A 57,671-nucleotide genomic window follows, 5' to 3' on the forward strand; every position below is an offset into this window, starting at 1 on the left:
GGCACCTGTAGCCCCCGTCCCACTTTAGCCAGGCCAGATGCGACAGGCAGCTGTCCGTGTCCGGGAATTTCTCCATAAAGTCGAAAAGGGACATGCTCTTGAATCTTTGCTCCATGTTCTTGATGTTTGTTTCCCCGAATTTACTACTTCTATCGTTATTGATTAAGTACCTAAGTCAATAGAAATATTTATTTTATTAGTCCTTGTTGTAATACATTTAAAGTAAAAATTATAGATACAACCTATGCTATATAATGATTTACATCACTACTTTTCATGGACTACAATTTCTATAGCAACATTTTTAAAATCCACTGAAGCAAACGTAAAAGAGCTTTTTGATGAGGATATGGAAATTGGTAAGAATCAAATTTTAGGTGGCACGATTGTTACGCATATTTCAAGAATGGAACATGAATTGAGTAAGGAAAAAGGAAAACCATGGCCAGGCATAGATAAGCATTATGGGGAACTGGAATTTCTTAATTTCACTTACATAAGACATTGTTTTGCTCACGCTGGAGGCAAATTATTGCCAAACCGAAAAGAGAGTATAACTAGTTTTCTTTCGGAGCTAAAAAAGGGAAACATAGTGAACCATGAGAATAAATCGGTAAAACCCTATTATGATGTAGATGATAAGGATTTTCTGAAGTTGGACGCCAGCAGCATTGGAAGACTATCAAACCTGTGTAAGGAGTTATTAGCTCTTAATGGAAAAATTGATAAAAAAACAGTTCACCCAAAAACTGATTGGATAATCTAAACGTTCAATAAAACGATTGTATGAGGTTTGATGATGATAAATTAAGAAAGATGATTTGGAAACACCACAAGGACAGTATTCCGGTTTATATTGGTATAGTAATTCTAGTACTTATAGTTTTACTCATGTATTATATTGATACGTCTTTCTAGCAAACGATGTGACAATGAAAAGTTTAAATAAACGATTGTAGAAATGACTGAAATTGACAAAATAGCGCTTATCGAAATCAAAGAGCATAAAATATTGAGTACAAAATCAATAGGTAGAACGAAATACTATATCCCAGGTGGTAAAAGGGAAAAGAACGAGACAGATGAACAAACATTGATACGTGAAATTAAGGAAGAGCTTTCTGTAGATGTAATTCCAGGAACTTTGGAATACGTAGGAACTTTTAAAGCACAGTCAGACGGAGCAAAGGATGGGGTACTTGTGAAAATGACTTGCTATAAAGCAAAATATAAAGGGGATTTGACAGCAAACAGTGAGATTGAGGAAATCAAATGGTTAAATTTAAAAGATATAGACCTCATATCTGAGGTTGATAAGATTATTTTTGGCCACCTAGCAGAAATTGGTGAGATCAACTAATATTCAAATAACCAATTCTATGAATAGTGTTACTGTTTTTTGTGGGTCAAGTTCAGGAGAAAATGAATTATACCTTCACTCAGCCAAATCACTTGGCATCGCCTTAGCAGAAAACAATATAAGACTTATTTATGGGGGAGCGTCAGTAGGTCTTATGGGAGCTGTGGCCGATGGAGTATTAGATTCAGGAGGAACCGCTATTGGTGTACTTCCCCGTTTTTTACAAGCCAAGGAATTAGCACATGATGGACTTAGTGAACTTATTTTAGTGGATTCAATGCACGAAAGGAAGACCAAGATGAATGAACTTAGCGACGGTGTTATAGCTCTGCCAGGTGGATTTGGGACCCTGGAGGAGTTTTTTGAAATGCTTACTTGGGCTCAATTGGGGCTTCATAAAAAGCCTATGGCCATTCTCAATGTGAATCAATTTTATGATACACTTTTGAAGTTTATGGAAAACATGGTAAATCAAGGTTTCTTAAAATATGAGAACCTAAAAATGATTTTGGCCGAAGAGAACATACAAGCGTTGTTGACTGCCATGAAAAACTATAGGGCCCCTGATGTCGTAAAATGGATTGATAAATAATCGACCTACATATGCAAGAACCTTTGTGGATTATTTTGGCATAACAAACCAAAGTTCAAATAAACGTTAAATATGAAAAAAGAAGAATCAAAAAAACGACAACGTAGTTTCTTTATCGGTATTCTAGTTGGGATTGTATTATGGGCGATAATAAAGGAGTTCGTTTGGCCTATGATTTCAGGTTAATTCATAAAATTCAATAAAACGATGATTACCTACCAAACTAGGGTAGTGTAATCCCGAAACATAAAAGTTCAAAAAAACGATTAATTTGAACGAAAAAGAGGACTACTTTAGGATTTCCAAAAATGGACATGTTCATACTTTGAGCAATCAAATTCCTTTCAAGTGGAAAGAAATGATAATTTGGACTTCTACTACATTGTTTCTTTTGATTTATTTTCTTGGAATTGGCGTTGGAATTTTTGTAGCATTTTTGACTTGGATAGGTTATATGCTTTACCGATTCGCAGCATGGATTTACCACTCAGAATTAAATATTGACGAGAAAAGTGGAAAAATAATTCAATTGAAAAAAACTCTAGGTAAAACTCGAAAAATAAACATGATAACCGAAAAGTTTGACCCTGAACGAATTGAATATTTAGAATTGATCCGAAGTGGAAAAACAAAATTCTTACTGAATTATCGGACGCATAAGGATAACGTGTTGCTAATTTTAAAGAGTAAAACGGACAAAGACCAGGTTGAAAAGTATATTTCAGAAAAAATAAAAATCCATTATTAAAGTATAAACAAACGATGAGTTAGTACAATATATCATAATTCCTTGGCGATAAATAGATTAATAAGCTAGCAGCTGATTTAAACATATTTTCCCATCTCGGGAAAATTTTAACATTTATCATTTCCCGTTTTGGGAAATGATAAATACCTTTGTCTTAAGGTATTCATATTGATTATGAGAATTTATTCAAAAAGCACTTTAATTGAATTCTGGAAAAAGAACCCAAAATCGGAAAAGCAGTTAAGGGCTTTTTACAGTATTATAAAGAACACTGAGTTTAAAAATTCTAACGAGGTGATTGCTTTATTTAACACGGCAGATGTTGTTAAGGATGGTAAAATAATATTCAATATTTGTCGTAACGATTTTAGATTGATCGTTAAATTCAATTATCAAAAACATGCGGCCTTTATAAGGTTTATTGGCACACATAAAGAGTATGATAAATTGAACATAGAAAGCCTTTAGTTAAATAGTAACATTTATAGTTCAAACTATAACAAAAGACTGTTAGAGTTATGGAAATCAAAATTATCAAATCCGAAAATCAGTACAGACAGTACTTAGAACGATTCAATAAAATATTCGATGCAGAAGAAGGAACACCTGAATCTGATGAGTTTGACTTATTGGCATTAGTAATTGAAAAATATGAGAATGAACACTACCATATAGAAGAGCCACATCCTTTGGAAGCAATTAGATTTATGATGGAGCAGAATGGAATTAGTGAAGGTGATTTAGGTAAGATTATAAATAGTAGGTCCCGGGTTTCCGAACTTTTCAGTGGAACTAGAAAATTGACCCTAAACCATATTAGGGCTATAAATAAAAGATTACACGTGCCAGCTGATATATTGATAAAAGATTACGAGGTTGGAGAAACACATCACGGTTTGTCGGCCTAAAATATCATATATAACTCTAATATAGATTTAATTGGTTAATAAAGGGCTCATGTAGTAAAGTTCAAATAAAGGATATGTAGTATCATTTGATAAATAAAAAAGAACTTCGGTAGCTTGTTACTATATAAAACCGTTGTGAAACATTTTTACAGTCTATCATTACTATTCTACAATTCAGCATTTATAAATATTATCAGTTTAAAAAAAGGTGGAGTTTAGAAGAAATAAACCAACTGAAATAATGAAGAAAATAATAAAAATTATCGGATGGGCTTTTTTAATTCTACTACTAGGTGTAATTACAATCGGAACATATTTTTATCAAACCGACCCAATGATAAAAGCGATTGTCAATAACGATGAATCTAAATTGTACTATTTCCCAACCAAAGAAATGGACGATATGGACGAATTGGATTACCTTGAATCCTCTTTAAAAGTTGAAGATTCGATTAAAATATATACTTATCAATTTAAACCAATAGGAGAAAAAAGAGCGAACATTTTTCTAATTCACGGAGCAGGTGGAAATGTAAGTACATATCGAAATCTGATTAAACCTTTAACTGATAATGGATTTGGAGTTTACGCATTGGATTGGCGAGGGTATGGGAAATCAACTGGAGTTCCCAATTACAAAGGAGTCATGAAAGATACCGAAATTGCATTTAAGGACTTTTCCACGAAAATAGCTCGGGATAGTTTAAAAACTATAGTTTATGGAATGTCATTAGGCGGTCCAATGGCCATTAAAATCACTAAGGACAATCAAAATAAAGTGAACTTATTAGTATTGGATGGAACGGTGGAATCTGCACAAAGTTTGGCAATTGATTATGCACCGGTTGAATATCTCAAAGAAAAGTCTAAAAAATCACCTGAAAAGTTTAATCAAGATTATGTTGGAGTTAGGGACATTGCGGAAATTAACAATATTCCAAAACTAATTATTCATAGCCGAATGGACAGAGATGTTCCTTTCAAGAGAGGTCAGAATGTGTTTAATTCGGCAAAAGAACCGAAAGAATTTTGGGAAACAGAAACCGACCATATAATGACATTGAGGGATTTATCAGACGAAACTGTAAAAAAGATTTCCGAGAAAATACATTAACTACATTGGCTTCTAGGACAACCCTGCCAAATTTGTAATAGTTTAAATAAACGATGCCTAATACTCCTTAAACTGGGGGGTAATTCCGAAAGTAATTAGAATTCAATGAATTATCAATAACTTATATTTGGCTTAATAGGTACAAGAAATGAAATATATTCGGTTCATAATAATTATACATCTTTTCTACAGCTGTCAATCCCAAACTCCCCAACTATTAATTGAAGAACGTCTAATTTCAGATTGGTCAAAATATCCGATTTACCCAAGGTTGATAGATGACACCAATGGCAAAGCGAAGTGGAAAGAAAAATACCAATATTTAGATAGCATAAATGTATATGGAATAACCTATCTGAGCGATGGCCTTAAAATAAAAGGATTTATGGCCAAACCAAAAAAAGAAGGCAATTACCCTTGTATAATCTATAATAGGGGCGGTAACAGGGAGTTTGGGTCTCTCAATGCGGCCAACGGGGCAATAACCTTGGGACAGATTGCAAGAGAAGGATATGTGGTAATCGCTAGCCAATACAGAGGAAATGGTGGAAGTGAAGGACATGAAGAGTTTGGAGGCCGGGATATAAACGATATCCTTAACTTAACGGAAGTTTTGAAAGAAGTGGATGATGCCAATACGGAAAAAATCGGGATGTACGGATGGAGTCGTGGAGGAATGATGACCTATATGGCATTGACCAAAACCGATGCAATCAAAGTTGCCGTTGTCGGAGGAGCTGTTTCTGATTGTTTCGAGACAATAAGAGACCGACCGGAAATGGAGACCAACGTCATAGCCGAATTGGTCCCGAATTACGAACAATCAAAAGAGAAGGAGCTAACTAAACGGTCTGCGGTCAAATGGGCAAATCAATTCCCCAAAAATGTTCCAATATTGGTACTTCACGGTAATGCCGATTGGCGGGTCAAACCCGAACAGAGCTTGAGGCTGGCAATGGAATTTGAAAAATATAGGATACCTTACAGATTAATAATGTTCGAAGGTGGAGACCATGGGATTTTGGAGCATCGAAAGGAAGTGGACAGAGAAATAAAAGACTGGTTCGAAAAATACTTAAAATATGACGAGCCTTTACCTAATATGGAATACCACGGAAGATAAAATTTGTTATTAAACCCATTGGTTTAGTCTGAAAAACTAGTGTATTCAATTAAAGGGTACTACTATGTAAAAGTTCAAATAAAGGATTGTGTTTTATTTCAATCAACGTTCCAATTCTTCTAAAAAGCAAAATGATTTCTTTGCAGATAATATCCGCATTTTTCTTTTCGGTGAAAATGGTAAAATGACCTCCATCTAGGAAAAATACCTTACCATTTGTTGATAAGGACGCCATTTCTTCCTGCATCTTTTTCCTTTCGGTTCTCATATTTTCTGGATGTAAACCCATTTTTCGAAGAGCTCTTTCGTTTAAATGTGTTCCGGAAAAAACCCTTATCGGTGAACTATCAGTTTCCATTACTTTTTTGGACATTTCTTCCAATGACCCATGCCACTTACGCTCTTCCAAGTAACCCCATAGATATTTACCACTGGAAAAGTAGTCGTCATATCGATTGGTAACTACCTCAGGGACCCCGGGGGCTATCATAACATTATTCCCGAAAACTGATGTATATAAGTCTAAGACTCCTAAATCCCCTAAAATAGCACCCGCATAATACATTAAATTTAACCAATCGGGAGATGGTGGCAACTTTAGCCGTTCGCGTTCGTCAGGATGCCCAGAATCAATTAGTACCATAGCGGCCACTTCGTTCGGATAGCATTGTTTAAATACTCGAATATAGTGGCCGCCGTGTGAGTGTCCGGCCAGAATATAGGGAGGTGATTCCCCTGTCCTTTCCAACAATTTGTGCAGTTCATGGGCAACAGTTTCGGGATCGCGTGGCCCATCGCTTAGTTCACTATAACCTATACCGGCACGGTCATAGCGAACGACTCGCATACTATCACGAAGGCCTTCCGCTAGCCAATAATAGTATTCACTGTGAGCTCCTGCGCCAGCTTCAATCACCAAAGTTGGTTTGTTGTTTCTTTCACCCGTACTATTTATATGTAGTTTGAAACCTCCAACGTCCACCAACTTTCCTGGCGGTTGTGGTTTGTTTCCAAATAAACGAAGGACCAAACCAGCTATAATAATTAACAGAAACAACGATGCAATCGAAATACCGACCCACTTTAAGACCTTACAGATTATTCTCATAATAATTTATAGTTTTATCATTTTAGCCAAACATAAATTCACTGAAAGACTGTTTGAAATTATTTTGATGAACCATCCATAAAGCCGCATCTGTAGACATGATTCTTTGGCCAATAGGATTCGACCAAATTAAGGGTATGTTCGACCCAAAATCCATAGTGTTGGTCAAAGAGATTATACGACCGGTATCAATATCCATATTTTTGCCTTATGAAAAGTTCTTTTGCAAAACACCGTAAGGCCCTATATAAATTATTGGCAGTATTTGGGTTGCTAGTTGTTATGCTTGCGATACCACATTATAAAGGTATCTGGGATAGCGCTTTTACTATCCCGCTTTTGATTCTATTCTGGCTTGGGGTCGCTTACTTTGTCTTACCCGAATTTTTTAAAAAATATAGGTTCCCTATTCTTTTCATATACGGATTGGTCATCACTTATAATTTTTACGTTTTTAACATGACGTCTGACCTCCCTGAAAATCACCGATTGAATTTGACAAATTTTATGTTCATTCCGATTCCGATATTTGCTGCCTTGTGGACTTATGAGCAATGGCGTTGGTTGAAAACGCTAAAGGCAGATATGGCAAAGGCAGAATTAACTTTGCTTAAAAGTCAGATCAATCCACATTTCTTTTTCAATACCTTGAACAACATTTATGGATTGGTGGTTGAAAAATCCGAGCAAGCCCCCGAAGTGGTCTTAAAATTATCTGATATGATGCGTTACACCATCTACAATGGAAAAGAAGATTTGGTGCCATTAGAAGATGAAATCAACTATCTCAAAAACTACATTGGACTGCACAAAATACGCTATCAAAAAAAAGTGGAAATTGTATTCACCCATGAGGTTCACGAGGGTATCAAGGTCGCACCTTTGTTATTTATCAATTTATTGGAAAATGCCTTTAAGCATGGTGTAGAGGAAATGCGTGAGAATGCTTTTGTTCGTATTAATATGCAATCGAAAGGAAAGCAGCTCTTATGTACGATTGAAAATAGTTTTGACGAAAGGGAATCAAATCACAGTAAGGGTATAGGGTTAGAAAATTTGAAAAAAAGACTGGATCATTTATACCCAGGTAGACATGAATTGATTGTAGAGAAAAAGGAATTTATTTATAAAGTCCAGCTTAATCTTGAAATACTATGAAATATTGCATTATCGACGATGAACCCATTGCCCACCGAATCATCGAAGGGTATTGTAAAAACTTACCTTATCTCCAAAAGAAAGGAAACTGCTACGATGCTTTTGAAGCCATACAATTCATGAATAGTATTCAAGTAGATCTAATTTTCTTGGATATCAATATGCCCAAGCTCTCCGGATTCGATCTATTGAAAACATTGTCACAACCTCCAAAAGTAATCGTGACTTCTGCGCATAAAGAATTTGCCTTGCAAGGATATGAATTGGACGTTATTGATTACTTGTTAAAACCTTTTTCACTTGAACGATTTTTAAAGGCAATGAACAAAGTTTCAGAAAATAATAGCCTAAACCAAATTTCTTCGCCAGATAGTCAGAAAAGTAGTTTTTTTTTAAAGGGCGACAAGAAAATTCACCAGATAAGTACCGATGATATTCTGTTTGTTGAAGCATATGGTAATTATTCAAAGGTGTTTTTGACTGAGGAAATAATTGTCAACCACGAAAAAATTTCTTCTTTGGAAGCTTTATTGCCCGATTCTGACTTTCTAAGAGTGCATAAATCTTTTATTGTGGCCATCAATAAAATAAAAGTGATAGAAGGAAATAGAATAGCAATTAAAGAGCACTTTGTTCCTATTGGACAAACATACAGGCAAAGGTTAAAACATCTCTATCGCATTTAAAGATGATTTTATAGGTATCTTCACTAAGCGACAGTTTGAATAGGAAATAATAGACATTTGGTTATTTTAGTATCTTTCTTAAAGTTCAAATAAACGATGGGAAGTATTTATTTAAAAGTAAATCAAGCGTCTGATAAATTTAAAAAAGATCTAAGTTCTTTGTCCGACAGTTCGAGTAAGGGGATTTATAAAATGTATTATTTTGAAAATGGACACGCAAGGTCGATTAAACGTCTTTTTTCAGAGGACCCTAGGGGTATACTTTATATTGGAATGACCGAGGGTCCATTATTAGAAAGGGTATCAAATTTGCAAAAGGCGCTAGTCGATAACTGGCAAACCAAAGAAGGTAAACCAGCTTCTTCTGGCCATACTCAAATGGGAAAAAAATATTACCGAATCAGAAAGAAGATTGATGTTGATAATCTTTATATTCAAATATATCCCAAAGAGAATCCAAAGCAAGCTGAAACAGATTGTATTGAAAATTATGTTAAAAGATTTGCGGAACTTCCCCCACTAAATGGTCAATACGGATCACACAATCCAGATTGGTCAATTTTTGATTAAAATGAAAGTTCAAATAAACGATTATGAAAACTTCAAACAATATTACCGGAGTAACGGGGGAATATTATGTGTGTGCTGAACTAGGATACAGAGGTGTTTTGGCAATCCCGACACCCAAGAACAATCCTTTATTCGATTTGTTAGCAACTGACTTAGAGGCTAATAAAATGATCGCTATTCAAGTCAAAACTATGTCAAAAGGAAACAAGCAGGGCTGGAGATTGAACAAAGGAATTACAATTCGAAAGAATAACCCGAACCTTTTTGTGGTGCTTGTAAACTTATTGGAAAAAGAAAATTGTGACTATTACATTTACCCATATGATTCTTTAAGCGAAAGAGTAGAAGAAATCTATAAAAAGTATATCAACACCCCAAAAAAGGATGGATCTGCTAGAAAGGATGTTGATTTTAGATGGTTCAATCATAATGACTTTTCTGAGGAAGATCAGAAGAAGAAAAATAACTGGGAGCTGTTACCATTTAAACTTAAATAAACCATGAGCAAAGAAGAGCAAATTAGATTTACTAAAATGACCAAAAGGTCTCTTAAAGAATTTAACCAAATTGAAGCTCAGGGATGGGTTGTAAATATTTCGGTTCAAATAGAAGATTTGATAGATGATATCCTTATAGAATATTTCCAACCTAGTGATAGAAGAACTTTCTTAAATGTTTTGTTGAATAGTAGCGTAATGCATTTTGGTGGAAAATTGAAGGTGCTAAGATCTATAGGAATTGATGGTGGAATATATTCAAGTTTACAGAGAATAGGGTCAATAAGAAATGCTTTTGCACATACGAACATAAGTCATTCTATGACAATAACTTGGGATCCCGAATCTGATGCCAAGACCGATGTCAAAGATGTAATCAATGTAATGAACAGCAATGGAGAAATAAAAAGCAAAGACCCTTATAGCTATATGGTTGAATTCCTAGAACTATATAAGCAGGTTGAGCCAGTATTGAAGAAAATGCGCGACGACATATTCGAATCATTGAAAAAGGATTAATTAAAAGTAAAAAAAACGATGAAACTCTACTGCTACATACAAATGACTGTTGGATATATTTTGATAGCCCTTGTTGCGCTATTTGCAACTAAATTGTTAATCGTTATCATAGAAGGCACACCAGTTACCGAAAATAGAACATTGTTTAGATACATCGGGTCGGGTTATGGACTTCCGATACTTTTAGGATTTATTATCCTTTCAGGAGCAATTATGGTAAATGGCGCATTGAAAAATCTAAAGTCAAAATAAACGATGGATCCAAGAATAATTTTGGGCAAAATTTTACAACGTTTTTCAGATAAAGGTTTCTGTCAAGTTTCAGGTTATAATAAATTTAAGTATTTGAGAGAGAATAAAAATGCGGTTTATGTCGGAAGGGAAAAAGGTAAAGATACTCGCATTGGATTCGGGAAAGTAATAATTGGAATTGAAGCGTTACAGCTTAATCCTGATCTTTATAATGCAGGGCCAAATGCCTTGAGGAAATTTGGTATAACCCACGTTAATAGTCCAGTTTGGTCTTTACTTCATTTAATGGCAATGGAAGATTATAAATAGAAAAGTTCAAAAAAAGGATGAGCAACTTCACTAAAATTCTACTTACAATACCATCTATGATTGGGCTTGTTTATATGTGGACTTTTATATATCCAAAATCAATTGCCTGGATTTCAAATAATATTGTTGCCTATGAGTTCCAAAATCCATTTGTCACCAGTTTAATTTTGATTCAACTTGGATATTTGATTCATAGGTTATGGAGCTTCAAAAACATTCAAAAGGAAAAGAAAACTAACTGGACATTATTACTCGTTATTTTCAACGTTGTAACAAGTTTAATTTTTATTTGGAAAAAGTACAGCGAATTTGAACAACACGATAAATACTCTCTAAGTAGTGAAGAATCAAGTAATAAAGTATAATAAAGGATGAGACTTCAGTCATTATTCAATAACCGAACGGAAAATCTTGGAGTGAAAATAAGTTTAGTGGATTTGAAAGAACTATTGAATGACGGCCACAAAAAGTTTTACTTCAAATGGCTGTCTGAAAACAGCTTCGTGATAAGTTTAAATTTTTCGTTTGGAACTAATTTGGTATTTGACACGAACTATCCAAATACTAAAAGTGATATTATTTTTTACGGGAGTTTGGCTGAGATGGAGGATTCAAAAACAGAAATCAAACTGAAAACGAATAAGAAGTCTTTTCTTCTGGTGCTTATGATAGTTCTACCTGTCTTGGTTTTAATACTTCAAAGTTTCCTAAAAATAGAATTCCCTGTTTTATTGATTGCCTTATTCTTGTTTCCAATTCTAATTATTGGATTACTGAATTTTGTTAAAAGTGAGGAGAATAGATTATTAAGAGCTTTCATGGAATTCCTCAACAATAGATTAAATTCATAATCTTGAAAGTTTAATAAAAGGATGGGTGAATTCCTTCCCAATTTACCGTACCGCAACCATACAGTAGAGTTAAAATTGACAATCACTATTAGTTCCTTAAAACGTCAATTAACGATACTACTAAAAAGAACGGGAAATAGAACTGGGTATTTATATTTGCCAGGCTACTTATAAGTTATCCCTAAAAACGGCCGTTAAAATGAACTGTTTTTAAATGCACCGAAAAAGTTTTCTCTTACTAGAGAACTGTGTAGGCAATCAATCAGCAACAATCTTCGTTATTCTGAATAGGTGGACAAGCGACAGTACCGTAGGAACAAAAGACACAACAATCCCCTTCTTTTGGCTTAAGGACTTTTTTGCAATTGTCACATTCATAAAAGAATTGACAGGCCGTTGTTGGCATTTCCTCTTCTTTTTCAAGCCCGCAATTTGGGCAAGTAATTGTTGATATTAACTGAGGTCTCATTATTTGACTACTTTATAAGCTGTACTGTTTATGGCTTTTTTGATTGCGGGCAAATCGGTTTTGGTCTTGTCAAATTCCACTATGGTGTTGGCATTTTCGTAGCTGGTTTTTACCGAAATAATTCCATCCAACTTATTGACTTCACTTTCTACGTGTGCCTCACAACCCACACAAGTCATTCCCTCAACATAAAACGTGTGCTTTTCGATATTGGATTGAGAGACATAGACGATGTCCTTTGTGGGCTGTGCATAAAATAAGTTGGAATAGTACGGGAAGGCCAGCATCAATCCCGAAAATACGGTTACGATGAACAAAAATTGTTTGGATTGCCAAAATGTAGGTTTCGCATCATCGTCACAGGCACAATCTATTTCTTCCTTTGTTTTTGGCCGTAATTTCTGATACCATGCAAATACCAAAACAATAATGGTCAAGCCGATAAAATAGGGTCTAAACGGCTCGACCCAGGAAAAGGTAGATGCAATGCCGCTTGTTCCAGCAATCAGTGCCAAGACAGGGGTAATACAGCATATTGATGCTGCAACTGCGGTAAAAATACTGGTATAGGCCGCGGTGTTTGAAGTATTATTCGATGCCATAATTTAAACTTTCTAAGCTGTTTTCTTTCTTATCGAAATTGAACTGAAAATTCCATTTAAAGTATTATCCTCACTCTTTACCAACGAATAATATAATGTTTGACCTTCACGTCTCGATGTGATAATTCCTGCATCCTTCATTTTACGGATATGTTGGGATACCGCGGGGACACTCATTTCAAGAATGTCAGCAATATCGCAAGGACACAATTCATTTTCTATGTTCAAAAGAAATAGGATTTTCAGTCGTACCTCACTTCCGGCAAGGGCCAAAATTTTGCTCATGGCCTTAAAACTATCGGAAGAATTTTCTATTGTCCTCTTGCACCGTGATATTTGTTTATGGTCGGCTTCATTCCGGGTACAGGTTATTTCCAAGCTCATCAATTTTAACTTAACGCGTCTACAAATATATCATTATTTAAGCAAATACTTATATACTAAAACTGTAGACATATTATTTAGGAAGTTGGATTGGTTCTTTGTTTTAGTTTTTATAGACGAATGCCTACCGAGTTTTTGTAGCACCAGTGAAAAAAATAAGGGACTATGATATTTCTATTTCGGATTCTGATTCCAATGTCCGGCAGCAATAAGTAGCCTTTTCATTTGAATAAGTTGGTCTTCATCTTTGAAATATTCATGACTTAGCATTTTTCTCAGTTGACCAACGGTTTCTTTTGAAGTTAATCCCTTTTTTTCAAAAAGTTCGGTAAATTTCTGAAGTTGCTCTAACTTGTACTTTGCCTTTTCAACAAATTGTTCCCCATTTTCAGAATCCTCGTAACTCGATTGAATTTCAAAATGTCGTTCTATCGAATCGAGTTGATTTTACGCCGCGTATTGATACCGGATTATCGCAAGTAATTAATGGTGCATCCTCATCATTGATTCGGTGGACATTTATAGTACAATCATATTTGAAATCCACAAATTCTTTCCATTTTTCCAAATGTTGAACCAAGAATTTAATCCTGTTACGCTCTTTAAATTCGTGTCTAACTTTACCAATATCCTTAATATTGAATTCGTGCTTTTCTTCTTCAAATGTAAATTTCACATCGCCGTTTTCGTCGGCGTACAATAACATTCTATCTAAAATTTGGTCGGTAAATGCGTTCTGATGATTAAGAAACCTCGGGGTTCTAAAATAAAGGGATAGGCAGACGTATAGTACTTGCCTTTTTTGCTCAGAGGTCAATATCTTCACATTTTCATCGACAAGTAGTTTATAAATCTTAGGGAATTCAGAATCGACGTGTTCGGCATAATGATATTCCAAATCGTATTTCCTATCAATCTCGGCATTCGGAATCGTATAAAGATTTTTCTGAAAGCAAATACTTTTTGTACTAATCTGTTCAAGAAGCAAATCATCTTCCAATCTGTAAGCATCAACAAAATAGTTGCCGTTATTACCTTCAACACCAAAATTTTTCAGGTAAGACCGTGGTATGTAATGTTGCTTGATGGGTTCGTTTTTAGCCATACATGAAATAATGAATTTTCATGAATGTACTAATTCCATTCCATCTTCTGCAATCGTATCGCATTCAATATAGCCAAAAACGCCACACCCACATCAGCAAAAACAGCTTCCCACATTGTCGCTAATCCACCTGCACCGAGAATGAGGACTATGACCTTGACACCAAATGCAAGCGCAATATTTTGCCAGACAATTCGTCGCGTTGAACGACCAATTTTAATCGCTCTTGCAATCTTACTGGGTTGGTCGGTCTGTATGATAACATCGGCTGTTTCAATGGCGACATCGCTTCCTAAACCACCCATCGCAATACCAACGTCGCTTGCTGCCAAAACGGGTGCATCGTTTATGCCATCGCCGATAAATGCGACTTTCGTATCAGGTTGTTTTTTGAGCTTTTCAACTTCGTTCAATTTATCTTCAGGTAACAACCCACCTTTTGCCCAATCGATATTTAACTCTTTTGCAATCTGTTGTGTAATTGAGTCTTTGTCGCCTGATAGCATTATAATCTTTGAAATTCCCGAATCTCGAATTTGTTTAATGGCTTGGTGCGCATCATCCTTCAGTTCATCTGCAATGGTTACATAACCTGCGAATGTTCCATCTATGGACACCATAACGATGGATTCTACAATACCATCTGTTTCCGAAGGGACTTCTATGCCATTTGAGGTCATCAAAGCTTTATTACCTACCAATACCGTTTTCCCATTGACCGTTCCTTTTAAACCTTTTCCTGCAACTTCTGAAACATCGGTCGCCTCGTAATCCGAACCGTCTGCTTTATATTCGAGAATCGCTTTTGCGATAGGATGCGTGGATTGTTCTTCCATCGCCATGAGGTATTTCATAAATTCGGCTTCCTCAAATGTGAAGGAATTGATTTCTTTGATTTTAAAAACCCCTTTGGTAACGGTTCCTGTTTTGTCCATTACGACCGTGTTTACTTGGGTCATTGCATCTAAAAAGGATGCACCTTTAAAAAGAATACCGTTGCGAGATGCCGCACCCAAACCGCCGAAATAGCCCAGAGGAATGGAAATGACCAGAGCACAAGGGCACGAAATCACAAGGAATATCAACGCTCGGTACAGCCAATCCCTAAACACATAATCATCTATAAAAAAGTAAGGCAGAAAAGTAAGTCCGATAGCGAGGAATACCACGATTGGTGTATAAATCCGTGCAAATTTTCTAATGAACAATTCGGTCTTTGATTTTCTGGCGGTTGCATTCTGCACCATATCCAAAATTCGTGCAATGGAACTGTCTTTAAATTCTTTTGTGGTTTCAATCTCGATTACGCCATCAAGATTTATGCTTCCTGCAAAAACAGTATCACCTTTAGCAATAGTATCAGGTTTGCTTTCGCCTGTCAAGGCAGCAGTATTAAAAGAACCCTTTTCAGAAAGCAGAATGCCATCAAGCGGAACTTTTTCGCCCACACGCACCTGTATCTTTTCGCCAATCTCAACAGTCTCGGGATTTACTGAAACAAAATCGCCATCACGATAAACCAATGCCTCATTCGGACGAACATCAAGTAAGGCTTTTATATTTCCTTTTGCTCGGTTAACGGCTGCATTTTGGAAGAGTTCGCCCACAGCATAAAACAGCATTACGGCAACACCTTCGGGATATTCGCCAATGGCAAATGCACCTAAAGTGGCTATGGACATTAAGAAGAATTCCGTAAAAAAATCACCATTTTTAATACTTTTCCAGCCTTCTCTTATCACCGGAAAACCTACAGGGATATAGGCTACCGTGTACCATACTACGCGAATCCATCCTTTGAAGAAAGGAAACGCATCAAAGTAATCAATAGCGATTCCGGCTATCAACATCACAAAGCTGAAAATAGCCGGTAGATAGGTTCTAAAATTTGAAATTTCTTCAGGGCTGCTATGGTTATGGCCATCGTCGTGACTGTGCTCGCCTTGTTGTTTTTTTGGTTCTAAGTCACGTAAGTTTATTTTTTTCTTTTTCATATGTTCTAATCAAGTTTGATATCATTTTAAAAACTACTTCGATAATTTCAATATTCTCAATGCACCGCGCATTACAAAAGTGAAAACGATGCCGCCAATCACTAAATCGGGCCATTTACTATTCAGAAAATAAACCAGCACCCCAGCTACTATAACACCACCATTAACAATAATATCATTGGATGTAAAAATGGCACTTGCCTGCATATGAGCCTCTTGACTCTTTGCCTTGTTGATGAGCCAGAGCGATATCAAATTACCTGCCAATGCGAAAATTGAAACGATAATCATCCATTGAAACAAGGGTGTTTCGGTATTGCTAAAAAACCTTCTCAAGACCTCTGCAAACCCAAGTGTTGCCAATGCCATCTGAAAGTATCCGCTGTATTTCGCAACCTTCTTTTTTCTTGAAATGGCACCGCCTACCGCAAATAGGCTTAATGCATATACGATGGAATCTGCCAGCATATCTAATGAGTCTGCCACAAGACCCATCGAAGAAGAAATCCAACCGGTGGTCATTTCGATAACGAAAAAGCCAAAGTTGATGCCCAAGACCCACCATAGGATTCTTTTTTGTTTGGATTGGTCTTCCATTACGGGTGGTTCGGCTTCTGTGGTTCCTTCTAAGGAATCCCCAAGTTTTAAGCTGGCTATAGACGTTTTTATCGCCTTGACGTCGTCCACGTGATATACTTCCAATTTTCTGTTTGGAATATCAAAATCCAAGTGTTTTACTTGAGCATAAGACTCTAACTTCATCCGAATCATCTGCTCTTCTGAAGGGCAGTCCATTTTAGTTATTATAAAAGTGCTTTTTTTCAAAATCAATCTAATTTGTTCGTTTGTTTATTAAAGTAAATTACTGCTGCATTTTTCGCATATTCCCGTAACCACGAGATTAACATCCTCTGCCAAATATCCATCTGGCAAATTGATATGCGGGATTTTTTGTTCCGTTAAACAAACTGTTTCGTCACAGTTAGTGCAATGAAAATGCAAGTGTAAATCTTGATCTATCTCGCAATTACAGCCTTCTTCACAAAGTGCGTATTTAGAGATTCCAGTTCCGTCATCTATGTGATGCACCACGTTTTTTTCTTCAAACGTTTTTAGGGTTCGGTACAATGTGGTTCTATCCGCTTTTGCGAAAGCATTCTCAATATCAGTCAGGGCGATGGCGGCATCCCTATCGGCCATATACTTATAAATCAAGATGCGCATTGCGGTGGGACGCACGTTATGGTCATTTAATGTTTTTTCAATTTCAGTCATTTTTCGCGATGTTATAATTGATATTTTTAGCTTTATTGTAGGCTTCATAGCCTTCTTTTGCAGCGTACGGAACGATAAGTAATGCCGCCACAGGATCTGCCCACCACCAGCCTAACCAGTTGACCAATAGCAATCCTATAAGTACGACCACGGTTTGGTATAAGCAAATAAAGGTGTCTTTAGCATCAGCCAGCAAGGCTGGACTGTCTAATTTCTTTCCATACTTTCTTTTGAAATAGATCAGGATAGGATTTACAACCAGGGAAACCAATAATATAATCAGTCCCATCGTGCTCCAGTTTGCGGTTTCTTTATTTATAAGCTTTGTAATGGAATCGTAGGAAATGAAAATACAGATGAGCGTAAAGGAAACTGCAATTACGTTTAACGTGATTTTTTGTCTTCGTTTTACTTTTTCTTCATCGATACCTTTAATCTCGCCGTGTAGTCGCCAGCCTAATGTTCCCGCACTAACCACTTCAATCGTGCTGTCCAATCCCCAACCTATCAGAGCCGAACTATTTGCCGTAAATCCAGCAATAAGCGAGACCGCAACTTCAATAACATCGTAGATGACGTTCCAAATCTGTAAGGTTCTTGCTACTTTTAAGTTTTTCTTTCTTTTTTCTTTCATTCCATTTTAATCATCGTCACCAAGTTCCCCTTTTTTCATCTCTCCCATAAGGTAATAGGCATTATTAAAGGCAAAATGAGTATTTGGGTCTGGGGTTTCAAAAAAACGTATGGCTATCCAGTCACCATCCTTCTCGCCCGTAGTGACTTCTACTGGTATAAAACTCCAAGTGTTGCCTTCCCTTTGCGCTTTAAACACATAATCCCTACCACCTTCTGTAATAATGGCACTTTCTGGTAATGCGGTTTCAGCGGTTTCATCGTTATCAACTTCAATCCTACCTTTAATGTACATTCCTGGGATAAGACCACCACCTTTGTTCTCAATTTCTGCGTGTACGTGCACCGCTTTGGGATCTTGCTCGAAGGTTTTTCCTACTGAATAAATTTCGGCAACGAGTTCCGTTCCTGGTCTTGATTGAACGCTAAATAGTACTTGTTGACCTTTCTTTACCCTATCAACATCTTTTTCGAAAACCATTATATCTGCGTGTACGTGGTCTGTATCTACTATTTCCATTAGGTTGGTCTGTGGCTCCACATATTGTCCAGTTTTTATAAAAACTTTTTCTACAACCCCTGCAATGGGACTGCGCAATGCAACACGCTGGTAGATAGTGCCATTGCGCACGCCATTCACATTGATGTTGTACTGTCGCAATTGTGCTTCCAGCCCGTTTACCATTGCGGTAGATGACTGATAGTCTGCCGTTGCCTTTTGGAAATTCATACCAGATGCCACACCAGCTTCATAAAGCCTTTTTTGACGTTCGTATTCTTGTTTTAAAAACCGACTGTTGCTGTGTGCATTTAAGTAATCGCTCTGTATCTGTATGATGCTGGGATGTGAGAGATAGGCAACCGCTTGATTTTTTTTCACTTCATCACCTTCTATTACTTCTATGGATGCCACATTTGCTCCTGTTATGGCGGTAATGGATGCTTCGTTTTGGGGTGGTACTTCCAGCGTGCCATTTGCTTCTACATAACCGCTCATATAACGTTGTGAGAGCGTGTCAATTTCCATCTGTAAGGCTTCAAACTGCTGTGCCGTGAGCATTACTTCCTTAGTTTCGCCTTCCATATTATCTTCTTCATCTTCCCCTTCAGAGTGATTTTCTTCTGTTTCAGAATGGGTGGCTTCATCGTGGCCATCTTCAGTTTTTGACTCGCCACAGCTGAATAATGTCAATGCCATAAGCATTGTGGTAATCGGTATATATTTTAATTTTTTCATCTTTTTTTAGTTTTGGAAATATTGTAGTTTAAACAAGGCTTCTAAATAATTATCGAGTGCGTCCAGCGCATCCATTTCGGTCTGTATGGCATCACGTATAATTTGCGTGAATGCTGCATAATCAAGCGCACCTTCTTTGTAGGCGAGCAATGCGCCTTTGCGCTGGTCTATGGCAAGTGGCAGAGCTTCGGTTTTATAGAAAAACCAAGTATCTCGCCATCGTGTATAATTTTGCTGTGCTTGTGTATATTGGGATTGCAGCTCGCGTTGTTTGAATGCGGCATTGGTTTCTGCAATCTGTGCATCCAGTTTAGCAGCTTTTGCGCGGCTGCGGTCTGGGCCAGAAAACAGCGGTATGGAAATCCCTGCCTGATAGGTGTAGAAACCACTATCGCCATTTACACGTTGCAGGCCACCTTGCAGATTAAACTGGGGCAGTAAGCTTGCCCTTGCTGCATCATAGCTTGCTTGTGCTTCGTCTATACGCTTTCGCGAAAGCGATAACTCGGGATGTTCATCCAATGTATCATCAGTCTCTAACACCGAAATTTCGGTAGCTTCAAATTCATCAGCTACGGTGTACATCGTATCTGGTGTCAACCAAAGATTGAGTTTTTGTAATGCGATTAAATAATCTGTTTCTGCCTGCTGAAACCTGTTGGTTATCTGTAACGCTTGATTGCGCGCAGCAGCATATTCCAGTCTCGAAATGGCTTCGACTTCAAAATTGAGTTCTACAGATTGTGCAAATTGACCATAAATGCTGTCCAGTTCTCGATAAAGAACAAATTTCTTCTTTGCCTGAAAAGCTTCTGACCAGGCTTTTTTGACTTCCAGTTCTATCTGGATTTCAGATAGGTCAAAAGCTGTTTCGGCTAACTGGATGCGTTGTTGTTGCAAGCGTTTTTTGGCACCTATTCCCAATAGATCAATATTTTGTTGACCGATACCTATCAAGGTATAAATGCCCTGACCATCTGCCACTTCTTCGCCACCTGTAAATACTTTAGTATTACCGAAGTCATAGGCATTGCCCGTGAGTGCGCTCTGTCTTTCTATTTCGAGTTGGCTCGTCTTGAGTGCTGGATAATTCTCTTTGGCAATTTCTACAGCCCGAGATAAGGTAATGGGTGTAATGCTATCCTGAACAATGAGGTCTGGCACAGGTGCTTGTGTTTGTTGCGCTTTCGCCAAAGCGGTACCACCTAACATAAAACCAAGTATTAAAATCGTGGTCAATGCTTGCGGATTAAACGAACCAATCTTGTTCTGGTCTTTACGCTCACGTCGCTTTTCTATAAAGATATAGAGTACAGGAAGTACTATCAACGTGAGTAGGGTGGCCGTAAGCATCCCACCAATAACTACCGTAGCGAGCGGTTGTTGCACCTCTGCACCGGCTGATGTGGAAAATGCCATAGGTAAAAACCCAAAAATATCTGTGGTAGCCGTGAGCATAATGGGGCGAATACGTTCTTTAGTCCCTTGAAATATTCTATCCTTTATGCTTGTAACACCTTCTTCCTTTAAAGAATTAAATCGGTTAATAAGTACCAGCCCGTTAAGAACTGCGACACCAAATAGCACAATAAATCCTACACCTGCCGAAATACTAAATGGCATATCTCGAAGCCATAAAGCAAACACACCACCAATGGCCGCCAAGGGTATCGCGATGTAAATCATTAGCGATTGTGAAAAGGATTTTAAGGCAAAGTATAACAGTACAAATATCAAGAACAGGGCGATGGGCACAACAATTGTTAAACGATCCTTAGCGCTTTGTAGGTTTTCAAACTCTCCACCATAGGTAATATAATATCCTGATGGCAAGTCCAGTTCTTCATCTAACTTTTGTTGTATATCTTTTACAACAGACTCCACATCTCTGCCTCGTGCATTTACACCTACATAGGTTCTTCTATACGTATTGTCACGTGAGATTTGCATAGGTCCAGGCACGTATTCAATCTCTGCTATTTCAATAATGGGTACCTGGCTTCCATCCTTAAGATCGATGTACATCGTGCGCAGGTCATCAATACTTTTTCTATGGCTTTCATCAAATCGTACCACCAGATCAAATCGTTTCTCGCCTTCAAAAATGACGCCAGCGGTACCACCTGCAAAAGCAGTACTTATGTAATCATTTACTTTTTGAATATCCAGTCCATATTGCGCCATTTTATCTCGTCTGAACTTTACGGTCATTTGTGGTAGTCCAGCTGTACGTTCTGCACTCACATCGCCCGCGCCAGGAACGGTCTTTATAATAGCTGCCATTTCCTGAACCTTGTCTGATAACACCTCTAAATCTTCGCCATATAGCTTTACTGCAATATCCTCTCTTACGCCTTCTAAAAGCTCATTAAATCTTAATTCGACCGGTTGGGTAAATGATAAATTAACCCCGACGAGTTCATCATCCAGTTTATCCCTTATGGCTTCAATCAAACCTTCTTTAGTAGAAGCAGTTGTCCACTCGTCCATATCCTTATTGAGAATGATGTACATATCTGCAATATCCATAGGCATAGGATCTGTAGGTATATCTGCCACACCTATACGTGCTGTTACCGTTTTAATTTCAGGAAAATTTTCTAATAGGATAGTTTCTATTTTCTTTGAAACTTCAATGGATTCTGTGAGCGAGCTTCCTGGTCTTATAAACGCCTGCATTGCTATATCTCCTTCATCGAGCTGCGGCACAAATTCTCCACCCATATTAGAAAATATAAAACCAGCAATAATAAGTAGAACAGCAGAAGATGATAACACGATAAGCTTAAGCCGCAGTGCACCTTTTAATAATGGCTTATAAGCACTATGTATAGCACCAATAATTTTATCACTTATCTTTTCAAGCCAACGCTCAAATTTGCCAAACCAGCTTTTGGTGTTTTGAACTGGTTTCATAAAAAGCGCAGACATCATTGGGACATAGGTAAGACACAGAATAATTGCACCTATCATAGCAAAACCAAAGGTGTATGCCATCGGTTTGAACATTTTACCTTCTACACCTGTAAGGAAAAGTATAGGTGTAAAAACTATAAGGATAATGATCTGCCCGAAAAAAGCAGAACCCATCATCGTGGTTCCGGCATCATAGGCTACTTTATCCATTACGCCTTGATTGAATTTTAGCTTTCCAGACCTAATCCGTTTTTGGATCTCATACACCGTTCCTTCTATAATAATCACGGCACCATCTATAATAATCCCAAAGTCTATAGCTCCCAAGCTCATTAAGTTTGCCCATACATTAAATTGCTTCATTAATATAAAGGCAAAAAGCAAGGACAACGGTATGGTCGTGGCCGTTATGATGCCACCTCTTAAACTACCCAACAATAAAACAAGGGCAAATATCACGATTAGGGCGCCTTCCAGTAAATTGGTTTTAACGGTATCGGTCGTTCTGGCAATTAGCTCACTACGATCAATGATAGGGGCGATAGTGAGACCTTCTGGCAGGGATTTTTCAATTTCTGCCATACGATTCTTAACATTTTGAATAACCGCATTAGGGTTTGAACCTTTTAGCATCATTATTATTCCTCCCACGGCTTCCTTACCGTCTTGCGTAAAAGCACCATAACGTACCTGATTCCCAAAATGGACGCGTGTTGCAACATCTCCAATAGTTACGGGAATGTTGCCCTCGTTAATAATCGAAATATCTTTAATGTCTTCCAAAGAGCGAATAAGACCTTCACCTCTTATGAAATTTGACATTTTATTTTTTTCTATGTAAGCACCGCCTGTATTCACATTGTTCCGAGCGAGAGCCTCATACACTTGTGAAATACTAATACCCAAACTATTCAACTTATCTGGGTTGACAGCGACCTCGTACTGTTTAATACTGCCTCCATAAGAGTTGACCTCTACCACGCCTTCCAGTAATGTGAGTTGTCGTTTGATAACCCAATCTTGCACGGTGCGCAGTTCCATAGGCGAATACTTGTTTTCAAAACCCTCCTCTGGCTTTATAGTGTATTCATAGATCTGACCTAAACCAGTAGAGATGGGACCCATAGATGGACTTCCAAATTTTTCAGGGATAGATTCGCCCAGTTCGTTTAGTTTTTCCTGTACCAGCTGTCGAGGAAGATAGGTTCCCATATCGTCTTCAAAAACGATAGTAACTACGGAAAGGCCAAAGCGTGAGATAGATCTTATTTCTGTAACGCCTGGTAAATTACCCATAGATAGTTCTACGGGATAGGTTACGAACTGTTCAATATCTTCCGTTCCCAAATTGGGCGATTGTGTGATGACTTGCACTTGATTATTGGTAATATCTGGCACAGACCCAAGATTTACCGTTGCCATTGACCAGATACCGACACCTATAAGAGTCAATGTAAACAGACCGATTATAAATTTGTTATTGATTGAAAAATCAATGATTTTGTTAATCATAGATAAGGATGTTAATTCAGTTGAAATTCTTGTTGAGCACATTGAATAAAAAGCAATGCACAATGTTGACGAATCCAATAGATGGACACGTCAAAACAGGATATAGCTATCCTATGAAAACTGGATTATGCCCGAGGTGGCTGTAAAAGGGAAAGTGAAATATCCTTGCCCAAACTATCGAAGTGGATAAAATTTTCTAGCGAAACGATAGGCTCGATGGGTTCAAAAATAGCCAAACGGAAATCGATGGTATGTGAATGACAGCATTGGCACTGGCAGAATGGGGAACACAGTTCACAGTCTTGTCCGTGTTCGCCATCGAAATCCATTACAGAAACGACCTGTGTGCCTTCATCAACACTGCTGGCATCGCTACAAGGCACGAAATTGAGTGCCAGAAAGTAGATGGATAATATAATCGCAAAAAATTTCACCTTGCAAAGGTAAAAGAATTATAGTGCAATTGGGTTGCAAAGAATGGCTTTGAGCGTAGTTTTTTAAAAGGAACCTTTTTCGGCATTGTTTGATTTCTGCTTATCTTGATGTCTTATATTGAAAGTTCAAAAAAACGATGAGTAGTTTCGATACAATGGTTCAGAGAAATCTGATGGGCAAAAGGTTAGAGAAAGAAGGAAGGGTATTAGAAGCCAAAGCACTATATGAGGCCAATATTTCTGAAAGTTTTGAAGGAAGCTTTCCCTATAGAAGACTAGCAATCCTTTATAGGAAAGGAAAATATTCTAGAGAAGAAATTAGAGTCCTTGAAAAAGCGGTGTCTGTATTTCAATCACTTATCGAAACCGGTAGAGAAGATATTCGTCCAAAGCTAATTGAATTCAAGGAACGTTTGGAAAAAACAAAATTGTTAAACTCTAAATAAAAGATGGGTAATATCACTTTCATAAGCACGATTCACAAGGAAATTGGAAAAAGTAATGCTCATGAATTATATAAGATTATCAATAAATTAAGTCCAGATGTGATTTTTTTGGAGGCAATAGAAGAAACTTATTCAGAATATGAAAATTATTTGTTTTCGACATATGGGGTATTTCATGGTAAATTGGAAATTTCCGCAATTCAGAAATATAACTACAATACTTCCTTTCAATATATACCTGTCTGTGAAAATGGACTATCAGATGCATTTCATAAAAAAATCAAGTTAGTTAGTCAAAATACAGAACTACGAAAATTGATTGATAATTTTAATTATTTAGCGGCAGGAAATGGATTTGAATTCCTTAATAGTCTGGAATGTATAAATCTTCAAGAAGATATGAGGGTGTTGGAAAGTTTGATTTTAAATAATACCGAGTTAGATAAAACAGTTATGGCCGACATTGAAGCCTATGAAAAGCCCATGATGCATAATATCTATTCCTATTGCATCAATAACAATTTCAGTTCTGCAATATTTATGTGTGGTGCCGCACATAGAAAATCAATAATTGAAAAGATAGAAAAATCTAAGAACAAGAAGCGAGGGAACCTGTCATGGACTATTTATGGAAATTGATCTGTATCCTTCCCTAATAGTGTAGCTTTTCCTTTTTTCAGCTCCTGGTAATTCAGATGTCGTAACTTTAACTGAGAGTACAAATAAAGGATTATGAGTGTAAAAACTGAGATGACAACCATAGAGAATGGAGATATCTGATATACTTAAAATATTTAACAAGTCCCTAACTTCTCTTTTCAAGTACGATAAATGGTTGATTGAAAATGATTTGAGCGAGCAGTGTATTACTCATAAACTGGCCGAGCATCTACAGAGGAACTTTCTTGGTTATAATGTAGACTGTGAGTACAATGGGAATATTGATAGTGAAGGCGGTAAAAAACGAATAGTCGCTGTCAAGCGTAATTTGAAAGAAAACAATCTCATAAAAAGAAGCGAGGAATTAAGCGGACAAGATTTAATAAATAGGGCAGTCTTCCCCGATGTTATTATCCACAAAAGAGGATCAAATGAAAATAATTTATGTATCATAGAAGTAAAAAAATCAACCAACAAGTCAGATTTCAAATATGATGAAATAAAGTTGTCGGCGTACACAACAGATTATTATGGCAATGATTTAAAATATAAACTTGGAATATTTCTATGTATTGAAACTGGTACGTCTGATAAGGCTTTTGAAATAAAAACATTTATCAACGGAATGGAATATTCATTTTAAAATAGCCATTTTGGGTTAAAGTTCAAATTAAGGATGACAGAAGGATTTAATCTTATTCCAGTAATTTCCGGCGTGATTGGAGCCTTAATTGGAGCAACTTCTGCTAATTACTTTGCCTCGAAATCTAGAAAATCCAATCAGACTTTTGAGTTTCATAAAGAATTTAATAGCACGTCTTTTTCAAAATATCGAAGTGAAGCCTACTTGTTGATTAAAAATCACCCTAACAAAAACTATGATGAGCTTTGGGAAGAAGAGTTCCATGGCAATAACGAAGTTAGGACCATTAGTTTATATATGATCATGAGATTTTACCAAAGATTATGGTTGGCGATAAAATATGATAAAATTGACAATCAAATTGCACCAGATCTCTTTGGTGAAGTCTTTGTTTGGTGGTACTATTTCTCCTTTGAAAAAAACCTAGTTGAAGGGACATCATGGACAGCAGGGGGACAAATGTTACAGTTAGAAAGATGGTTTCAAAAAAACATGAATGTAGTTATTTATAAGAACGAAATGAATAACGCCTTGGAAAGGTTGATAGCTATTTCAAATAAAGTTCAATAAAACGATTAAATCTATGCTTAAACTTAATGCTGTTTAAAGTATAACCCTACCCTTTTTATGGAAGGCTACATAGAAAATACATTTTCTAAATAGTGATAAAATGTATCGAGTTGAACATCTACAGCAACATTCGCGAAATTACCAGAGTCCTTTTTAAAAACGGTATTGCCTGATGAAGTGCAAACGCCGGACATAGTATACCGCCCGCGCCGGGTAAAGTTTACCACTTAAATACGCATGGCAGCCTAACCTATATCAGCAGTTTCAATAATTATTGCTATGCTCACGTTAATCCGGTGCTCGTGGTTCAATTTGACCGGCTCATCCACTATTATCTATAGTGGTGTAAAACGATTACTCCCCATGTTTTTAAAATGACATCGGACTACATATCAAATCAATAGGTGAGATTGGCAAGACTTTTGGGTAAAAGTCCGGTTCTTTCAGCTTTTAAATTTTATTAACGCTGTATATCAATAGATTGATATTGATTTTTATGGGAAGATTTATTTCAATAAATGTTGTACATATGTTGTACAGAAGAAAAAAACCCAAGAGGCTAATCTTGGGTTTTCCTTTGTTTATTTGTAGCGAGAGAGGGACTTGAACCCTCGGCCTCCGGGTTATGAATCCGACGCTCTAACCAGCTGAGCTACCTCGCCATGGTATTTTTTGCGGCTGCAAATATAGAGTTTAATTTTTTGTTCATCAACATTAGTCGGCTAAAAAATAATAAGCTTCTTTTATTTTTTTATCATGTAGAAATATATATATTGGGCGCATAAAGATGATCGAATGAGCGATAAAATTAAATTTGAGATAGAATACGTTATACAATCTTCTCCCCAACTGTTGTATCAATATTTGGTGACTCCCTCAGGACTTTCCGAGTGGTTTGCCGATAATGTCAATTCCAGGGGTGAAAAATATATGTTCATTTGGGACGGTGCCGAGGAAGAGGCCAAATTATTAAAAAGAAAATCCGATGAGTTTGTACGGTTTTCTTGGACTGAAAGCAATGATGATTCCTATTTTGAAATGAAGATTATTGTGGACGAAATAACTAAGGATGTTTCTCTGTTCATTACCGATTTTGCGGAGGAAGACGAAGTTGACGAGGCAAAAATGTTATGGGAAAATCAAATATCCGATTTAAAGCAGGTACTTGGTTCAAAATAAAATTCCCTTGGTAAACCGTATCTTTGGGCCTTTAATGTAAAGGCCTTTTTTTATGATAAATTTTAATGGTGAACTGTATAGGGATGACGATACTATTTTAAACCATGACAATCGTGGTTTTTTATACGGTGATGCACTTTTTGAGACTATTCGAGTTGTAAATGGCCATATTTATTTTCTTGAAGATCATTATTTGAGACTCATGTCCTCCATGCGGATTTTACGTATGGAAATCCCCATGAATTTTACGATGGAATTCTTTGAAGATGAAATCAAAAAAACCACGCGGGCAAACGAAAATGCCCAAGGTCATAGAATCCGCTTTTCCGTGTTTAGAAATAGTGGGGGGCTATATACTCCAAAAACCAATGATACTTCCTATGTGGTGAGTGCCAAAAAACTAGAAACCCCGTTTTATGTTTTGGACGAATTACCTTATGAAGTGGAACTTTTTAAGGACTTCTTTGTGAATAAGGGCATGCTCGCCAATTTAAAAACGAACAATAAGGTCCTACATGTGGTTGCAGGAACATTTGCCAAGGAAAATGATTATGCGAATTGTTTGCTGTTGAACCTTGAAAAGTCTGTAGTGGAGGCCATTAACGGGAATTTATTCTTGGTTTCTGGGAATACCATTAAGACACCGCCCTTAAAAGATGGTTGTTTGGATGGCATTATTCGAAAAAAATTGATTTCTGCTTTAAAGGATGATGAACATCTAAAAGTGGTGGAAGAAAGTATTTCTCCTTTTGAACTTCAAAAGGCAGATGAAATTTTTATCACCAATACTATTAGCGGCATTATTCCAGTGACCAAATACCGCAAAAAGGAGTACAATTCTGATATTGCAAAAAAGCTTGTGGGAAGATTGAATGTCCTTGCTAGATTGACCGTTTAATCTGCAAAATCCAAAAAAAAATTACATCCCAACTTTTATTTAGATAACCGGCCATAGATATTAAAATAGGGTAACCTTTACGTATTTAGTTATCAATACAATGTCCAATTTAAGAACCTACCAATGTACTGATTCATTTACCCGATGCCTTCATTGTGCAAATTGCAAGGAAACCAAGCTATTTGTAAACATTACTGCTTCGTCACAGAAAAAGTAACGGCGTAAGCTTTTGCTCATTTCTTAACCGGAACGGATATATTGAATATCTTAATAGTTACAAAAGGGATACCTTTCACAGAACATCATTTAGATACTTTATACCTGTAATTTCGTATTTAATTATTGGGGTAGTTGAACTTTGCTAACTGCTAACTGCTAACTGCTAACTGCTAACTGCTAACTGGAATCGCTCAATTAAGACTTGGGTTTTCGGGTGCATTGGACCATAGAAGATAATCCCCACCTAGTTCCAACATTTTTTCCTTCCAAAAAGCCCCGGACGATTTTTTGATGATTTGACTTTGGTATTCGTTTTTGACGACGATCCAAGACTTGGACAAAAGTTCTTTGTCCAACTGAAGGGACGACCATCCTGAATATCCAAGAAAAAACCTGATATCGTCTTCGGAAATGATATGATTATTTATAAGGTCGACGGTTTTATCAAAATCCCCGCCCCAGTATATACCATCGGATATTTCCACACTATTATCAATCAAATGCGGCACCTTGTGAATAAAATATAGATTATCCTGCTCTACGGGCCCACCATTATACACTTGAAATGGCATGGAGATTTCTGTTATAAGATCGCTAATTTGATATTCTAAAGGCTTGTTCAGAATAAATCCTACGGACCCCTCTTCATTATGTTCTGCCAATAACACCACGGACCTATTAAATGAAACATCTCCGGTCAACGAAGGTTCTGCAATTAACAACTTACCTTTATTTGGCTTTAAATGGACCATTTTTAGCTACCTGATATTATCTAAAATAATACAATTCCTGTTAATTAACCAAATGGGAAATAAAAAAAGGCACTTAAAAAGTGCCTTTTAATTATGATAATCGTGCATTTTTTAGTTAACTGCATCGCTTAAGTCAGAACCTGCCTTAAACTTAACAACGTTTTTAGCTGCGATTTGGATAGTTTTACCTGTAGATGGGTTTCTACCTTCTCTTGCATTTCTTTTAGATACGGACCAAGATCCGAAACCAACTAGAGAAACTCTATCGCCCTTTTTAAGAGCACCTTCAACATTTCCTAAGAAAGACTCCAATGACTTTTTAGCCGCTGCTTTAGTGATGCCCGCGTCTGCTGCCATTGCATCGATCAATTCTGTTTTGTTCATAATGTGATTAAATTAATTGTTGTTAAATAATTTTAAACCTTAGAACAAATTTATATGGATTTATGACCAACACAAGTAAAACAGGCGCAAATCCCTTATTTTGTTGATAACTCAGGAGGTTTGTTGATAAAGTAGGACATTTTTTACGTGCTCAGCTATCCCAATAGGGACGGGGCTTTAGCCAAGATGGGCATTTTTTGATAAATTAAGTCCGTTTAAGAGATCGACTACGTTCATTTTCCTTTTTCCTTGAAGTTGCACTTCCAATAGATGTAGGAAACCATTTTTAACGGCGACCTTTATTTCTTTTTTATCAAAAATCAAGGTGCCATTTTCCAAGGAATGCTTTGATGCTTCCTTGGATGTTCTATAAATCTTAATAATTGTCTCGTCACTCTCATTATAAAGTATACTCCATGCGGCGGGGTATGGACTCAACCCCCTGATCATATCATAAATTTTATTCAGGGGAAGGTTCCAGTCTATTTTACAAGTTTCCCTATGAATTTTATGGGCCACTTTTAAATCGGCGGTGCTTTCTTGTACCGTGGTATCCAAATCACCCGCAATGATCCTACCCAAAGTTTCGAGAACGGCACGGGCACCCAGTATCATTAATCTGTCATGTAGGGAACCCGCGTCCTCATCGGCAAGAATATCCATTTCTTTTTGAAGTATGATGGCACCTGTATCTATTTTTTCATCTATAAAAAAAGTGGTCACCCCTGTCTTTGTTTCCCCATTGATGATGGCCCAATTGATAGGAGCCGCACCCCTGTAATCTGGCAACAAGGACGCGTGTAGGTTAAATGTCCCTAATTCTGGCATTTGCCAAACCGCCTTGGGCAGCATTCTAAAAGCAACCACTACCTGAAGGTTGGCATTCAATTCCTTTAGATCCTTTAAAAAGTCTTCGCTTTTTAGATTGGTGGGTTGTAAGATAGGAAGGCCATTTGCCATGGCATATTTTTTTACTGCGGATTCATTCAATTTTCTTCCGCGCCCAGAAGGTCTATCCGGGGCCGTTACCACGCCCACTATGGTATGATTGGCTTTAACGATGGCATCCAATATCCCCACGGCAAAATCCGGGGTCCCCATAAAAACAATTCTTAATTCTCGCATGCGATGATTTTATATTCATTTTTGGCGTTAATCATGATAATCCCGTCTTCCAGTAACTCTTGTAGAATCATCAACAAGGAATCTGGATTGCATTTAAGCAAAGTTACTAATGATCTTGAGGAAGCTTCCTTGTTATTAAGCAAACCAATCGTTCTTTGTTTCAAATCCATTAATTCGTCCGTCCGATCCTTTTTTTGTAAACACACATCGCAGATACCACACGGCAGTAAATCTTTCTCACCAAAATATTGCAATAATTGTTTGCTTCTACATACCTGATCTTTGTCTATATATTCCAGCATGGCCTCGACCTGGGCCTTTTTCAATTGGTTCTGTTCCTCTATGTTTTTTGCAAACCGGTTGATGGTCTGGTCATCTTCCCTTGGTACTAAAAAGGTTAGTTCAAGATCACTGTGTGATGCATGGTATTCAATTATTTCATCCTTATCAAGAATTTCAAGGTGCCCCAGCACTTTGTTTTCAGGATAATTCAGTTTCTTGGCCAAAGTAAAGGTGTTGATGACCGTATGGTTTTCAAAAATTCCACCATAGGTCCTTAATATCAATTTTACACTATCGTCCAAAAAGCTATTCCTTTTCAAATATTCCAAAAGCGAATCCTTGGAGCATATAAATTGCACACTGGACATGCGATTGAAAGATTCTGATAGCGCGATGACAGAATTTCTATCGAGTATTTTTAGTGTATTGTACGTAATTAGGGTATTCAACTGATATACATCGCAGAACTCATTGAAATTTAGACGGAAAGCCTCATTGCTTCCCTCGCCATAGGCGATTTGAAAATAATTGCTCAGTTTCCTATAGATGAACTTTACCATGGCAACATCCGGTAACACACTAAGAAACTGCTTTCTTGCAAGTTCTTCATCCGTTTTATTGGTAAATAAAATGGCCTCTGCCATCTCACCGTTCCTTCCGGCCCTTCCGGCTTCCTGAAAATAATTCTCGATACAGTCCGGTATCTGATAATGTACGACCAAGGAAACATCCGGTTTGTCAATACCCATTCCAAAGGCGTTGGTCGCTACCATGACCTTTATTTCATTCTGTAGCCAACTTTTCAATTTATCCCTTTTATCCTTTTCTGGAATCCCTCCATGGTAAAAGGTAGCCGAAATGCCGTTTTTCGTTAAATAGGTACTTAATTCCTCCGTCACCTTGCGTGACCGGGTATACACTATTCCACTACTTTTAAGTTGTTTGCAATAATGCCTTAATTGAAATCGCTTGTCTTCATGGGTGTCTACCTTAAAGGATATGTTTTTTCGTGAAAACGATTGCTTTTCAATTAAAGGGTTTATTAATTCCAATTGTTCAACTATATCCAATACGACTTTTTGGGTGGCCGTTGCCGTCAAGGCAATCATGGGGACTTCGGGGTGGAGTTCCCTTAAAAGTTGGCATTTTAGGTACGCCGGACGAAAATCGTGTCCCCATTGCGAAATACAATGCGCCTCGTCCACCACAAAAAAATTAACGTCCATCTGGCGGATCCGCTCTTGGATTATCTCTTGCTCCAAGCGTTCCGGGGACATATATAAAAACTTATAACCGCCATACACGCAATTGTCAAGGATATCATTGACTTCTTCAAATTTCAGGCTCCCGGTCATTCCAATGGCCTTTATTCCAAGACTTTTTAATTGGGATACTTGGTTTTGAATCAATGATATCAAAGGGGAAATAACAATGCAGATACCGTCAGTTGCCATGGCGGGCACTTGAAAACAGATGGACTTTCCTCCTCCGGTGGGCATTAACGCCAAAACGTCCCTACCGTTCAGGATTGTATCAATAATATACGCTTGAGGGCCCTTGAAATGAAGGTAGCCCCAATATTCCCTCAGTACTTTATGTGGTTCCAAGCTCACTTATCCCTTTGTCCGTTTTAATATAAAATTCAATCGTTCCGATATGCTTCCAAAAGGTACTTCTAGAATATCATATTCCAAGGAGCGGTAAGTCTCCTCAAGATGGATATGTAAGTCTACGGCTTGGGGGTAGCTCTCCAACCGTTCATTGTCCTGTACATAGATTTCCTCCCATGGGGGTAGGATGAACACTTGGTCATACTTATTGTTTTTGCAAGTATCCTTAAACGCTTCGTCATAGGCCTGTCCAAAATAATCCATATAGGCTAGGACATCCGGCATTCCCCTATCATAGAAAAGTAGTTCTTTTTCTACGGTTTCGGCTTCTTTAAAATGTTTCAATCTACCTTGTAAAAGAGTTTGGTTGAAGGACAATGAATCGTCTACAAAATCAATAGGATTGCTAAGGATTACATTTGGATCTTGATATTTTTTTGCCTCAAGGGTCATGGTTCGAATAATTTCATGGAAACAATGGTATCCTGAATTTTCCAAAGATTTAATTACCGAAGTTTTTCCAGTGCCAGGGGCGCCTGTTATAACAATTCTTTTGAAGTCCAAAAAAAATAGATTTATCCTGTAAAAATACGGAAACGGTAGGTATTAAAAAACTAGGCATTTCCCCGTATCTTTGTAAAAAAATGAAGTAATGGCGGAAAAGAATTCTGATGCGTTTTACAATAAATTAAAAGAGCAGTTAACGGCCACAAGTTCATGGCCTTCCAATTACCTATATAAGTTCATTGTGTTGTCAGACCAAGAAAAAATTAAGGCAATCCACAATATATTCGATAATATGGGGGCGGTAATCGAATCCAAGAAGTCCAAAAAAGGAAAATATACCAGTGTATCGATTACGGTTAACTTAAAGGACCCAGATGAAGTCATAGCCAAATACAAGGAAGTAGGGGCCATAGAGGGTGTAATCTCGTTGTAAAATAGTATTTCACCAATAATTTTATTAATTTGCAGGCGTTAAGAGAATACTTCTTCAGACTATTAAAGATAATTTTCCCAATTTGGATTTAGTAAATAACCTCGAATACAATACAGAGCGTCCCCAATTGATTATTCCTGAATATGGAAGGCATTTTCAAAAAATGGTGGATTATGCCGTAAGTATTGAAGATACGGCCGAGCGTAATCGCGTGGCGAACTCCATTATCAGTGTTATGGGCAACTTACAGCCCCATTTGCGCGACGTACCGGACTTCCAACATAAACTGTGGGACCAGCTATTTATCATGTCCGATTTTAAACTGGATGTGGAATCACCTTTTCCCATTACGTCAAAGGAAATGTTACAGAAGCGTCCTGAACCTTTGGACTATCCACAAAACTTTCCCAAATACCGATTCTATGGGAACAACATCAAACGTATGATCGATGTTGCCGTTCAGTGGGAAAAAGGGGATAAGCGTTCCGGATTGGAATATGCCATCGCCAATCATATGAAAAAGTGCTACCTCAACTGGAACAAGGAAGTTGTGGACGATACCGCCATTTTCAACCATTTGTATGAGCTTAGCAATGGCGAGATAGATCTTGCCGCAAAAGGCGAAAACCTTACGGACAGTGGGCAATTCCTTAAGAACAAGGTAGCCAAAACTCCTAGGTCAAACGCTGGTAAAAAGAATAGAACTAATAATCGCGGTAAAAAACGCTACTAAACTTCCATTTACAAGATGGGAACATTTAAAATCGAAGGTGGTCACCCGCTCTCCGGTGAAATAACACCACAAGGTGCGAAGAACGAGGCATTACAAATTTTATGTGCCGTCCTTTTGACATCGGAAAAAGTTACTATAAACAACATCCCGGATATTGTCGATGTAAACAAATTGATTTCCCTTTTGGAAGACCTTGGTGTCAAGATTCAAAAGAAGGGCAAGGGTTCTTACACCTTTAAGGCAGACGATATCAATCTGGATTATCTACAATCAGACCAATTCAAACAAGATGGACGGAGCCTTCGAGGTTCCATAATGTTGGTAGGTCCGTTATTGGCCAGATTCGGCAAGGGGTATATACCCAAACCTGGTGGGGATAAAATTGGAAGAAGACGTTTGGATACCCATTTTGAAGGCTTTATAAAGCTAGGGGCCAAATTTAGGTACAACCGGGAAGAATATTTTTATGGGGTAGAGGCCAAGGAACTCAAAGGTACCTATATGTTGCTGGATGAGGCCTCGGTTACCGGCACCGCCAATATTCTTATGGCCGCTGTTTTGGCTAAAGGTCAAACGACCATTTATAACGCCGCTTGTGAGCCCTATCTACAACAGCTCTGTAAAATGCTCATTAGGATGGGTGCAAAAATATCTGGTGTTGGTTCCAACTTATTGGTCATTGATGGTGTGGAAACACTGGGGGGAACGGAACATACCATGCTGCCCGACATGATCGAGATCGGAAGCTGGATCGGCCTTGCCGCCATGACCAAAAGCGAGCTTACCATAAAAAATGTAAGTTGGGACGATTTGGGACAGATACCCACGGTTTTCAGAAAACTGGGTATTCAACTGGAACGTAGAGGGGATGATATCTATATTCCTAAGCATACAAACGGATATGAAATCCAGAATTATATCGATGGATCTATATTGACCATTGCCGATGCCCCTTGGCCAGGACTGACACCAGACCTGCTCAGTATTATTTTGGTGGTAGCCATACAGGCCAAAGGGGAAGTGATCATTCATCAAAAAATGTTCGAAAGCCGATTGTTCTTCGTTGATAAACTATTGGATATGGGCGCTAAGATCATCCTTTGCGACCCCCATAGGGCGGCCGTGATGGGACATAATTTTAAGTCTACCTTGAAAGCCACCACTATGACCTCGCCCGATATTAGGGCAGGTGTCTCCTTGTTGATTGCGGCTCTTTCGGCAAAAGGGACTTCAACTATCCATAATATTGAACAAATCGATAGGGGGTACGAGAATATAGATGTAAGACTACGGGCTATAGGTGCTAAAATAGATAGGGTCTAATCCTGTCAGGATTTTTCAACAATCGTTCCATCCGGATACTTGGCAAACCGACCTTTTTCGGCAGGATGCACATTGTCCGGATAAGGCCAGGGCCATCCCCCGAATTGCGTCAATCGGAATTGTGAAAATGCCTTTTGCAGTTCCTCCCTTGTCGTCATAACAAAAGGACCTTGTTGTGCTACAGGTTCTTCAATGGGAGCCCCCTGCAGCACTAAAATCTTGGCGCTATGTGAGCCGGCCTTGATACTGATTTCGGCCGTAGGGTCTACATCGGCCCCATAGTTCTGTATAAGTGTTTCACTGCCCAAGGTAATTTCATCCCCTTCATAAAAATAAATACTTCTGTTAATGTTCTTTTCTGCCTTTGGAAGACTCAGTTCGCCATTCGCTTCGATATGTATGTTCCAGATGGCTACCATGTTTTCTGGCTCTGATGCCCAGGAGTCTGGAGGTGGGTCAAGCGCCAAGGTTTCGTTAAAATTACCGGCAATAACGGTTATGGTGGCATTTTCAGTCTCTATCACGGGGATGTCCTCATGCCAAAGCATCTTAAAATGGGGATCGGCAAATTTGGATTTTTTGGGTAGATTCAACCAAATTTGAAAAAGTTCCAAGGTATTCTGCTTATCTGTATTCAATAATGGAAACATTTCGGAATGTTGTACCCCGCTGCCCGCTGTCATCCATTGGGTGTCACCTAGACCAAAACGCCCTGCCGCCCCTAAGGAATCTGAATGATCACAGAAACCTTGGTTCACCAAGGTCACCGTCTCAAAACCTACGTGAGGATGTGCCGGAAATCCCGGTATGGTCTGACCGTGGTACATCCGCCAATCCTGATTTGGATTAAAATCACTACCCAAGGGTCTCCCCTTTAATAGTTCAGGAGCCGGACCTAAATCAGAAGTGCCTTCTGGAAAATGGTCCAAATGATGGACGCAGAACAAAAAGGGATCTTGGGTCTGCCATTGGGGGCCAAGCGGAAACTTTCTTACTATACCATTACTCATTAACTTAGGTTTTATTCCGTACGTCTACTAAAATTACGGCAGTGCTACTTCTTTACAAAATACGTTCCATCACTACGAATTCCAAATCTGCCTTTGTAAAAAACTCGTTGGTTTTGGTCATTCCAAAATTTTCATAAAAATGGGTTTTGTCGATCCTGGCATTGCACCAAATTCTTTTGACCTGCATTTGAAAACAAATATGGATGACATGCTTGATCAATAAGGCAGCATAACCCTTTCTTTGGTATTCCGGTTGAGTTGCCAGTTTTCTAAATTGTGCGGAATCACCTGCTATAAACACCGAAATGCAGCTCACGATTTTCTCATTGGTAAATATACCGAAGTGCTTTCCGTCACTATCATTTTTTAGTTTGACAAAATCCATTGGAAAATCTGGCCACATAACCCTATGTCTTATGGGCCACGTAGTTTCCGCCGAAATATTTACAATGCGCAATACCCTATGGATTTAGTGTTCATCCTGAAAGACTACGTTGCTTGCATGATTCTTAATGCTTGGCGGTATTGATTTCAATCCAATTGTTCTCTGGATCTTGAACATAAATTTGCCGAACGCCATCGGCTCTTAAGGTAATGGCGTTAGGTTTGCCCGGCCAATCTGAATAAGGAACCTCCTTCTCTGTCAAATAGGCCACAAACTCGTCCAACTTTTGTGTAGCCAAACACAAATGGACACTTTTGCTGTGTTTCATGGCAACGCTGTCCTTTCCAATCAAATGCAACTGCGAATTTCCATTGATTATAAACCATCTAAAGCCCGAGGTGGCGGAAGGATGTGGAATTTCCTTAAGCCGTAGGATGTCTTTGTAAAAAGTTCCGGTTTTTTCCAAATCCTTTACAATGAGCGAATAGTGGTCGTAGGTAAAATCAAAACTAGGAGGTGCATCCTCCTGAGAATTCATAGAATGTTGCAGCAGGAGGAAAATAAGTGTTACAAAAGCCAATTTTTCAAACTTAGCCCAATGCCTCCAATTGTTTTTGGATTTCATCCGCTTTTGCATATTTATCATCACTTGCCTTTCTGTTTGTTTTCGATAATTCAAAAGCCTCTTTAAGCAGCTTTTGATATTCACCAGTGAGTTTTTCTTTTTCAGTTTTTCTTTTAAATAATCCGAACATAGCAATTTAATTTAGTTTTTTCCGATGGGTGGTGGCCCATCTATCATAGCTTCATATACTTCATTTCCTTTTCTAGTCTTAAATTCTTCCTTAACGGCATCTACCATTTTTGGGTTTTCAAAAAGATCCAACATGGTCATGCCCATCGCCTTGGCAGCATAAACCATTCCTTTGTGACCAATGGACATACCGCCACAGGCTACCACAGCCCATGAGTGCCAGGGCGTATCTTTTGGAGCTACGGTAACCCCAAGATTTATGTTGGGTACATTCCAGCTCACGTCGCCCACATCCGTGGAACCGCCCCCGGGATTCTCTTCGGTTTCTTTTAGGGGATGTACCTTGCCGTCCATGCCAACTTCAGGTTTACCCGTAGCCTTTTGAATGGCCCTTCCAAAAGTTTCTTCCGCTTCGGTATAGCTTATTGGTCCTAAAAGTTCGAGATTTGATTGCATGATTTCCCCACCGGTCCTGTTTACCAAGGTTTCGTAAATACCCGATACCAATGTTATTTTGTAGTCCACATCCGCCATGATGGCCGCACCTTCCGCCATTGCCTTTACACGTTCGTAGGTTGGCAACATCTTGGACCTTTTTGGGTCACGTACCCGCACCCAAAGTTTGGCATAGTCGGGAACCACGTTTACTACTTGTCCACCATCCTGTATATGATAGTGGATCCTTGATGTGGGGAGAATATGCTCCCTGTAATAGTTTATCCCGGTAGTATACAATTCCAACGCATCTGAGGCGCTTTTTCCGTTCCAAGGGTCCATGGATGCATGCGCGGTCTGTCCATGGAATTCTACGATAAAATCGATAAGGGAAAGTCCGGTTTGAACATCGGCCTCAATTCCTGAGGAAGGATGCCAACTTACATTAACGTCCACATCGTCCCAGAGCCCGGCCTCTACCATCCATACCTTGGCAAAGTATTTTTCCTCTGCCGGAGTTCCCAAAAACTTAACGGTACCTTGTATTTTTCCTTCCTCCATCAATTCCTTTATGGCAATGGCCGCTCCCAAACTCGCCGTACCGAACATGTTGTGACCGCATCCATGACCAGCGGCACCCTCCTTTAATGCGGACTTTTCTGGAATGGTCTTTTGCGATATCCCTGGCAAGGCGTCAAATTCGCCTAAGATACTTATTACCGGTTTGCCAGAACCATAGGTAGCGGTAAAGGCAGTGGGAATATTGGCAACACCCCTGGTTACGTTCAAACCATTTTTTTCGGCATAATCCGCTAGGATTCTCGAGGATTCGGTTTCCTCAAAGGCGGTTTCCGCAAGTGCCCAAATGGAATCACTAATCTTGATTAGTTGCTCCTTATGTTTTTCTACCGAAGCAATAACGGCCTTTTTTTCCTTGCTCATTTTCTGGCCCTGAACAGTGTTCAAAAGACCTAAAAGGCATACTAGAAGTACTAAATTTTTCATCTTGATTGGTTTTTGTGGTATGGATATTCGTTGTTCAAATAAAAAATTTCGAAATATGATTCGATTGCATCGTAAATATAGGACTTTAAAAGGTTTAAAGGAAGTTGATAGTTACGTGGAATGCTAAATTTTTATGTTCCGGTCAGGCTATTGGGGCGAACGCAAAAGCTTCATTCCGCATATCTAATAGGAAAATATACTTAACGGCTTGGTTTTTCGTTATATATCAACCTACTCGGGCCCTAAATTTTACCAGTATGAAAAATTCTATCCTTCTATTCCTTCTTTGTGGAACTTTTATTATCAATAGTTCCTGTAGTTCTACCAACAGGTTGACCATGGGGGTAACACAGGCACCAAGGATATCAATTCCTTCAAATGTTACCAAAATTGGTATTATTAACCGGAGCATTCCATCCGAAGAAAATAACAAACTTGACAAACTTGATAAAGTATTGTCCTTGGAAGGGCGAAATTTGGATAAAGAAGGTGCGGAATATGCCATTCAAGGCCTTATGGATGAATTAAGTAGGGATGGAAGGTTTGAGGTAATTAACATAGCGGATGTTGATGATCAGCGAAAGGGGCTTGGTGTCTTTCCTGCGGCGTTACCTACCGATGTTGTGGAAGAAATTTGTCGTACACATGGCGTAGACCTCCTTTTTTCATTGGAGTTCTATGATACGGACACAACTCCCAACTATGAATTGACCACGGTAAACCTGCCCAACAACCTTGGTATCAATGTGGGTATTCCAGGTCATAGATTGACCCTAAATACGTTAATTGAAAACGGCTGGAGGGTATACGATCCAACTACAAAAACTATATTGAATGAGTATATTTTTAATGATTTCCTTACTTCAATAGGGGAAGGCGTCAACCCTGCGAAAGCATTTGAGGCCATTGTTGGCAGAAAGGAAGGTGTATTGCAAATCAGCAATACCATTGGTGTGGATTACGGACTTTTAACGAGGCCTATAAACGTTAGGGTGGCTAGGGATTATTTTGTGCGGGGCACCAATAATTTCAAAATAGCGATGCGACGGGCCAGAACGGGCAACTGGGACGGTGCTGCCGATTTATGGGCCGCTGAACTCAATAACAGAAAGCCTAAAATTGCCGGAAGGGCCCATTATAACATGGCCATCATCAATGAAATCAATGGCGATCTGGAAAAAGCTTTGGAATTTGCTTCCGCTTCATATTCCGATTTTGAAACAAGATTGGCCTTGGACTACGTAAACATCCTACGAAGAAGAATAGCCGAAAAGCAAGAATTGGAAGCCAAGTTCGATCAGCTTTCCAGATAATCAATTATTAAGCGCTTCTTTATAGGTTTCCAAGCAGCGCTCCCTGGCCATTTTATGGTCCACCATTTTATCGGGATAGGTTAGTTCTTGCAGTTCTGGAACCCATTTGTTGATATATTCCCTTTCCTTGTCGAACTTATCCACTTGTGTCATGGGGTTGAATATCCTAAAGTAAGGGGCTGCATCCACACCACTTCCTGCGGCCCATTGCCAATTTCCCACGTTGGAACTCATCTCATAATCCAGGAGTTTTTCAGCAAAATAGGCTTCTCCCCAGCGCCAATCAATCAATAAATGTTTACAAAGGAAACTTGCAACGAGCATCCGTACCCTGTTGTGCATGAAACCTGTTGTGTTGAGTTCCCGCATTCCGGCATCTACAAGGGCATAACCCGTTACTCCCTTTTTCCATTTTTCAAATTCATCTTCATTGTTGCGCCATTCTATGCGGTCATATTTCGGCTTAAAAGCTTTATCCTTGGTATGTGGAAAATGCCAAAGTATTTGCATAAAAAATTCGCGCCAGATCAATTCGCTCCAAAACACTTCGTTCTCCTCATGAATGGCTTTTTTCATCATTTTTCTTACCGATGCCGTCCCAAACCTCAAATGGGGGCCCAACCGTGAGGTGCCGTTCTCCTTTGCAGGAAAGTTTCGGGTATCTTCATAATTGTTGATCAGGGTAGGGGTGACCGTATAATCAGGTACCTCAATATCCGATTTTTTAAACCCCAAATCGCTCAACGATAGGTTTGGTAGTCTTGTATTATTTATCAGGTTATCCAGAAAGCCGTGGGTATAATGAATTTCCAAATCCTTGTCCTTTTCAAAGACTTCTTTCCACTTGTTCTTGTAAGGCGTATATACCACATACGGGTCACCGTCGTCCTTCATGACTTCGGATTTTTCAAAAATAACCTGGTCCTTAAAAGTGTGGAAAGCTATATCATTGTCTCCCAATAGCTTTTCGATCTCCGCATCCCTTTCCCGGGCATAGGGCTCGTAATCCCTGTTCGTATACACCGATTGAATATCATAGGTATCAATAAGCTCTTTGAATATATTTTTTGGCGTTCCCGAATATATTGCCAAAGAGCTGTTCCATGCATCTTGAAGTTCGCTCCTCATTTTTTGCAAGGATTCAAAAATGAAGGTTACCCTGGCATCCTTTTCGGGCAATTTGGAAAGTATATTGGTGTCGAAGATAAAAATGGGCAGTACTTTTTGTTCGCCTTTCAATGCCGCTAAAAAACCGACATTATCGTCCAAGCGCAAATCCCTTCTAAACCAAAAAATATTGAGTTTGTTTTTGGACATTTAACTTAGGTTTAGGGTGGAAATCCCTCCGTCAACACCAATTATTTGTCCGGTCATCCAAGAACTTTTATCACTTAAAAGAAAGGAAACAATATTTCCTATATCTTCTGGAGTACCTACTCTTTTTAAGGGATGTCTTTCGCCCATGGATTCCCTTTTTTTGTCGTTGTTCAGCAATCTGCTTGCCAAAGGGGTATCGACAAGCGAAGGTGCCACGACGTTCACCCTAATTTTTGGCGCATATTCTGCGGCCAAAGATTTTGCAAACCCTTCAATGGCGCCTTTTGCCGAAGCTACACTGGTATGGAAGGGCATTCCATTGGAAACGGCCACGGTACTGAAGAAAACCATGCTTGAATCTTCTTTCATCTTGGCAATTATACTTTTCACGACCCTTACCAAACCAAAGAAATTAATTTCCATATCGTTCTCAAAGGTCTCTAGGCTCATCATCTTAAAAGGCTTCAGGTTGATACTTCCGGGACAATAGACGAATCCGTCAAGCTCAGGAATATTGTCAGTATTTAGAACATCCTCTATGGCATCAAATGGGATATGGGTAATACCTTGCATGTATTCAGGAGGTTCAGTTCTAGAGGCCACGATCAAATTATGGGTTTCCTTTAATTGGTCTACAATATCCAATCCTATCCCATGCGAACCGCCAATCAATAATATCGTCTTCATTTATATAGTTTTAAATTCAAGTCTATTTTCCTTATCTGGAATAGTACCGAAAAGCGCTGTCAATTTTTGCTCCCTATACTTAAATATTTGCTGTAATTGCCTTTTTACTAACAAAGGATGCGCCATTTGGCCCAAAATGCCAAATGGTAATTTATAATCAATAATGTCCTCCATTTCTATACCGCCCTCAATTTCGTTTATAAAATGTTTGTGATGCCATAAGCGGTATGGTCCAAAACGCTGTTCGTCCACAAAGTAACTTCCCTGTTGGACCTGGGTTATCTCTGTTACCCATTTAGTGGTATAACCAGGAAATGGTTTCACATTATATTGGATGATTTGCCCTGGGAACATTTTTCTATCCGCCCCATCAAGTATATCAAAACCCATGTGCTCTGGTGTAATTACGGTTAAGTTTTTCGGATCTGAAAGGAACTCCCACGCTTCCCGTGTGCCTATGGGTAGATATTGTTTTGATTTCAGTTGATACAGCTTCATATAATGAATTTAAACAAAGATATTTAATTTATGTTTAATGATAAGTTAAAAAGATTAAACAAAAATTAAACCTTTTACATCGACCTAGGAATAGTAAAAAGAATGTTTATCGATGAATAGGACACTTAAAAGGTTAAAAAGGTTTTAGTATATGACCTAAGAAAAGGATTTTGTAATTTTCCATGTAATGTGAGTTTTGCCATGAAATATGTTACGGCTTTTTTATTTCTTCTTGTTTCCGTCCTAAAGGCGCAGCAAACCGTATCTGTAGTGGGCGTTCTGGATAGTGAGATAAACGAAACTTCGGGTCTTCTTTTTTTTAACGATCGATTGATTACCCATAACGATTCCGGAAATGAACCTGTGCTTTATGAGATGGATACGACCTCTTTGTCCATAACCAGACGAATAACCATCACCAATGCAGAGAATGTGGATTGGGAAGCATTGACACAGGATGAAAACTATCTATACATTGGGGATTTTGGAAATAATGTGGGTACCAGAACGGATTTGGTCGTTTACAGGATCGATAAAACGGATTATTTGGGATCTGATCAGGTACAAGCCGAAAGAATCACGTTCAGCTATGAAGATCAGGTTGATTTTAACAATAATGGAAATTCCGATTGGGATGCCGAAGCGTTTATATCCTTGGATAATACATTGGTTATTTTTACAAAGCAATGGCAAAGTCAGGGTTCCGTGGCCTATTCGATTCCAAAAACTACCGGAAATCACACGGCCACTCGAATTGATGCCATAAGTGAAGTAGGACTGGTTACGGATGCCGATTATAATGACACAACACGTGAATTGTATATGCTGGGGTATTCGTCCATTTTAACCCCCTTTCTAATTAAATTTAGCGGTTCAGATAGCACGAACCTATTTAATGGGGAAGCTGAAAGGTTCGATATGGGCCTACAGTTCGTACAAACGGAAGGTATCACCCAAACCAATTCGACCGACTTCTATATTACTTCAGAATTCTTTTCCAGGCAAACCCCAAGCATTACAAGTGAGGCAAGGCTCTTTAAATTGCAGTTCCCAGACCCAGAGGTTCCGGAGGAAGAACCGGAAACTCCCGAAACCCCGGATGAACCAGAAACACCTGAAGAACCCATCGAAAACGAACAGGATGAGACGATTATCATCTATAAGGATATGAATTTCGGTTCGTTTCTGTATGAAATTCAAACCCCTAATACGGTTTTTGGAAGTGCCATTTTTGATGCATCGGGAAGGCTTGTATGGATTTCCAAGGATGAAGTCAATACATCCGGAGTTATTTCAAGAAATGTCTTTGGACCCGGTATTTTTTATTTCGCTGCTTATTTGAATACGGGAACCATTTCTGTACCCTTCGCACTCTATTAGATTATATCCTTGGTTATTTAAGACTTTCTTAACAAATGGGATTTTGGTTTATACCTAGTTTTGTTAAAACTAAATAAATCAATTAATTATGAACAAGGTAGTACTCTTTTTATTGGCCATTGTGGCTTCTTTTTCCCTTGAGGCCCAGATAAATACCCCGGCCCCAAGTCCTTCCTCAAAATTGGTCCAAATGGTTGGATTGACAGAGATGGTCGTAGATTATTCCAGGCCTTCCATGCGAGGAAGAAAAGTGTTTGGCGATTTGGTCCCCTATGGCAAATTGTGGAGAACTGGAGCAAACGCATATACCACGATTTCTTTTGATACCGATGTAACAATTGCAGGTAACGAGGTAAAGGCTGGAACCTATTCCATATTTACAAAGCCGGGTGCAAAGGAGTGGGAAGTCTTTTTCTATACGGATACCAATGGAGGCGGAGTACCATCAAATTGGGAGGAGAGCAAAATAATGGCCAAGGCTACCGTTCCGGTTTATCCCATTGAAATGCCCATTGAAACTTTTACCATTACAATCGATGACCTTACCAATACAGGGGCCAATTTGGGTATCATGTGGGAGCAGGTTTATGTAGGGGTTCCTATTGAGGTTCCTACGGATGCAGCTGTTATGAACAACATAGATAAGATCATGTCCGGACCGGGAGCGGGTGATTATTATGCCGCAGCAGTCTATTATTTAAGTGAGGGCAAGGACATTTCAAAGGCCAAGGATTGGATGGATACCGCCATGTCCATGACCGAGAATCCAGCGTATTGGCAATTAAGACAACAATCCTTGATTCTGGCCAAAGCCGGTGACAAAAAAGGTGCAATCAAAGCGGCCAAAAAATCATTGGCAAAAGCGAAGGAAGCCGGCAATGCAGATTATGTAAAGATGAATGAGGATTCCTTAAAGGAATGGGGAGCTTAAGAATCTTGTAACTTCTTATAGAAGCCCGAAATGCATTGTGCATTCGGGCTTTTTTTTTGGCTCAGACAGTAGGGGCGATTGCAGCTATGCGTGCCTTGAAATTTAAAATAAACTGGATATCAATACCTAGTGGATTTTTCCTAAAGTTTACTTCAACAGATGCACCCCGTCCCCAATTTCAAGCGGGTAGGTTTCACATGTTATCTGGGTCTCCGTGTAATAGGCTTTCTTTATTGCTTCCAAGGACGATTCCAACTGGTCCGTTTTAAGTAGGTTTATAGTGCAGCCTCCAAATCCGCCACCCATCATCCTAGATCCAAGAACACCCTCCAATCCTTCCCCTATTTTAACTAAAAAATCCAGTTCGGGAGTGGTGATTTCATACTGGGTTGACATCGCCCAGTGACCTTCCAAAAGAATAGAACCCACAAGATTTCCATTACCGGATTTAAGGGCATCCATCATTTTATGGACCCTGCCATTTTCTTCCAAGATATATTTTGCCCGTGTATAATCCGTTGGACTTAGTTCCATTTGTACTTTTTCAAGATCTTCCATGGTTACTTCCCTTAGTGAGGACACGGGTTTGATACTACTATTTATAACGGAGACTACCGTTTCACAAGAATTTCTTCTTTTATTATATTCTGAATCAACGGCAAGGTTATGTTTTATTTTAGAGTCAATTAAGGCCCAGCTATAGCCTTTTAAATTGATTGGAACATAATCAAGGGTCAAATCCTTACAATCAAGAAAGAGGGCGTTACCTTTTTTACCGAACAAAACGGCATATTGATCCATCAGTCCGCAGTTAAGTCCGATCTTATGCTCCGCAGCCTGTGCAATTAGGGCATTTTCCTCTTTACTTATGGATAATCCCAAAATTTCAGAAACCCCCAATATAAAACCGCAACATAGGGCGGCGGATGAGGAGAGTCCTGCACCGATAGGAATATCTCCCCCAAAAACACAATCAAAGCCCTCCAAGGAATATCCCTTTTCTATCATAATCTCGATAATGGCCTTAAAGTAGTTTCCCCAAAAGGCCTGATACGGTTTGTGATCTCCATTCAGTTCAAATACAATTTTTTCAGGAGCGGTCAGAAAGGTCTCAATGTTTATAATCTCCCTTTCATTTTTTTGAATGGCAAAATATATGGCTTTTTCAATGGAAGCAGGAAGCACAACACCCATATTATAGTCGGTATGTTCGCCTATTAAATTGATCCTGCCGGGAGCCCTTACCAAAAGTGGTTTCTTTTTGTAATTCGATATAAACGAACTTTTAATGTCGTCAGCAATCATGGGAATATCGTATTGGTCAATAGCTGGTTATGCTTCAGATGGCGGTTTGCTCAACATTCTGTCAAAAGCTTCAAATACTATGGACGTAATTATTACCAAAGCTGCACCAATAAAGTTCAACCATAGATATCCCAATTTTTCTTCGCCAGAGGGATAAATATGTATTAGGTTATAATAAATGATGCAAATAATAATTTGTGTGATTATGGCGGCAAAAAATACCGCATTGCCCTTTACAAATTTGAAGAAAAAGGCCAGAAGGAAAATTCCTAAAACATTACCATAAAAGATACTACCAATAATATTCACCAATTGTATAAGGTTATCAAAAAGATTGGCAATACAGGCGATCAATATGGCAATAACGCCCCATACAAAAGTAAATGCCTTGGAGGCTCGCACGTAATGTTTTTCTGTAAAGGAACCCTTCTTGTTCCTTTTGTATAAATCCAGGGCCGTTATGGTTCCCAAGGCATTGAGTTCCGATGCCGTTGAGGACATGGCCGCGGATAGAATAACCGCCAATAAAAGGCCTATCAATCCTTTAGGAAGATTATTGAGAATGAAGTGGATGAACACATAATCCTTATCATTGGTTTCAATGGATTCATCGGCACGCGAGATCAGTGCTTTCGCGGCAATCCTGTTGGTACTATCCTTTTGGTTTATGCGAATAATTTGTTGTTTGGCATCCTGTACCGCTGTGTATTCCTTAATATCCAAGGCAGCTGAAAACTGGTTTTGGGCGATGCGTTTTTCCGCCTCCAAGGCAACTTGTCCTTCCTGTAGAATTTTATAATCTTCGGAGTATTCTGAATCCATCACGGCCGATGTTGCGGCTGGATTAAAATTTAAGGGTGATGGATTATATTGATAAAAAACAAATACCATTACGCCTACCAAAAGGATAAAAAACTGCATGGGTATTTTAAAGATGGCATTGAATACCAAACCTAGCTGGCTCTCCCTGATGGATTTACCCGACAAATATCGCTGTACCTGGCTTTGATCGGTCCCAAAATAGGCCAAGGCCAAAAAGAGTCCCCCAGTAATCCCACTCCAAAAAGTATACCTGCTTTTTGTGTTCATGCTAAAATCCAGTATATCAAGCTTATTGCTGGCGCCTGCAATTTTTAAAGCTTTTGAAAAGGTAATGTCCGATGGAAGAAATCCTAAAATAAAGAAGAATGCCACAAACATTCCTGTCATGATAATGAACATCTGCTGCTTTTGGGTAACGCTGACCGCATTGGTACCCCCAGAAACGGTATAGATAATGACCAGAGTACCAATTATGACGTTTAAAGTGCCCAAATCCCACCCCAATACCGCCGAAAGAATAATGGAGGGTGCAAAAATCGTAATACCTGCCGCAAGGCCCCGTTGTAACAAAAATAAAATTGCCGCTAGGGAACGGGTTTTTAAATCGAATCTACCCTCCAAAAACTCATAGGCAGTATACACCTTCATTCTATGGTAAATAGGCACAAAGACCAAGCAAATAATAATCATGGCAAGGGGAAGGCCAAAATAAAACTGAACGAAGCCCATTCCGTCATGAAAGGCTTGACCGGGAGTGGATAGGAAGGTTATGGCACTTGCCTGTGTGGCCATTACGGAAAGACCTATGGTCCACCATTGGGCCTCATTACCCCCTTTTACATAGTCATCGACATTTGCGCTACCCTTGGTTTTCCATACCCCGTACGACACAATGAATAATAGGGTTCCACAAAGAATTGTCCAGTCTAGTGCTCCCATTCTAATTGTATGAAGTCATTATGAGGTAAAAAACAAGAATATAGATGAGATTTAAAATTAGAACCAACGAATACTCGCGCTTCCAGCTTTTATGGTCGTCTTTGTCCTGGCTCATCCTTTGATCTGTTTCTTTTTTGACAAGTTATCCTTCCCAACGGATAGCATGTTTGAAAATAATTTATAGGCCCCGGGAACACCTGCCGGAAGTTCCCTAAAAAAGCTTAATCCAGTGTAAATATAGTGACCTTCTCCATAAGGAGCTATCAATAGGCTTCCTTTTGTGGCTTTCTCGCCTTCATCCTTCATTTCCAGGATGGGGGTAAATTCCTTGCTCCATTTATCGGGAAAGTATAGCCCACGTTCCTGAACCCAACCCTTGAAATCTTCTGTCGTGATTTTATTAGGGTAATTAACCAAATCATGGTCTTCCGCGATAATTTTTACCTCAGAATTTTCATTGGTAACACGATCCCTTGAAATTTGAAGTTCATAGGGCGCAATGTTTTCAAATTGGTCTGCCCATCTACCTGCGGTGTTATACTGAACGATTAAGGTACCACCGTTTTTTGCATAGTCAAGGATATGCCTTTGTTTGAAGCTCAGTTCATTGACTACGTTATAGGCGCGAATACCAAGAACCACGGCATCATATTTATCCAAAGAATTTTCCGTGATTTCTTCCGGATACACCGTATGGACTGCAAACCCAATTTGTTCCAAACTGGTGGGGACATCATCACCTGCCCCCATAATATATCCAATATTCTGTCCGGCGTTTTGGATATCCAACCGAACAACTTTGGCCTCAGATGGCATCAATACGGTCTGTGTTGGAATATGGTCATAGGCAATGGTTACCAATTCTTTTGGGATTTCCTCACCATCCACTTCCACTATAGAGGTCATGTAGGCTTCGTCTTCCGAAGCTGGAGGTGATAACGTAAAAAAGAGCGTCTGCTCGTCCCCCTTCTTTTCAATATTGAAAGCCTGTGCCGGGGTATCAAGAATCCATTCCTGGCCGATCCTTAGTCTTACCATTCCTTTTACATTGTCCTTATGCGCCTTTACGGTCACCGGTATTTGCTTGGCAGTACCATCAGAGAAAATAATGACCTTGTCCTTTAGCATGGAAGTGGCCTTGGGTACAATTTCAAATGGCTGATAGATTTCCCCTTTGTCAGGTCGTCCATATTTGTACAATACATCTTTTGTAATGGGGATCTTGACACCATCAAAGCTCAAATGAAAGGTTGCGGTAAATGCCCTTGGACTTTCAGGTTTACCGATTAATTCCATATCCGTTACTTTGTACGTACCCAAGGTTCCTTTTTCCATCAACCAATATGGACCGGTATAGTTGGTGGATTCTTGAATGTTGAACTTAAGCTCCTTTTGAAACAACTTGTTGTCCTTCAGGTTTATGGGTTCATTTAATAGAATAGCATCATTTATGAATACAGATTCCAGCATGATTTTTTTGTTGCTCCTATTTACCGCTTCCAAATTTAGGGAAATGGGTGCTCCTGGATTGGAATATCCCTGAGATGTAAAGGCTTCAAGATGCAATCCGCCAACCTCTTCGATAATGGCCCTAAGCTCTTTGGATTTAAGCTCCTTCCAGTGGTCGTCGGCAATTTTTTGCAGCAGTTGATAGGCTTCCACCAAATCGGACAAATGAACGGAAGGGTCCTTAAAATTAAATTCGGCTTCCACTTTGTCAAGGATAGTGCCTATTTCCTTTCCCCCCGCAACCCTTGTCCATGTTGTATTGATACCCTCGAACAAGTTGGAGTTGTTTTGTGGCATATCACCTTTCAAAAGCTCCAGATATTCCTCTTCTGAACCACGTGAACTTAATCTTCCAAAGCCTTGGCAAAGGTGCTGGCTACTGGCTAAAGCCGCAATTTCATTATTGGACAATCCCAACATGGGGTAGTAGGTACCAATGTCAACGTTTAATAATTTGGATTTGTCCGCTTGTTCAAATTTTTCCATACTTCCATAAAACCACCAAGAAGTATTGAAAAACAAACGTTTTGGTTGCCATGTATCGGTATTTTCTAGTCGGTTTGGAAATGCATTAGGGTCATTGGCCAAATCAAAGGCTTCCATACTTAGCATGGCTGAGGCAGTATGATGACCGTGGGTAGTACCCGGACTTCTATGGTCGAATCGATTGACAATTACATCGGGCTTAAATTTACGGATGGCAGTTACTACATCGCCCAATATCATCTCCTTGTCCCAAATCTCCAAAGTCTCTTTGGGATTTTTTGAATATCCAAAATCAACGGCCCTAGTGAACAGTTGCTCGCCACCGTCCACTCTTCTGGCGGCCAATAATTCCTGTGTTCGCAGTACGCCCAACAATTCCCTTAGTTCAGGTCCTATTAAATTCTGTCCGCCGTCACCCCTGGTCAAGGAAAGGTATCCTGTCCTTGCGTGAACATGGTTGGAGAGGTAGGAGATGAGCCTTGTATTTTCATCATCTGGGTGTGCCGCAATGTATAATGCCGTACCTAAAAAATTCAGTTTTTGAATCTCATGGAATATGTCGGACGGGGAATGATTTTTTGGTGTTTGTGCGAAGAATGGAGTTACTAGGAAAATGCACGTTATAAAAAATATGGAAATACGGCGCATGAAATTGGTTTTTGGTCTAATTTCAAAGATAAAAAGATTGCATCCCTAAGACTTGATTTTACGACTTCTTTAACAGACTGCCCCATCATTTATCCGTATCGACCTCCTCGCTTTTATAAGTCGATATCAATACCACACCTTTTTGTAGAATCAGGTTATTGGGATAGGTGATTATTTCACCATTGGCCCTTCTCAAGTGAAGATGGAAGGGTTTGATGTCCTCGATGACGAAAACCTCCCGCTCCGGGTTATCCGAATCCAGGATTTCCTTGTCCAAAATCCGTATGGTATTCCCTATTTTAAATGGAAAGGAAAAGAAGATGATGACCCCTGCAGTAATATTGCTCAAAATGGACCATTGGGCAAATAAGGCTACCCCAATTACGGCAAAAACCGAAGAAAGGAGAACGCCTAGATCCCTATAGTTTACGCCCCAAATAAAAGTAAAGGAAATAATGGCCATCATAATAAGAACAATATTGATGTATTTGATGATCAAATTGATTCGCACAGGGTTGAAATCACTCAGTTTGCCCACCTTTTTCACAATAGATGTGAATACGATTTTTAAAATGATGATTAAAACAAAAAGGATAACACTGAAAAAGAGACTGTTCTTATTATATGCAAGAAAACTTTCCATAAAATTAGAGACCTAAACTATCGCGCAAATATATATCCTTATTGGCATTCTGTTGCCAATAGGGGGTATTTATCGACTTGATTTTTCTTGCCGTTGACTTAAGGGCCTGGGCATCCGGGCCAAACCCACTTTTCATAGTTTCCGTCCATCCTTCTATACTATAAGGAAAGGAATTTTGAAAGGTAATGGAAAGGGTTCTTTCCAGTTCTGGATACTTGATTTCATAGGTGTAAAGGCCTTCAGAATTGGTCAGCGTTGCTTCCGCATCATACGCTTTAAGTTCCTTGTGGCGTAGCCTAATAAATTCCAAAGAAGGCACAATTTGGAGTTTCCCTTGGGGCAGATTTTCCGGACTGATTTTTAGCTTGTTCCAAAGTTCATTTTCCAAAATTGTTTTTTTAAGGTTGAATTCTTGGTCGCCCTCCGATTCAAAATACGAATGTGAGGTTACCTGAAACTCTTCCTTATTGTTAATTTGGGCATATACATGACCACACCATTCCTGGGCTGAAAAGGTAACCTTTAGCGCGTGCTGGTTGTCATAAACGGGATAGAAGCTACTGGTCATAATGGAGTAGGGGTAGATACCGGTAAGGTACTTCTTGCTGGCATTCAATTTTAAAACGGGGACATTGTTTGGCGAAGGATTGTCAGCTTTTATTTGCTTGTCTTTTTCAAAAGGTTCCGTAACATAGATCATGACCGCTTTTCCCGTACGTAATTCACCATAACGGGCCTGCTCCAATTCATAGGAAGTGATTTCGGCCGTTCCAGAATACCAATACTCCTTAAATTCTTGAGGTAGTTTTTTTCGAGGGGTTTCAGGCTCCTTTTGAATGGATGCGATTTCTTCTTTGTTCTTGGCGGATTCTTTGGAATTGCATGACTGAAATACCGTACATGCGGCAGCGAAAAGAATAACCGATACTTCTAGGGTCAACCATTTTTTAAACATAGCAAGTTCTTTTGACTAAAATTAATCAAAATCCACTAGCCAACCATGTCCAAAAGTGTTTCATAGACCAATTGGGTAGGTAAGCCCACTACATTGGTGTAGGATCCTTGGATTTCGACGATGCCAATAAGGCCGATCCATTCTTGGATGCCATAGGCACCGGCCTTATCATAGGGGGCAAAATGCGTGATGTAATAATCGATTTCAGCATCGGTCAAGTTCTTGAACTTTACCTTGGTAATGCTATTTTTAATTATTTGTCGGCCGATGGTGCTAAAACAAACCGATGTAATGACTTCATGCCAATCCCCCGATAGCTTCGATATCATTTCATGTGCTTCCCTTGCATTGGCCGCTTTGGCCAACGAGGTATCGTTATGCCATACTACGGTATCGGAAGTTATCAAAATTTCCTTTGGATTCAGTGTACCATGAAAGGGGGATGCCTTTAATTTTGAAAGATAGTCGGATATTTCGGCACCCCTAAGGTGCTTGGGGTAGACTTCCTCCACAGGTTTCAGTCGAATTTCAAAAGGCAGGCCCAGCTCCTCGAAGAATTGTTTTCTTCTGGGAGATCCTGAGGCCAATATCAATGTATGGTCTTTGAGTTTTTCAAGTAGCATTTTCAATCGTTGGCGGCGCTAAAATTTTCCATCCAGTCCCCACGGACCTTTAATACCTGTTCAATAACGTCCCTGGCACAACCGTGACCACCATTGATATGGGAAATATAATCACATATGGCCCTAACTTCGGGTACGGCATTTTGTGGGCACGAAGCGACACCTACCCTCTTCATTGGAGGAATGTCCGGAATGTCATCGCCCATGTAAAGTACATTTTTTGGGTCGATGCCATAGATGTCCAGATACTCTTCCAGCGCATCTATCTTATGATGGGAACCCATGTAAAAATCGGTAATCCCCAAACCCTGTAAGCGTTTTTTGACGCCCTCGTTGGTACCTCCCGTAATTATGCAAATAGTATAACCCTTGTCGATGGCAACTTTTAAGGCGTACCCATCCTTCACGCTCATTTTTCGCAGCATTTCCCCATCCGTAGTTACTAGAACGCTACCGTCAGTTAAAACTCCGTCAACATCAAAAATGAATGTGGTAATATCCTTTAAATATTCCTTATAGCTTTTCTTCATGTTCGTTTGCCGCTTTTATCGCATTGCTCAATAATGTATATATGGTCTTGTGTTTTTCATTCTGTAATAACCTGAGGTGTGCGTGTAAGGTCTTTAAATCGTTGCGTTTGGCCGGACCCGTTTGGGCCTCTTGGGGCGACATGCTCTCAATCTTGGCCGCGGTTTCTTCGATCAAGGGATACAACATTGAAAAATTCAATTGATGTTCCCCGCAAATTTCACTTCCGATCGTATACATATAATTTGTAAAGTTATTTACAAAAACAGCCGCCAAATGCAGGATTTTTCTTTTTTCGGAATCTATGAAATGAACGTTGGCACTTATTTTTTCCGCTAGGGTCCCTAAAAGTTGCTTGTTTTCATCATCATTTGCTTCCAGGCATAGGGGAATCGATTTAAAATCCAGGATTTTCCCTGCCGTAAACGTCTGTAGGGGATAGAATACGCCTCTTTTTGTATGATTGGACAGAACATCTAAAGCAACACTGCCCGAAGTATGTACCACCAATCCGTTTACATTCAATTTATTGGACACCTCGCCTATGGCATCATCCTTTACGGCTATTATGTATACGTCAGCTTGGGGCAAGTTTGTCCAATCCGTGGAAACTCTATGTTTATCCTCAAGAGTTTGCAAGGATGCATCCGTTCGTCCTATGATGCCAACAAGATCTATTTCGGGAATGCCATGAAAGGATTCGGCTAAATTTTGGGCCACATTGCCCGTACCTAAAATGACAATAGAAATCATTTGACGAAAATACGAAGAATTGCTTGGAGGATTCCTGGATAAAATTAACATTTCCCTTACACTATTATCGATTTGCATTCTTTAATTTAAGTGTAAAAGGACGTATTTTTGCAAGCTGATAACCATTTTCTTTCTACATGACAGATCTGTTAAGGAAAATTTTCTTTTCCACCCGTTTAATGTCCATATTGTTTATTGTATTTGCCGTAGCTATGGCGTTTGGTACGTTCATCGAAAGTTGGTATAGTACGGAAACTGCCCGAATCTGGATATACAACGCCACGTGGTTCGAGGTCATCATGGTCTTTTTTGTCATTAATTTCATCGGCAATATTTCAAGGTACCGACTATTAAGAAAGGAAAAGTGGCCCGTTTTGGTGCTGCATCTGTCCTGGATTCTCATCATCATAGGTGCTTTTGTGACCCGATATATAAGCTATGAGGGCATGATGCCTATTAGGGAAGGAGCCACTGAAAATGTATTTTTTTCCGATAAGACCTATTTAACGGCATTCGTGGAGGGGGACATAAATGGGGAACCACGCAGAAAAACCTTGGAGGACGATTTGATTGTAACCCCAGAAGCGATAAAATCCAACCTGCCTTGGACCGGGGATTTTAACGGTCAGGAATTTACCATTTCCTATGTGGATTTTATAGAAGGAGCCAAGGAAGGGTTGATACCAGGTACCTCCGGAAATACTTTCCTTAAAATTGTGGAAGCGGGCGATGGACAACGTCATGAACATTTTTTGGAGAACGGAAAGGTCATGAGCATCCACGGTGTTTTGTTTTCCTTGAACAATGAGACCGAAGGTGCTATCAATATTTTTACCGATGGCCCCGAATACCGCATATCCTCTCCGTTTCAAGGAAGTTTTATGCGTATGGCGGACCAGTTTCAAGGACAATTGGTCCAGGACAGTATACAAAAATTACAATTGCGTTCGCTCTACAATATGGCCAATATGCAATTTGTAATCCCTGATTCCTTGGTGCAGGGTACCTTTGGCATTGTTGAAATACCCGAAGCGGAAAAAATGGAATTTGACCAGGACGCCTTGGTGCTTTCGGTTTCCAGCAACGGAGAAAGTAAGGAAATAAAAGTCTTGGGCAGAAAAGGCAATACACAGTTTGGTGATAAATATTCCGTAGGAGGCTTGGACTTTGCCTTGCGATATGGTTCCAAAATCTATGAGCTGCCTTTTGCCATACAATTGAACGATTTCATTGCCGAAAAACATCCCGGCACTGAAAATGCCTATGCTTCGTTTATGAGTAAGGTGACCATTAAGGATGAGCGACCTTTTGATTATGACATATATATGAACCACGTTTTAGATCATCAGGGATACCGATTTTTTCAAGCCAGTTTTGATCCCGATGAGAAGGGGACGGGACTATCCGTTAACCATGACTTTTGGGGTACCTGGATTACCTATGTAGGTTATTTTTTATTGTACATTGGTTTAATGGGGATTATGTTTTTTGGCAAGACCCGCTTCAAGGACTTGGCCGAATCTTTGGAAAAATTAAAGAATAAAAAGAAAAAAATACTTACTTCCCTTGTGTTGATCATTGGACTTTCAACTACTTTGCGAGCCCAGGAACACACGGTAGATGATGGTCATGATCATACCCAGGCACCTACCCAGCAGCAAATAGATTCGCTCATTAATTCTTCCATCGTTGCAAAAGAGCATGCGGATAAATTCGGGAAATTGGTCATTCAGGATGAAGGCGGAAGGATGAAGCCGATCAATACCTTTTCCTCGGAACTTCTTAGGAAATTGAGCTTAAAGGATACGTATCTAGGGTTTAGTTCCGATCAGATTTTTCTTTCCATGATCATGAACCCGGCTGTTTGGTACAATGCGGAATTCATTGCTTTGGACAAAAAAGCCCAAAATGATAGTATACGGAACATTATTGGTGTGCCCTTGGGTCAGAAATATGTAAAGGCTACGGATTTTTTCAATAAAGAAGGTAATTATAAATTGGAGCCGTTCTTAAGGGAGGCAACGGCTACTAACAATCCCAACAAATTTCAACAGGATTTTAAGGATGCCAATATCCGGTTGAGCCTTTTGAATCAGGCCTTGGGCCAAGATATTGTGAAAATTTTTCCCTTGTTGAACGATGAAAACAACAAATGGATTTCCGCCGTGGAATATCGTGGGGGGCAGATTCAGATCCAGGATTCCCTTTATGCCAATTTTGTTAAGAATGCCATGCCTTATTACTTAATGACGTTAAGCAAGGCTCAACAAACTGGGGATTATTCCGAAGCAGACCGACTTTTGGCAGCATTTAAGCAAAATCAGGTTAATAATGGTAGCGAGGTCTTGCCTACCGAACGCAAAATCAATACCGAAGTTATATATAATAAGCTCAATATTTTCAATAGACTTTATCAGTACTATGCCCTGGTAGGGGTCCTGTTCTTTTTCATCCTCATATTTCAAATCTTTAAGGATCGCTCTATTTGGAGAATCGGGATTTACTTTTTCAAGGGGATCATTTATTTGTTTTTTTTATGGCATACGGCAGGTCTGATTTTGAGGTGGTATATCTCTGGACATGCCCCGTGGAGCGATGCCTATGAAAGTATTTTGTACGTCTCTT

The 57,671-nt window shown here is 39.0% G+C and carries 62 protein-coding genes and 1 tRNA gene (1 of these 63 running past the window's edge); 29 read left to right on the forward strand and 34 right to left on the reverse strand.

The window, feature by feature from the left end; all coding sequences use genetic code 11:
• The first annotated feature begins 244 nt into the window (after positions 1–244).
• The 8 genes from BFP75_RS16065 to BFP75_RS16100 all read left to right on the forward strand — a co-directional run bounded on the left by BFP75_RS16065 (position 245) and on the right by BFP75_RS16100 (position 5,845).
• Entirely contained in the window at positions 245–766 is a 522-nt protein-coding gene (locus tag BFP75_RS16065) for a hypothetical protein (RefSeq protein ID WP_099546379.1), read from the forward strand.
• A gap of 195 nt (positions 767–961) precedes the next feature.
• Positions 962–1,360 carry an NUDIX hydrolase gene (locus BFP75_RS16070; protein WP_099546380.1) on the forward strand — a complete coding sequence of 133 codons (399 nt, stop codon included), beginning with the start codon at positions 962–964 and terminating at the stop codon, positions 1,358–1,360.
• A gap of 19 nt (positions 1,361–1,379) precedes the next feature.
• Positions 1,380–1,952, forward strand: a complete 573-nt coding sequence (locus tag BFP75_RS16075) for a TIGR00730 family Rossman fold protein (RefSeq protein ID WP_099546381.1) — start codon at positions 1,380–1,382, stop codon at positions 1,950–1,952.
• Positions 1,953–2,223: 271 nt separating this feature from the next.
• Positions 2,224–2,700, forward strand: a complete 477-nt coding sequence (locus BFP75_RS16080; protein WP_099546382.1) for a hypothetical protein — start codon at positions 2,224–2,226, stop codon at positions 2,698–2,700.
• Between the two features lie 174 nt (positions 2,701–2,874).
• On the forward strand, positions 2,875–3,168 hold the full coding sequence (locus BFP75_RS16085; RefSeq protein ID WP_099546383.1) for a type II toxin-antitoxin system HigB family toxin: 294 nt from the start codon (positions 2,875–2,877) through the stop codon (positions 3,166–3,168).
• A 50-nt stretch (positions 3,169–3,218) separates the two neighbouring features.
• Positions 3,219–3,608 carry a type II toxin-antitoxin system HigA family antitoxin gene (locus tag BFP75_RS16090; RefSeq protein WP_099546384.1) on the forward strand — a complete coding sequence of 130 codons (390 nt, stop codon included), beginning with the start codon at positions 3,219–3,221 and terminating at the stop codon, positions 3,606–3,608.
• A 241-nt stretch (positions 3,609–3,849) separates the two neighbouring features.
• A complete protein-coding gene (locus tag BFP75_RS16095; RefSeq protein WP_099546385.1) occupies positions 3,850–4,722 on the forward strand; it encodes an alpha/beta hydrolase in 873 nt (290 codons plus the stop codon).
• Between the two features lie 148 nt (positions 4,723–4,870).
• Entirely contained in the window at positions 4,871–5,845 is a 975-nt protein-coding gene (locus tag BFP75_RS16100; RefSeq protein WP_099546386.1) for an alpha/beta hydrolase family protein, read from the forward strand.
• Positions 5,846–5,894: 49 nt separating this feature from the next.
• Here the strand turns inward: BFP75_RS16100 and BFP75_RS16105 are convergent, their stop codons facing one another.
• Positions 5,895–6,953: an alpha/beta hydrolase gene (locus tag BFP75_RS16105; RefSeq protein WP_099546387.1), complete on the reverse strand. Its 1,059-nt coding sequence runs from the start codon at positions 6,951–6,953 to the stop codon at positions 5,895–5,897.
• A 507-nt stretch (positions 6,954–7,460) separates the two neighbouring features.
• On the opposite strand from BFP75_RS16105, the gene BFP75_RS16110 reads away from it, so the two are divergent.
• The 8 genes from BFP75_RS16110 (at position 7,461) to BFP75_RS16145 (ending at position 11,309) form a co-directional block, all read left to right on the forward strand.
• On the forward strand, positions 7,461–8,111 hold the full coding sequence (locus BFP75_RS16110; RefSeq protein WP_165776621.1) for a sensor histidine kinase: 651 nt from the start codon (positions 7,461–7,463) through the stop codon (positions 8,109–8,111).
• Complete coding sequence (locus BFP75_RS16115) at positions 8,108–8,797, forward strand: LytR/AlgR family response regulator transcription factor (protein ID WP_099546389.1); 690 nt, start codon at positions 8,108–8,110, stop codon at positions 8,795–8,797. The genes BFP75_RS16110 and BFP75_RS16115 overlap by 4 nt, the downstream gene beginning before the upstream one ends.
• Positions 8,798–8,893: 96 nt before the next feature.
• The gene (locus tag BFP75_RS16120) at positions 8,894–9,367 is read left to right on the forward strand and encodes a hypothetical protein (RefSeq protein WP_099546390.1); all 474 of its coding nucleotides are present in this window, start codon (positions 8,894–8,896) and stop codon (positions 9,365–9,367) included.
• 23 nt (positions 9,368–9,390) lie between these two features.
• Positions 9,391–9,864: an aspartate-ammonia lyase gene (locus BFP75_RS16125; RefSeq protein WP_099546391.1), complete on the forward strand. Its 474-nt coding sequence runs from the start codon at positions 9,391–9,393 to the stop codon at positions 9,862–9,864.
• 3 nt (positions 9,865–9,867) lie between these two features.
• Positions 9,868–10,383: a hypothetical protein gene (locus BFP75_RS16130; RefSeq protein WP_099546392.1), complete on the forward strand. Its 516-nt coding sequence runs from the start codon at positions 9,868–9,870 to the stop codon at positions 10,381–10,383.
• 18 nt (positions 10,384–10,401) lie between these two features.
• A complete protein-coding gene (locus BFP75_RS16135) occupies positions 10,402–10,635 on the forward strand; it encodes a hypothetical protein (protein ID WP_099546393.1) in 234 nt (77 codons plus the stop codon).
• Between the two features lie 3 nt (positions 10,636–10,638).
• Positions 10,639–10,944, forward strand: a complete 306-nt coding sequence (locus tag BFP75_RS16140) for a hypothetical protein (protein WP_099546394.1) — start codon at positions 10,639–10,641, stop codon at positions 10,942–10,944.
• A 17-nt stretch (positions 10,945–10,961) separates the two neighbouring features.
• Entirely contained in the window at positions 10,962–11,309 is a 348-nt protein-coding gene (locus BFP75_RS16145; protein WP_123803493.1) for a hypothetical protein, read from the forward strand.
• A gap of 748 nt (positions 11,310–12,057) precedes the next feature.
• On the opposite strand, the gene BFP75_RS22445 is transcribed toward BFP75_RS16145, so the two are convergent.
• From BFP75_RS22445 to BFP75_RS16205, 11 genes are all read right to left on the reverse strand, one after another.
• Positions 12,058–12,264, reverse strand: a complete 207-nt coding sequence (locus BFP75_RS22445) for a GDCCVxC domain-containing (seleno)protein (RefSeq protein WP_099546397.1) — start codon at positions 12,262–12,264, stop codon at positions 12,058–12,060.
• Positions 12,264–12,866, reverse strand: a complete 603-nt coding sequence (gene merTP, locus BFP75_RS16160) for a mercuric transport protein MerTP (protein WP_099546398.1) — start codon at positions 12,864–12,866, stop codon at positions 12,264–12,266. The genes BFP75_RS22445 and merTP overlap by 1 nt, the downstream gene beginning before the upstream one ends.
• 12 nt (positions 12,867–12,878) lie before the next feature.
• The gene (locus BFP75_RS16165) at positions 12,879–13,250 is read right to left on the reverse strand and encodes an ArsR/SmtB family transcription factor (RefSeq protein WP_099546399.1); all 372 of its coding nucleotides are present in this window, start codon (positions 13,248–13,250) and stop codon (positions 12,879–12,881) included.
• Positions 13,251–13,665: 415 nt separating this feature from the next.
• Positions 13,666–14,355, reverse strand: coding sequence for a DUF4238 domain-containing protein (locus BFP75_RS16170; protein WP_240531813.1), 690 nt, complete (start codon positions 14,353–14,355; stop codon positions 13,666–13,668).
• A 29-nt stretch (positions 14,356–14,384) separates the two neighbouring features.
• Positions 14,385–16,349, reverse strand: a complete 1,965-nt coding sequence (locus BFP75_RS16175; protein ID WP_099546400.1) for a heavy metal translocating P-type ATPase — start codon at positions 16,347–16,349, stop codon at positions 14,385–14,387.
• A 33-nt stretch (positions 16,350–16,382) separates the two neighbouring features.
• Positions 16,383–17,174, reverse strand: coding sequence for a cation transporter (locus BFP75_RS16180; protein WP_181898143.1), 792 nt, complete (start codon positions 17,172–17,174; stop codon positions 16,383–16,385).
• 27 nt (positions 17,175–17,201) lie between these two features.
• Complete coding sequence (locus tag BFP75_RS16185; protein WP_099546401.1) at positions 17,202–17,624, reverse strand: Fur family transcriptional regulator; 423 nt, start codon at positions 17,622–17,624, stop codon at positions 17,202–17,204.
• The gene (locus tag BFP75_RS16190; protein ID WP_099546402.1) at positions 17,617–18,258 is read right to left on the reverse strand and encodes a cation diffusion facilitator family transporter; all 642 of its coding nucleotides are present in this window, start codon (positions 18,256–18,258) and stop codon (positions 17,617–17,619) included. The genes BFP75_RS16185 and BFP75_RS16190 overlap by 8 nt, the downstream gene beginning before the upstream one ends.
• A gap of 6 nt (positions 18,259–18,264) precedes the next feature.
• Positions 18,265–19,494, reverse strand: coding sequence for an efflux RND transporter periplasmic adaptor subunit (locus BFP75_RS16195; RefSeq protein WP_099546403.1), 1,230 nt, complete (start codon positions 19,492–19,494; stop codon positions 18,265–18,267).
• Positions 19,495–19,500: 6 nt separating this feature from the next.
• Entirely contained in the window at positions 19,501–23,922 is a 4,422-nt protein-coding gene (locus tag BFP75_RS16200; protein WP_099546404.1) for a CusA/CzcA family heavy metal efflux RND transporter, read from the reverse strand.
• Between the two features lie 125 nt (positions 23,923–24,047).
• Positions 24,048–24,356, reverse strand: coding sequence for a DUF6660 family protein (locus BFP75_RS16205; RefSeq protein ID WP_099189899.1), 309 nt, complete (start codon positions 24,354–24,356; stop codon positions 24,048–24,050).
• 137 nt (positions 24,357–24,493) lie between these two features.
• On the opposite strand from BFP75_RS16205, the gene BFP75_RS16210 reads away from it, so the two are divergent.
• The 4 genes from BFP75_RS16210 (at position 24,494) to BFP75_RS16225 (ending at position 26,675) form a co-directional block, all read left to right on the forward strand.
• Positions 24,494–24,802 carry a hypothetical protein gene (locus tag BFP75_RS16210; RefSeq protein WP_099546405.1) on the forward strand — a complete coding sequence of 103 codons (309 nt, stop codon included), beginning with the start codon at positions 24,494–24,496 and terminating at the stop codon, positions 24,800–24,802.
• Between the two features lie 3 nt (positions 24,803–24,805).
• Entirely contained in the window at positions 24,806–25,441 is a 636-nt protein-coding gene (locus BFP75_RS16215; protein ID WP_099546406.1) for a hypothetical protein, read from the forward strand.
• Positions 25,442–25,568: 127 nt separating this feature from the next.
• Positions 25,569–26,105: a hypothetical protein gene (locus BFP75_RS16220; RefSeq protein ID WP_099546407.1), complete on the forward strand. Its 537-nt coding sequence runs from the start codon at positions 25,569–25,571 to the stop codon at positions 26,103–26,105.
• A 33-nt stretch (positions 26,106–26,138) separates the two neighbouring features.
• Positions 26,139–26,675, forward strand: coding sequence for a hypothetical protein (locus BFP75_RS16225; protein WP_099546408.1), 537 nt, complete (start codon positions 26,139–26,141; stop codon positions 26,673–26,675).
• Between the two features lie 588 nt (positions 26,676–27,263).
• Here BFP75_RS16225 and BFP75_RS16230 read toward each other — a convergent pair.
• Positions 27,264–27,337: transfer RNA gene (locus BFP75_RS16230), tRNA-Met, on the reverse strand.
• A gap of 133 nt (positions 27,338–27,470) precedes the next feature.
• Between BFP75_RS16230 and BFP75_RS16235 the strand changes: the two genes are divergently transcribed.
• The gene (locus BFP75_RS16235) at positions 27,471–27,854 is read left to right on the forward strand and encodes an START-like domain-containing protein (RefSeq protein WP_099546409.1); all 384 of its coding nucleotides are present in this window, start codon (positions 27,471–27,473) and stop codon (positions 27,852–27,854) included.
• A 52-nt stretch (positions 27,855–27,906) separates the two neighbouring features.
• Positions 27,907–28,752 (forward strand): aminotransferase class IV, encoded by an 846-nt coding sequence (locus BFP75_RS16240; protein WP_099546410.1) that lies wholly within the window; start codon positions 27,907–27,909, stop codon positions 28,750–28,752.
• 410 nt (positions 28,753–29,162) lie between these two features.
• On the opposite strand, the gene BFP75_RS16245 is transcribed toward BFP75_RS16240, so the two are convergent.
• The 5 genes from BFP75_RS16245 to BFP75_RS16265 form a co-directional block, all read right to left on the reverse strand.
• Positions 29,163–29,723 carry a YqgE/AlgH family protein gene (locus tag BFP75_RS16245; RefSeq protein WP_099546411.1) on the reverse strand — a complete coding sequence of 187 codons (561 nt, stop codon included), beginning with the start codon at positions 29,721–29,723 and terminating at the stop codon, positions 29,163–29,165.
• 111 nt (positions 29,724–29,834) lie between these two features.
• Positions 29,835–30,107 carry an HU family DNA-binding protein gene (locus tag BFP75_RS16250; protein WP_094998880.1) on the reverse strand — a complete coding sequence of 91 codons (273 nt, stop codon included), beginning with the start codon at positions 30,105–30,107 and terminating at the stop codon, positions 29,835–29,837.
• A gap of 177 nt (positions 30,108–30,284) precedes the next feature.
• Positions 30,285–31,232, reverse strand: a complete 948-nt coding sequence (fmt, locus tag BFP75_RS16255; RefSeq protein WP_099546412.1) for a methionyl-tRNA formyltransferase — start codon at positions 31,230–31,232, stop codon at positions 30,285–30,287.
• Positions 31,220–33,127 (reverse strand): RecQ family ATP-dependent DNA helicase, encoded by a 1,908-nt coding sequence (locus BFP75_RS16260; RefSeq protein ID WP_099546413.1) that lies wholly within the window; start codon positions 33,125–33,127, stop codon positions 31,220–31,222. The genes fmt and BFP75_RS16260 overlap by 13 nt, the downstream gene beginning before the upstream one ends.
• Positions 33,128–33,688: an AAA family ATPase gene (locus tag BFP75_RS16265; RefSeq protein WP_099546414.1), complete on the reverse strand. Its 561-nt coding sequence runs from the start codon at positions 33,686–33,688 to the stop codon at positions 33,128–33,130. It abuts the gene before it with no gap.
• An 88-nt stretch (positions 33,689–33,776) separates the two neighbouring features.
• Between BFP75_RS16265 and BFP75_RS16270 the strand changes: the two genes are divergently transcribed.
• From BFP75_RS16270 to murA, 3 genes are all read left to right on the forward strand, one after another.
• Entirely contained in the window at positions 33,777–34,064 is a 288-nt protein-coding gene (locus tag BFP75_RS16270) for a DUF493 family protein (RefSeq protein ID WP_099546415.1), read from the forward strand.
• 82 nt (positions 34,065–34,146) lie between these two features.
• Positions 34,147–34,797 carry a DUF4290 domain-containing protein gene (locus BFP75_RS16275; protein ID WP_099546416.1) on the forward strand — a complete coding sequence of 217 codons (651 nt, stop codon included), beginning with the start codon at positions 34,147–34,149 and terminating at the stop codon, positions 34,795–34,797.
• Between the two features lie 15 nt (positions 34,798–34,812).
• Positions 34,813–36,120 (forward strand): UDP-N-acetylglucosamine 1-carboxyvinyltransferase, encoded by a 1,308-nt coding sequence (gene murA / locus BFP75_RS16280; protein ID WP_099546417.1) that lies wholly within the window; start codon positions 34,813–34,815, stop codon positions 36,118–36,120.
• A gap of 5 nt (positions 36,121–36,125) precedes the next feature.
• Here murA and BFP75_RS16285 read toward each other — a convergent pair whose 3' ends face one another.
• The 5 genes from BFP75_RS16285 to BFP75_RS16300 are packed head-to-tail and all read right to left on the reverse strand — an operon-like array spanning position 36,126 to position 39,709.
• Positions 36,126–37,130 (reverse strand): pirin family protein, encoded by a 1,005-nt coding sequence (locus BFP75_RS16285; RefSeq protein ID WP_099546418.1) that lies wholly within the window; start codon positions 37,128–37,130, stop codon positions 36,126–36,128.
• Positions 37,131–37,182: 52 nt separating this feature from the next.
• A complete protein-coding gene (locus BFP75_RS16290; protein ID WP_240531814.1) occupies positions 37,183–37,587 on the reverse strand; it encodes a GNAT family N-acetyltransferase in 405 nt (134 codons plus the stop codon).
• Between the two features lie 52 nt (positions 37,588–37,639).
• Positions 37,640–38,053, reverse strand: a complete 414-nt coding sequence (locus BFP75_RS16295; RefSeq protein ID WP_099546420.1) for a VOC family protein — start codon at positions 38,051–38,053, stop codon at positions 37,640–37,642.
• Between the two features lie 52 nt (positions 38,054–38,105).
• Positions 38,106–38,270 (reverse strand): Lacal_2735 family protein, encoded by a 165-nt coding sequence (locus BFP75_RS21555; RefSeq protein WP_123803495.1) that lies wholly within the window; start codon positions 38,268–38,270, stop codon positions 38,106–38,108.
• An 11-nt stretch (positions 38,271–38,281) separates the two neighbouring features.
• On the reverse strand, positions 38,282–39,709 hold the full coding sequence (locus BFP75_RS16300; protein ID WP_099546421.1) for an amidohydrolase: 1,428 nt from the start codon (positions 39,707–39,709) through the stop codon (positions 38,282–38,284).
• A gap of 257 nt (positions 39,710–39,966) precedes the next feature.
• On the opposite strand from BFP75_RS16300, the gene BFP75_RS16305 reads away from it, so the two are divergent.
• Positions 39,967–41,022, forward strand: a complete 1,056-nt coding sequence (locus BFP75_RS16305; RefSeq protein ID WP_099546422.1) for a DUF6340 family protein — start codon at positions 39,967–39,969, stop codon at positions 41,020–41,022.
• On the opposite strand, the gene BFP75_RS16310 is transcribed toward BFP75_RS16305, so the two are convergent.
• Genes BFP75_RS16310 through BFP75_RS16320 form a run of 3 tightly spaced genes read right to left on the reverse strand, consistent with a single transcriptional unit; the run spans position 41,023 to position 43,524 of the window.
• Entirely contained in the window at positions 41,023–42,339 is a 1,317-nt protein-coding gene (locus BFP75_RS16310; protein WP_099546423.1) for a cryptochrome/photolyase family protein, read from the reverse strand.
• The gene (locus BFP75_RS16315) at positions 42,340–43,026 is read right to left on the reverse strand and encodes an SDR family NAD(P)-dependent oxidoreductase (protein WP_099546424.1); all 687 of its coding nucleotides are present in this window, start codon (positions 43,024–43,026) and stop codon (positions 42,340–42,342) included.
• Complete coding sequence (locus BFP75_RS16320) at positions 43,027–43,524, reverse strand: SRPBCC family protein (protein ID WP_099546425.1); 498 nt, start codon at positions 43,522–43,524, stop codon at positions 43,027–43,029.
• 201 nt (positions 43,525–43,725) lie between these two features.
• Between BFP75_RS16320 and BFP75_RS16325 the strand changes: the two genes are divergently transcribed.
• On the forward strand, positions 43,726–44,904 hold the full coding sequence (locus BFP75_RS16325) for a secretion protein (protein WP_099546426.1): 1,179 nt from the start codon (positions 43,726–43,728) through the stop codon (positions 44,902–44,904).
• An 88-nt stretch (positions 44,905–44,992) separates the two neighbouring features.
• Positions 44,993–45,835: a DUF2911 domain-containing protein gene (locus BFP75_RS16330; RefSeq protein ID WP_099546427.1), complete on the forward strand. Its 843-nt coding sequence runs from the start codon at positions 44,993–44,995 to the stop codon at positions 45,833–45,835.
• Between the two features lie 147 nt (positions 45,836–45,982).
• Here the strand turns inward: BFP75_RS16330 and galK are convergent, their stop codons facing one another.
• The 8 genes from galK to BFP75_RS16370 form a co-directional block, all read right to left on the reverse strand.
• On the reverse strand, positions 45,983–47,140 hold the full coding sequence (galK, locus tag BFP75_RS16335; RefSeq protein ID WP_099546428.1) for a galactokinase: 1,158 nt from the start codon (positions 47,138–47,140) through the stop codon (positions 45,983–45,985).
• 27 nt (positions 47,141–47,167) lie between these two features.
• Positions 47,168–48,901, reverse strand: coding sequence for a sodium:solute symporter (locus tag BFP75_RS16340; RefSeq protein WP_099546429.1), 1,734 nt, complete (start codon positions 48,899–48,901; stop codon positions 47,168–47,170).
• 111 nt (positions 48,902–49,012) lie between these two features.
• On the reverse strand, positions 49,013–51,544 hold the full coding sequence (locus BFP75_RS16345) for a PIG-L family deacetylase (protein ID WP_099546430.1): 2,532 nt from the start codon (positions 51,542–51,544) through the stop codon (positions 49,013–49,015).
• A gap of 85 nt (positions 51,545–51,629) precedes the next feature.
• A complete protein-coding gene (locus tag BFP75_RS16350) occupies positions 51,630–52,187 on the reverse strand; it encodes a mechanosensitive ion channel domain-containing protein (RefSeq protein ID WP_099546431.1) in 558 nt (185 codons plus the stop codon).
• Positions 52,188–52,191: 4 nt separating this feature from the next.
• A complete protein-coding gene (locus BFP75_RS16355; RefSeq protein ID WP_099546432.1) occupies positions 52,192–53,142 on the reverse strand; it encodes a septum formation inhibitor Maf in 951 nt (316 codons plus the stop codon).
• 35 nt (positions 53,143–53,177) lie between these two features.
• Positions 53,178–53,765: a Maf family protein gene (locus BFP75_RS16360; RefSeq protein WP_099546433.1), complete on the reverse strand. Its 588-nt coding sequence runs from the start codon at positions 53,763–53,765 to the stop codon at positions 53,178–53,180.
• A gap of 2 nt (positions 53,766–53,767) precedes the next feature.
• Complete coding sequence (locus BFP75_RS16365) at positions 53,768–54,295, reverse strand: KdsC family phosphatase (RefSeq protein WP_099546434.1); 528 nt, start codon at positions 54,293–54,295, stop codon at positions 53,768–53,770.
• Positions 54,279–55,046, reverse strand: a complete 768-nt coding sequence (locus BFP75_RS16370; protein ID WP_099546449.1) for a Rossmann-like and DUF2520 domain-containing protein — start codon at positions 55,044–55,046, stop codon at positions 54,279–54,281. The genes BFP75_RS16365 and BFP75_RS16370 overlap by 17 nt, the downstream gene beginning before the upstream one ends.
• Before the next feature lie 137 nt (positions 55,047–55,183).
• Between BFP75_RS16370 and ccsA the strand changes: the two genes are divergently transcribed.
• Positions 55,184–57,671: the 5' portion of a cytochrome c biogenesis protein CcsA gene (ccsA, locus tag BFP75_RS16375; RefSeq protein WP_099546435.1), read on the forward strand. It continues 698 nt past the right edge of the window; only the first 2,488 of its 3,186 coding nucleotides appear in the window; the start codon lies at positions 55,184–55,186; the stop codon falls past the right edge of the window.

Source organism: Maribacter sp. 4G9, from assembly GCF_002742265.1.
Taxonomy (GTDB): domain Bacteria; phylum Bacteroidota; class Bacteroidia; order Flavobacteriales; family Flavobacteriaceae; genus Maribacter.

Excerpts from the sequence above, each read along its gene's own strand:
- BFP75_RS16065 (WP_099546379.1), top strand. The coding sequence starts at position 245 with ATGCTATATAATGATTTACATCACTACTTTTCATGGACTACAATTTCT.
- BFP75_RS16070 (WP_099546380.1), top strand. The coding sequence starts at position 962 with ATGACTGAAATTGACAAAATAGCGCTTATCGAAATCAAAGAGCATAAA.
- BFP75_RS16075 (WP_099546381.1), top strand. The coding sequence starts at position 1,380 with ATGAATAGTGTTACTGTTTTTTGTGGGTCAAGTTCAGGAGAAAATGAA.
- BFP75_RS16085 (WP_099546383.1), top strand. The coding sequence starts at position 2,875 with ATGAGAATTTATTCAAAAAGCACTTTAATTGAATTCTGGAAAAAGAAC.
- BFP75_RS16090 (WP_099546384.1), top strand. The coding sequence starts at position 3,219 with ATGGAAATCAAAATTATCAAATCCGAAAATCAGTACAGACAGTACTTA.
- BFP75_RS16095 (WP_099546385.1), top strand. The coding sequence starts at position 3,850 with ATGAAGAAAATAATAAAAATTATCGGATGGGCTTTTTTAATTCTACTA.
- BFP75_RS16100 (WP_099546386.1), top strand. The coding sequence starts at position 4,871 with ATGAAATATATTCGGTTCATAATAATTATACATCTTTTCTACAGCTGT.
- BFP75_RS16105 (WP_099546387.1), bottom strand. The coding sequence starts at position 6,953 with ATGAGAATAATCTGTAAGGTCTTAAAGTGGGTCGGTATTTCGATTGCA.
- BFP75_RS16110 (WP_165776621.1), top strand. The coding sequence starts at position 7,461 with ATGTTCATTCCGATTCCGATATTTGCTGCCTTGTGGACTTATGAGCAA.
- BFP75_RS16115 (WP_099546389.1), top strand. The coding sequence starts at position 8,108 with ATGAAATATTGCATTATCGACGATGAACCCATTGCCCACCGAATCATC.
- BFP75_RS16120 (WP_099546390.1), top strand. The coding sequence starts at position 8,894 with ATGGGAAGTATTTATTTAAAAGTAAATCAAGCGTCTGATAAATTTAAA.
- BFP75_RS16125 (WP_099546391.1), top strand. The coding sequence starts at position 9,391 with ATGAAAACTTCAAACAATATTACCGGAGTAACGGGGGAATATTATGTG.
- BFP75_RS16130 (WP_099546392.1), top strand. The coding sequence starts at position 9,868 with ATGAGCAAAGAAGAGCAAATTAGATTTACTAAAATGACCAAAAGGTCT.
- BFP75_RS16135 (WP_099546393.1), top strand. The coding sequence starts at position 10,402 with ATGAAACTCTACTGCTACATACAAATGACTGTTGGATATATTTTGATA.
- BFP75_RS16140 (WP_099546394.1), top strand. The coding sequence starts at position 10,639 with ATGGATCCAAGAATAATTTTGGGCAAAATTTTACAACGTTTTTCAGAT.
- BFP75_RS16145 (WP_123803493.1), top strand. The coding sequence starts at position 10,962 with ATGAGCAACTTCACTAAAATTCTACTTACAATACCATCTATGATTGGG.
- BFP75_RS22445 (WP_099546397.1), bottom strand. The coding sequence starts at position 12,264 with ATGAGACCTCAGTTAATATCAACAATTACTTGCCCAAATTGCGGGCTT.
- merTP (WP_099546398.1), bottom strand. The coding sequence starts at position 12,866 with ATGGCATCGAATAATACTTCAAACACCGCGGCCTATACCAGTATTTTT.
- BFP75_RS16165 (WP_099546399.1), bottom strand. The coding sequence starts at position 13,250 with ATGAGCTTGGAAATAACCTGTACCCGGAATGAAGCCGACCATAAACAA.
- BFP75_RS16170 (WP_240531813.1), bottom strand. The coding sequence starts at position 14,355 with ATGGCTAAAAACGAACCCATCAAGCAACATTACATACCACGGTCTTAC.
- BFP75_RS16175 (WP_099546400.1), bottom strand. The coding sequence starts at position 16,349 with ATGAAAAAGAAAAAAATAAACTTACGTGACTTAGAACCAAAAAAACAA.
- BFP75_RS16185 (WP_099546401.1), bottom strand. The coding sequence starts at position 17,624 with ATGACTGAAATTGAAAAAACATTAAATGACCATAACGTGCGTCCCACC.
- BFP75_RS16190 (WP_099546402.1), bottom strand. The coding sequence starts at position 18,258 with ATGAAAGAAAAAAGAAAGAAAAACTTAAAAGTAGCAAGAACCTTACAG.
- BFP75_RS16195 (WP_099546403.1), bottom strand. The coding sequence starts at position 19,494 with ATGAAAAAATTAAAATATATACCGATTACCACAATGCTTATGGCATTG.
- BFP75_RS16200 (WP_099546404.1), bottom strand. The coding sequence starts at position 23,922 with ATGATTAACAAAATCATTGATTTTTCAATCAATAACAAATTTATAATC.
- BFP75_RS16210 (WP_099546405.1), top strand. The coding sequence starts at position 24,494 with ATGAGTAGTTTCGATACAATGGTTCAGAGAAATCTGATGGGCAAAAGG.
- BFP75_RS16215 (WP_099546406.1), top strand. The coding sequence starts at position 24,806 with ATGGGTAATATCACTTTCATAAGCACGATTCACAAGGAAATTGGAAAA.
- BFP75_RS16220 (WP_099546407.1), top strand. The coding sequence starts at position 25,569 with ATGGAGATATCTGATATACTTAAAATATTTAACAAGTCCCTAACTTCT.
- BFP75_RS16225 (WP_099546408.1), top strand. The coding sequence starts at position 26,139 with ATGACAGAAGGATTTAATCTTATTCCAGTAATTTCCGGCGTGATTGGA.
- BFP75_RS16235 (WP_099546409.1), top strand. The coding sequence starts at position 27,471 with ATGAGCGATAAAATTAAATTTGAGATAGAATACGTTATACAATCTTCT.
- BFP75_RS16240 (WP_099546410.1), top strand. The coding sequence starts at position 27,907 with ATGATAAATTTTAATGGTGAACTGTATAGGGATGACGATACTATTTTA.
- BFP75_RS16245 (WP_099546411.1), bottom strand. The coding sequence starts at position 29,723 with ATGGTCCATTTAAAGCCAAATAAAGGTAAGTTGTTAATTGCAGAACCT.
- BFP75_RS16250 (WP_094998880.1), bottom strand. The coding sequence starts at position 30,107 with ATGAACAAAACAGAATTGATCGATGCAATGGCAGCAGACGCGGGCATC.
- fmt (WP_099546412.1), bottom strand. The coding sequence starts at position 31,232 with ATGCGAGAATTAAGAATTGTTTTTATGGGGACCCCGGATTTTGCCGTG.
- BFP75_RS16270 (WP_099546415.1), top strand. The coding sequence starts at position 33,777 with ATGGCGGAAAAGAATTCTGATGCGTTTTACAATAAATTAAAAGAGCAG.
- murA (WP_099546417.1), top strand. The coding sequence starts at position 34,813 with ATGGGAACATTTAAAATCGAAGGTGGTCACCCGCTCTCCGGTGAAATA.
- BFP75_RS16285 (WP_099546418.1), bottom strand. The coding sequence starts at position 37,130 with ATGAGTAATGGTATAGTAAGAAAGTTTCCGCTTGGCCCCCAATGGCAG.
- BFP75_RS16295 (WP_099546420.1), bottom strand. The coding sequence starts at position 38,053 with ATGAATTCTCAGGAGGATGCACCTCCTAGTTTTGATTTTACCTACGAC.
- BFP75_RS21555 (WP_123803495.1), bottom strand. The coding sequence starts at position 38,270 with ATGTTCGGATTATTTAAAAGAAAAACTGAAAAAGAAAAACTCACTGGT.
- BFP75_RS16300 (WP_099546421.1), bottom strand. The coding sequence starts at position 39,709 with ATGAAAAATTTAGTACTTCTAGTATGCCTTTTAGGTCTTTTGAACACT.
- BFP75_RS16305 (WP_099546422.1), top strand. The coding sequence starts at position 39,967 with ATGAAAAATTCTATCCTTCTATTCCTTCTTTGTGGAACTTTTATTATC.
- BFP75_RS16310 (WP_099546423.1), bottom strand. The coding sequence starts at position 42,339 with ATGTCCAAAAACAAACTCAATATTTTTTGGTTTAGAAGGGATTTGCGC.
- BFP75_RS16315 (WP_099546424.1), bottom strand. The coding sequence starts at position 43,026 with ATGAAGACGATATTATTGATTGGCGGTTCGCATGGGATAGGATTGGAT.
- BFP75_RS16320 (WP_099546425.1), bottom strand. The coding sequence starts at position 43,524 with ATGAAGCTGTATCAACTGAAATCAAAACAATATCTACCCATAGGCACA.
- BFP75_RS16325 (WP_099546426.1), top strand. The coding sequence starts at position 43,726 with ATGAAATATGTTACGGCTTTTTTATTTCTTCTTGTTTCCGTCCTAAAG.
- BFP75_RS16330 (WP_099546427.1), top strand. The coding sequence starts at position 44,993 with ATGAACAAGGTAGTACTCTTTTTATTGGCCATTGTGGCTTCTTTTTCC.
- galK (WP_099546428.1), bottom strand. The coding sequence starts at position 47,140 with ATGATTGCTGACGACATTAAAAGTTCGTTTATATCGAATTACAAAAAG.
- BFP75_RS16340 (WP_099546429.1), bottom strand. The coding sequence starts at position 48,901 with ATGGGAGCACTAGACTGGACAATTCTTTGTGGAACCCTATTATTCATT.
- BFP75_RS16345 (WP_099546430.1), bottom strand. The coding sequence starts at position 51,544 with ATGCGCCGTATTTCCATATTTTTTATAACGTGCATTTTCCTAGTAACT.
- BFP75_RS16350 (WP_099546431.1), bottom strand. The coding sequence starts at position 52,187 with ATGGAAAGTTTTCTTGCATATAATAAGAACAGTCTCTTTTTCAGTGTT.
- BFP75_RS16355 (WP_099546432.1), bottom strand. The coding sequence starts at position 53,142 with ATGTTTAAAAAATGGTTGACCCTAGAAGTATCGGTTATTCTTTTCGCT.
- BFP75_RS16360 (WP_099546433.1), bottom strand. The coding sequence starts at position 53,765 with ATGCTACTTGAAAAACTCAAAGACCATACATTGATATTGGCCTCAGGA.
- BFP75_RS16365 (WP_099546434.1), bottom strand. The coding sequence starts at position 54,295 with ATGAAGAAAAGCTATAAGGAATATTTAAAGGATATTACCACATTCATT.
- BFP75_RS16370 (WP_099546449.1), bottom strand. The coding sequence starts at position 55,046 with ATGATTTCTATTGTCATTTTAGGTACGGGCAATGTGGCCCAAAATTTA.